Origin of the sequence: Hyunsoonleella ulvae, from assembly GCF_016827605.1 — a bacterium.
In the GTDB taxonomy this organism is placed as follows: domain Bacteria; phylum Bacteroidota; class Bacteroidia; order Flavobacteriales; family Flavobacteriaceae; genus Jejuia; species Jejuia ulvae.
In genome coordinates, this window is the sequence record NZ_JAEPJQ010000002.1 from 1 (window position 1) to 57,671 (window position 57,671).

General features: G+C 34.0%; 54 protein-coding genes and 1 pseudogene (1 of these 55 running past the window's edge). 24 read left to right on the top strand and 31 right to left on the bottom strand.

The window, feature by feature from the left end:
* The first annotated feature begins 316 nt into the window (after positions 1-316).
* The 5 genes from JS605_RS05810 to JS605_RS05830 all read left to right on the top strand — a co-directional run bounded on the left by JS605_RS05810 (position 317) and on the right by JS605_RS05830 (position 3,543).
* Positions 317-778 carry a hypothetical protein gene (locus JS605_RS05810; protein WP_203256760.1) on the top strand — a complete coding sequence of 154 codons (462 nt, stop codon included), beginning with the start codon at positions 317-319 and terminating at the stop codon, positions 776-778.
* Positions 779-909: 131 nt separating this feature from the next.
* Positions 910-1,209, top strand: coding sequence for a hypothetical protein (locus JS605_RS05815; protein ID WP_203256761.1), 300 nt, complete (start codon positions 910-912; stop codon positions 1,207-1,209).
* Position 1,210: 1 nt separating this feature from the next.
* The gene (locus JS605_RS05820; protein WP_203256762.1) at positions 1,211-1,621 is read left to right on the top strand and encodes a hypothetical protein; all 411 of its coding nucleotides are present in this window, start codon (positions 1,211-1,213) and stop codon (positions 1,619-1,621) included.
* 197 nt (positions 1,622-1,818) lie between these two features.
* The gene (locus tag JS605_RS05825; protein ID WP_317194142.1) at positions 1,819-2,733 is read left to right on the top strand and encodes an alpha/beta fold hydrolase; all 915 of its coding nucleotides are present in this window, start codon (positions 1,819-1,821) and stop codon (positions 2,731-2,733) included.
* A 60-nt stretch (positions 2,734-2,793) separates the two neighbouring features.
* On the top strand, positions 2,794-3,543 hold the full coding sequence (locus tag JS605_RS05830) for a hypothetical protein (protein WP_203256764.1): 750 nt from the start codon (positions 2,794-2,796) through the stop codon (positions 3,541-3,543).
* Between the two features lie 70 nt (positions 3,544-3,613).
* On the opposite strand, the gene JS605_RS05835 is transcribed toward JS605_RS05830, so the two are convergent.
* Entirely contained in the window at positions 3,614-4,219 is a 606-nt protein-coding gene (locus JS605_RS05835; protein ID WP_203256765.1) for a DUF1684 domain-containing protein, read from the bottom strand.
* A 281-nt stretch (positions 4,220-4,500) separates the two neighbouring features.
* Here JS605_RS05835 and JS605_RS05840 point away from each other — a divergent pair, with 281 nt between their 5' ends.
* From JS605_RS05840 to JS605_RS05850, 3 genes are read left to right on the top strand one after another with little or no spacing between them, the layout of a single operon-like run.
* On the top strand, positions 4,501-5,712 hold the full coding sequence (locus JS605_RS05840; protein ID WP_203256766.1) for an MDR family MFS transporter: 1,212 nt from the start codon (positions 4,501-4,503) through the stop codon (positions 5,710-5,712).
* Positions 5,712-6,677, top strand: a complete 966-nt coding sequence (locus JS605_RS05845; protein ID WP_203256767.1) for a YpdA family putative bacillithiol disulfide reductase — start codon at positions 5,712-5,714, stop codon at positions 6,675-6,677. Before JS605_RS05840 ends, JS605_RS05845 begins: the two co-directional genes overlap by 1 nt.
* Positions 6,678-6,680: 3 nt before the next feature.
* Positions 6,681-7,055: a VOC family protein gene (locus JS605_RS05850; RefSeq protein WP_203256768.1), complete on the top strand. Its 375-nt coding sequence runs from the start codon at positions 6,681-6,683 to the stop codon at positions 7,053-7,055.
* A gap of 4 nt (positions 7,056-7,059) precedes the next feature.
* Here the strand turns inward: JS605_RS05850 and JS605_RS05855 are convergent, their stop codons facing one another.
* A complete protein-coding gene (locus JS605_RS05855; RefSeq protein WP_203256769.1) occupies positions 7,060-7,503 on the bottom strand; it encodes an Lrp/AsnC family transcriptional regulator in 444 nt (147 codons plus the stop codon).
* Between the two features lie 84 nt (positions 7,504-7,587).
* On the opposite strand from JS605_RS05855, the gene JS605_RS05860 reads away from it, so the two are divergent.
* Together JS605_RS05860 and JS605_RS05865 are read left to right on the top strand one after the other, a co-directional pair.
* A complete protein-coding gene (locus JS605_RS05860) occupies positions 7,588-8,022 on the top strand; it encodes a hypothetical protein (protein WP_317194128.1) in 435 nt (144 codons plus the stop codon).
* Positions 8,023-8,265: 243 nt separating this feature from the next.
* Entirely contained in the window at positions 8,266-8,964 is a 699-nt protein-coding gene (locus JS605_RS05865) for a DUF4328 domain-containing protein (RefSeq protein WP_203256770.1), read from the top strand.
* A gap of 80 nt (positions 8,965-9,044) precedes the next feature.
* On the opposite strand, the gene JS605_RS05870 is transcribed toward JS605_RS05865, so the two are convergent.
* From JS605_RS05870 to JS605_RS05880, 3 genes are all read right to left on the bottom strand, one after another.
* A complete protein-coding gene (locus JS605_RS05870; RefSeq protein ID WP_203256771.1) occupies positions 9,045-9,506 on the bottom strand; it encodes an RES family NAD+ phosphorylase in 462 nt (153 codons plus the stop codon).
* Between the two features lie 12 nt (positions 9,507-9,518).
* A complete protein-coding gene (parS, locus tag JS605_RS05875) occupies positions 9,519-10,013 on the bottom strand; it encodes a type II RES/Xre toxin-antitoxin system antitoxin (protein WP_203256772.1) in 495 nt (164 codons plus the stop codon).
* 93 nt (positions 10,014-10,106) lie between these two features.
* Positions 10,107-13,613 carry a methylmalonyl-CoA mutase family protein gene (locus tag JS605_RS05880; RefSeq protein ID WP_203256773.1) on the bottom strand — a complete coding sequence of 1,169 codons (3,507 nt, stop codon included), beginning with the start codon at positions 13,611-13,613 and terminating at the stop codon, positions 10,107-10,109.
* Positions 13,614-13,756: 143 nt separating this feature from the next.
* On the opposite strand from JS605_RS05880, the gene purU reads away from it, so the two are divergent.
* Positions 13,757-14,611 (top strand): formyltetrahydrofolate deformylase, encoded by an 855-nt coding sequence (purU, locus tag JS605_RS05885; RefSeq protein ID WP_203256774.1) that lies wholly within the window; start codon positions 13,757-13,759, stop codon positions 14,609-14,611.
* Positions 14,612-14,753: 142 nt separating this feature from the next.
* Positions 14,754-15,851: an OmpA family protein gene (locus JS605_RS05890; protein WP_203256775.1), complete on the top strand. Its 1,098-nt coding sequence runs from the start codon at positions 14,754-14,756 to the stop codon at positions 15,849-15,851.
* 41 nt (positions 15,852-15,892) lie between these two features.
* On the opposite strand, the gene JS605_RS05895 is transcribed toward JS605_RS05890, so the two are convergent.
* Positions 15,893-16,984: a redoxin family protein gene (locus tag JS605_RS05895; protein WP_203256776.1), complete on the bottom strand. Its 1,092-nt coding sequence runs from the start codon at positions 16,982-16,984 to the stop codon at positions 15,893-15,895.
* 290 nt (positions 16,985-17,274) lie between these two features.
* On the opposite strand from JS605_RS05895, the gene JS605_RS05900 reads away from it, so the two are divergent.
* A complete protein-coding gene (locus tag JS605_RS05900; RefSeq protein WP_203256777.1) occupies positions 17,275-17,982 on the top strand; it encodes a DUF4197 domain-containing protein in 708 nt (235 codons plus the stop codon).
* A 38-nt stretch (positions 17,983-18,020) separates the two neighbouring features.
* Here the strand turns inward: JS605_RS05900 and JS605_RS05905 are convergent, their stop codons facing one another.
* Complete coding sequence (locus tag JS605_RS05905; RefSeq protein ID WP_203256778.1) at positions 18,021-18,521, bottom strand: hypothetical protein; 501 nt, start codon at positions 18,519-18,521, stop codon at positions 18,021-18,023.
* Positions 18,522-18,670: 149 nt separating this feature from the next.
* Between JS605_RS05905 and JS605_RS05910 the strand changes: the two genes are divergently transcribed.
* Positions 18,671-18,868: a Lacal_2735 family protein gene (locus tag JS605_RS05910; protein ID WP_203256779.1), complete on the top strand. Its 198-nt coding sequence runs from the start codon at positions 18,671-18,673 to the stop codon at positions 18,866-18,868.
* Between the two features lie 76 nt (positions 18,869-18,944).
* Complete coding sequence (locus JS605_RS05915) at positions 18,945-19,091, top strand: hypothetical protein (protein ID WP_203256780.1); 147 nt, start codon at positions 18,945-18,947, stop codon at positions 19,089-19,091.
* Here JS605_RS05915 and JS605_RS05920 read toward each other — a convergent pair.
* Together JS605_RS05920 and JS605_RS05925 are read right to left on the bottom strand one after the other, a co-directional pair.
* The gene (locus JS605_RS05920; protein ID WP_203256781.1) at positions 19,066-19,851 is read right to left on the bottom strand and encodes an ABC transporter substrate-binding protein; all 786 of its coding nucleotides are present in this window, start codon (positions 19,849-19,851) and stop codon (positions 19,066-19,068) included. The two genes, JS605_RS05915 and JS605_RS05920, sit on opposite strands and share 26 nt — an antisense overlap.
* A gap of 3 nt (positions 19,852-19,854) precedes the next feature.
* On the bottom strand, positions 19,855-21,261 hold the full coding sequence (locus JS605_RS05925; RefSeq protein WP_203256782.1) for an MATE family efflux transporter: 1,407 nt from the start codon (positions 21,259-21,261) through the stop codon (positions 19,855-19,857).
* Positions 21,262-21,456: 195 nt separating this feature from the next.
* Between JS605_RS05925 and JS605_RS05930 the strand changes: the two genes are divergently transcribed.
* Positions 21,457-22,131 (top strand): HAD family hydrolase, encoded by a 675-nt coding sequence (locus JS605_RS05930; RefSeq protein WP_203256783.1) that lies wholly within the window; start codon positions 21,457-21,459, stop codon positions 22,129-22,131.
* Position 22,132: 1 nt separating this feature from the next.
* On the opposite strand, the gene JS605_RS05935 is transcribed toward JS605_RS05930, so the two are convergent.
* Positions 22,133-22,594: an Lrp/AsnC family transcriptional regulator gene (locus JS605_RS05935; protein WP_203256784.1), complete on the bottom strand. Its 462-nt coding sequence runs from the start codon at positions 22,592-22,594 to the stop codon at positions 22,133-22,135.
* Between the two features lie 169 nt (positions 22,595-22,763).
* Here JS605_RS05935 and JS605_RS05940 point away from each other — a divergent pair, with 169 nt between their 5' ends.
* Together JS605_RS05940 and kbl are read left to right on the top strand one after the other, a co-directional pair.
* Positions 22,764-23,717, top strand: a complete 954-nt coding sequence (locus JS605_RS05940; RefSeq protein WP_203256785.1) for an NAD-dependent epimerase/dehydratase family protein — start codon at positions 22,764-22,766, stop codon at positions 23,715-23,717.
* Positions 23,718-23,720: 3 nt separating this feature from the next.
* A complete protein-coding gene (gene kbl / locus JS605_RS05945) occupies positions 23,721-24,908 on the top strand; it encodes a glycine C-acetyltransferase (RefSeq protein ID WP_203256786.1) in 1,188 nt (395 codons plus the stop codon).
* Positions 24,909-24,920: 12 nt separating this feature from the next.
* On the opposite strand, the gene mscL is transcribed toward kbl, so the two are convergent.
* The 5 genes from mscL to JS605_RS05970 all read right to left on the bottom strand — a co-directional run bounded on the left by mscL (position 24,921) and on the right by JS605_RS05970 (position 30,924).
* The gene (gene mscL, locus JS605_RS05950; RefSeq protein ID WP_203256787.1) at positions 24,921-25,361 is read right to left on the bottom strand and encodes a large conductance mechanosensitive channel protein MscL; all 441 of its coding nucleotides are present in this window, start codon (positions 25,359-25,361) and stop codon (positions 24,921-24,923) included.
* 69 nt (positions 25,362-25,430) lie between these two features.
* Positions 25,431-28,724, bottom strand: a complete 3,294-nt coding sequence (gene ccsA, locus JS605_RS05955; RefSeq protein WP_203256788.1) for a cytochrome c biogenesis protein CcsA — start codon at positions 28,722-28,724, stop codon at positions 25,431-25,433.
* Between the two features lie 244 nt (positions 28,725-28,968).
* Positions 28,969-29,397: a DUF4268 domain-containing protein gene (locus JS605_RS05960; RefSeq protein WP_203256789.1), complete on the bottom strand. Its 429-nt coding sequence runs from the start codon at positions 29,395-29,397 to the stop codon at positions 28,969-28,971.
* Between the two features lie 52 nt (positions 29,398-29,449).
* The gene (locus JS605_RS05965; protein ID WP_203256790.1) at positions 29,450-30,124 is read right to left on the bottom strand and encodes a ZIP family metal transporter; all 675 of its coding nucleotides are present in this window, start codon (positions 30,122-30,124) and stop codon (positions 29,450-29,452) included.
* A 68-nt stretch (positions 30,125-30,192) separates the two neighbouring features.
* On the bottom strand, positions 30,193-30,924 hold the full coding sequence (locus tag JS605_RS05970) for a class I SAM-dependent methyltransferase (RefSeq protein WP_203256791.1): 732 nt from the start codon (positions 30,922-30,924) through the stop codon (positions 30,193-30,195).
* A gap of 270 nt (positions 30,925-31,194) precedes the next feature.
* Between JS605_RS05970 and JS605_RS05975 the strand changes: the two genes are divergently transcribed.
* Both JS605_RS05975 and JS605_RS05980 read left to right on the top strand, forming a co-directional pair.
* On the top strand, positions 31,195-32,352 hold the full coding sequence (locus tag JS605_RS05975) for a THUMP domain-containing class I SAM-dependent RNA methyltransferase (protein ID WP_203256792.1): 1,158 nt from the start codon (positions 31,195-31,197) through the stop codon (positions 32,350-32,352).
* Positions 32,353-32,629: 277 nt separating this feature from the next.
* Positions 32,630-33,676, top strand: a complete 1,047-nt coding sequence (locus tag JS605_RS05980) for an IS110 family RNA-guided transposase (RefSeq protein ID WP_203256793.1) — start codon at positions 32,630-32,632, stop codon at positions 33,674-33,676.
* A gap of 190 nt (positions 33,677-33,866) precedes the next feature.
* Here JS605_RS05980 and JS605_RS05985 read toward each other — a convergent pair whose 3' ends face one another.
* From JS605_RS05985 to JS605_RS06000, 4 genes are all read right to left on the bottom strand, one after another.
* Positions 33,867-34,826 carry a TIR domain-containing protein gene (locus JS605_RS05985; RefSeq protein WP_203256794.1) on the bottom strand — a complete coding sequence of 320 codons (960 nt, stop codon included), beginning with the start codon at positions 34,824-34,826 and terminating at the stop codon, positions 33,867-33,869.
* A 404-nt stretch (positions 34,827-35,230) separates the two neighbouring features.
* The gene (locus tag JS605_RS05990; RefSeq protein ID WP_203256795.1) at positions 35,231-35,761 is read right to left on the bottom strand and encodes a hypothetical protein; all 531 of its coding nucleotides are present in this window, start codon (positions 35,759-35,761) and stop codon (positions 35,231-35,233) included.
* Positions 35,762-35,915: 154 nt separating this feature from the next.
* A complete protein-coding gene (locus JS605_RS05995; RefSeq protein WP_203256796.1) occupies positions 35,916-37,940 on the bottom strand; it encodes a M1 family metallopeptidase in 2,025 nt (674 codons plus the stop codon).
* Between the two features lie 197 nt (positions 37,941-38,137).
* The gene (locus tag JS605_RS06000) at positions 38,138-39,826 is read right to left on the bottom strand and encodes a histidinol-phosphatase HisJ family protein (RefSeq protein ID WP_203256797.1); all 1,689 of its coding nucleotides are present in this window, start codon (positions 39,824-39,826) and stop codon (positions 38,138-38,140) included.
* Positions 39,827-40,302: 476 nt separating this feature from the next.
* On the opposite strand from JS605_RS06000, the gene recG reads away from it, so the two are divergent.
* The gene (recG, locus tag JS605_RS06005) at positions 40,303-42,441 is read left to right on the top strand and encodes an ATP-dependent DNA helicase RecG (RefSeq protein WP_203256798.1); all 2,139 of its coding nucleotides are present in this window, start codon (positions 40,303-40,305) and stop codon (positions 42,439-42,441) included.
* A gap of 255 nt (positions 42,442-42,696) precedes the next feature.
* Here recG and JS605_RS06010 read toward each other — a convergent pair whose 3' ends face one another.
* Genes JS605_RS06010 through JS605_RS06030 form a run of 5 tightly spaced genes read right to left on the bottom strand, consistent with a single transcriptional unit; the run spans position 42,697 to position 47,303 of the window.
* A complete protein-coding gene (locus JS605_RS06010; protein ID WP_203256799.1) occupies positions 42,697-43,137 on the bottom strand; it encodes a hypothetical protein in 441 nt (146 codons plus the stop codon).
* A 15-nt stretch (positions 43,138-43,152) separates the two neighbouring features.
* Complete coding sequence (locus JS605_RS06015; protein ID WP_203256800.1) at positions 43,153-44,757, bottom strand: FAD-binding protein; 1,605 nt, start codon at positions 44,755-44,757, stop codon at positions 43,153-43,155.
* A 12-nt stretch (positions 44,758-44,769) separates the two neighbouring features.
* Complete coding sequence (locus JS605_RS06020) at positions 44,770-45,111, bottom strand: hypothetical protein (protein ID WP_203256801.1); 342 nt, start codon at positions 45,109-45,111, stop codon at positions 44,770-44,772.
* A 33-nt stretch (positions 45,112-45,144) separates the two neighbouring features.
* Positions 45,145-45,648 carry a hypothetical protein gene (locus tag JS605_RS06025; protein WP_203256802.1) on the bottom strand — a complete coding sequence of 168 codons (504 nt, stop codon included), beginning with the start codon at positions 45,646-45,648 and terminating at the stop codon, positions 45,145-45,147.
* Complete coding sequence (locus JS605_RS06030) at positions 45,648-47,303, bottom strand: patatin-like phospholipase family protein (protein WP_203256803.1); 1,656 nt, start codon at positions 47,301-47,303, stop codon at positions 45,648-45,650. The genes JS605_RS06025 and JS605_RS06030 overlap by 1 nt, the downstream gene beginning before the upstream one ends.
* 213 nt (positions 47,304-47,516) lie before the next feature.
* Between JS605_RS06030 and JS605_RS17500 the strand changes: the two are divergent.
* Positions 47,517-47,708, top strand: a pseudogene (locus JS605_RS17500) (ATP-dependent DNA helicase RecG); the annotation flags it as partial.
* A gap of 3 nt (positions 47,709-47,711) precedes the next feature.
* On the opposite strand, the gene JS605_RS06035 reads toward JS605_RS17500, so the two are convergent.
* A complete protein-coding gene (locus tag JS605_RS06035) occupies positions 47,712-48,635 on the bottom strand; it encodes a hypothetical protein (protein WP_203256804.1) in 924 nt (307 codons plus the stop codon).
* Between the two features lie 129 nt (positions 48,636-48,764).
* Positions 48,765-50,597, bottom strand: a complete 1,833-nt coding sequence (gene rpsA / locus JS605_RS06040) for a 30S ribosomal protein S1 (RefSeq protein ID WP_203256805.1) — start codon at positions 50,595-50,597, stop codon at positions 48,765-48,767.
* Positions 50,598-50,945: 348 nt separating this feature from the next.
* Between rpsA and JS605_RS06045 the strand changes: the two genes are divergently transcribed.
* Complete coding sequence (locus JS605_RS06045; protein WP_203256806.1) at positions 50,946-51,323, top strand: LysM peptidoglycan-binding domain-containing protein; 378 nt, start codon at positions 50,946-50,948, stop codon at positions 51,321-51,323.
* A 46-nt stretch (positions 51,324-51,369) separates the two neighbouring features.
* Here JS605_RS06045 and cmk read toward each other — a convergent pair whose 3' ends face one another.
* From cmk to lon, 4 genes are all read right to left on the bottom strand, one after another.
* Complete coding sequence (gene cmk / locus JS605_RS06050; RefSeq protein ID WP_203256807.1) at positions 51,370-52,065, bottom strand: (d)CMP kinase; 696 nt, start codon at positions 52,063-52,065, stop codon at positions 51,370-51,372.
* A gap of 96 nt (positions 52,066-52,161) precedes the next feature.
* Positions 52,162-53,181, bottom strand: coding sequence for a type IX secretion system protein PorQ (porQ, locus tag JS605_RS06055; RefSeq protein WP_203256808.1), 1,020 nt, complete (start codon positions 53,179-53,181; stop codon positions 52,162-52,164).
* Between the two features lie 74 nt (positions 53,182-53,255).
* On the bottom strand, positions 53,256-53,861 hold the full coding sequence (locus JS605_RS06060; protein ID WP_203256809.1) for a LysM peptidoglycan-binding domain-containing protein: 606 nt from the start codon (positions 53,859-53,861) through the stop codon (positions 53,256-53,258).
* Positions 53,845-56,295: an endopeptidase La gene (gene lon / locus JS605_RS06065; RefSeq protein WP_203256810.1), complete on the bottom strand. Its 2,451-nt coding sequence runs from the start codon at positions 56,293-56,295 to the stop codon at positions 53,845-53,847. Before lon ends, JS605_RS06060 begins: the two co-directional genes overlap by 17 nt.
* A 245-nt stretch (positions 56,296-56,540) precedes the next feature.
* Between lon and JS605_RS06070 the strand changes: the two genes are divergently transcribed.
* Positions 56,541-57,362: a hypothetical protein gene (locus JS605_RS06070; RefSeq protein ID WP_203256811.1), complete on the top strand. Its 822-nt coding sequence runs from the start codon at positions 56,541-56,543 to the stop codon at positions 57,360-57,362.
* Positions 57,363-57,422: 60 nt separating this feature from the next.
* On the opposite strand, the gene JS605_RS06075 is transcribed toward JS605_RS06070, so the two are convergent.
* On the bottom strand, positions 57,423-57,671 hold the end of the coding sequence (locus JS605_RS06075; RefSeq protein ID WP_203256812.1) for a rhomboid family intramembrane serine protease. 402 nt of this gene lie beyond the right edge of the window; the window shows 249 of its 651 coding nt (coding positions 403-651); its start codon lies beyond the right edge, outside the window; the stop codon is at positions 57,423-57,425.

The window sequence follows — 57,671 nt, forward strand, 5'->3', positions numbered from 1 at the left end:
TCCAACTTCGCTTGTGTATGTCAATACCAATGTATAATTTAGGGGTAGCAGTTTGTCGTTCCATATCTCTATTTTTTTTTATCATCTTAAAGATACTCGATAGACTGCTTTTACATAGATGCTAAAATTAATTGCTTGGTACTAGCCTACTTACGAAAATCCTCGCGGATTTTCTATTCCGGTTTTATTTGCTAAGTTAGTTGCTTAAACAACGCAACTAATCTTATACGAGACCGTTACCTATAATTTCCCAAAAAAACTGCTTAATTAATTTATAAGTGAAACAAAAAATTATTCATTAAATAGAAAATAGAGAATGGAAAAATCATTTGAAGAGTACTTTAATGAGACTGATGGTCAACCTTTTAATTATAATGGAAAGAAAATTCAATTATCTCTTCACTTAAAACCAGATAATTTAAGTAAATATCGGATAGATAATTTTCAGACGAAAAGTGATTGGAAACAAGGTATAGTTGTGCGTGCATTAAAAGGAGAATTACACCATAATGGCACTAAAAATACTGCTTTTGTTTTTTGGCAAGACAATTTTAATGAACATATCGATTTTGAATATATAAATGGTGAAAAACTTATAATTTATAATGTTTGGGATACTGGAAATGGAGTAATGCAAGCTGGTCATAACGGAGCTGGTATATTTATAGAAGAAACAAATGATGGAGGATTAATTTTTAATTGTAATGATGCTTTTCCTGATGGAAGTATGAACGATTTGGTGTTTACAATAAAAAAGTTAAATAAAAACTATAGGTAACATTGTGTATAATTCATTGCTAGTAAAGGCTTACTTGCGAAAGTCCTTGCGGACTTTCTATCTGTTATTTATTTGCTAACTTTTGTGCTTGAACACGCAACGAAATCATACACTAGACCGTTACCACACATTTGAAAAAAGCAATAGTCATAACATTAACAACAATTCTGGTTTTAACATTCATAGTTTTATCAATGGGGGGTGGACACGGATTTTTTTGGCCAGCTAAAATAGTTTATCCATACTCAATGATTATAAGCGTACTGAATAATCAAATCGGAATTTTGGCAATCATTATTGCAATTGTTCAAGTTCCTATCTACGGAATTTTAATGACTAAAAAACCTAAATGGACAATCTTAATATTCGGAATTCATATCATTTCAGCAATCATCTGTCTGAATTTACCAACTGATACTTTTAGCGGATAAAATGGAAAAGGGAATTTTACAGAGTTTGCTATTTTATGGAATAGGGTTTGGAATTGCAGGAATAGCTTATGCGATTATTGGAAACCCATATATTCACGCACCAGGAATTCATCATCTGATTTTATTTTTGACATTAGTAATCGGACTAATTTGGAACTTTATAAGTATTGGAACTTTCTTTTTCAAGGCAAAGACGGAGAAATTAAAAGGAATAATAATTTCGAATAGCTTAATAATAATTAGTTGTTTTTTATATGTTGCAATTCCAATTTATTTAGAATCAAACGAAAAAACATTTATTGAATCTGACTTTGTGCGGACGGAAATTAAAGGAGATACGACTAAATTATATCACAACGATAATCTGATTTATATCAAAGTAAAAGATTCTGTGATTTTAGATTTAAGATAAACATAAAATGAATAAAAACGTGTGGTAACAATGTGTCCAATGTTCATTGCTAGTTATAGCTTACTTACGAAAGTCCTAGCGGACTTTCTATCTGTGATTTATTTGCTAACTTTCGTACTCAAACCACGCAACGAAATCATACACTAGACCGTTGGCAATAATTTAAAACTCACGTCCTGAAAGAACAATTATTTGAAATAACAACAGACGATAACGAAAGAATAGCGCTTTGGAAATTGAACCCGAAAACCAAGTCTAAAAAGCATATTTTTTTGACTCACGGAACTTTTTCTAACAGAAAAATATGTTCTGGAATTGCTTCTTATCTGACTGACCAAGGATTTACTTGTTGGTTAATGGAATGGCGAAATCACGGAGAAAGTTCAAAAGCCAAAAATAATTTTGACTTCGAGACGATTGCAAAATATGACCTTAAATCCACATTTGAATTTCTTTTCAAGGACCGAAATATTAATAGTATAGATTGTTTAGCTCATAGTGGTGGCGGAATTGCACTAACAATGTTCTTAATCAACAATCCAAATTATCAACCAAAAATTAATAGCATTACATTATTTGGAGTTCAAGCTTTCGGAGCTGGAACTGAATTTAATAATCGAATGAAAATTTTGGCGAGTAAATATTTGACAGCCTTGTTAGGAGTTGTTCCGGCTAAAACAGCTGGCTCAACTGAACATAGTGAAAGCTATTACACGATGAAACAATGGTTCAATTGGAATTTAAAACAGAACTTCATAGGAGAAAATGGATTTGACTATTTGAACGAAATGAAAAAAATAAAAATTCCGATTTTATCAATATGTGCGAGCGGAGATAATTTTATTGCACCAAAAGTCGGTTGTGAGAAATATCTAAATGCCTTTGAAAATTCAGAAAACCAATTGATTTATCTATCAAAAGAAAATGGAAATCTTGAAAATTACAATCATAGTAGAATACTAAAATCTCAAAATTCAAAGAAAGAAATCTGGCCAATTGTAACTGAATGGATAAATAAAAAAAACTATTGCCAACAATGCTATAATTCATTGCTAGTAAAGGCTTACTTACGAAAATTCCGCTGGAATTTTCTATCCGTGATTATTTGCTAACTTTAGTGCTTAAACAACGTAACGAAATCATACACTTTACCGTTGTAGCCAATTTGAGAAATGACAGAATTCCTCACAAAATATATTTTAAAGAAATGGTGGTTACCATTTTTATTGTTCATTTTGTCGTCTTTGAGTGTTTTAGTTCTAATCTCATCCTCGAATAAAATATTACTCAATATTTCGGACTATTTTTTTCTATTTACTATTATCCTATTGCTTATAGCTGGATTTTGGCAATTAAGTAAAGGAAAGTGGTATATCGGAATACTGCAATTAGGAACTTTATTTGTTGGTGTTTTATGGATAATTTTCATTGTTTCTTTTATGTCTATGTTCGGACCAGACACAGACACTTTTGCGAATAACCTGAAGCTACCTGAAAACGTAGAATTGGACAAACCAATCGACCTATTGCATGGAGATGATTTTGAATGGCTTCGACCTGAATCAACTATTCAAAGAAAAAACTTTGATTTCCAATTGTATGCTTCCTTTCAACCAGGACTTTACGAATACGATTTTTGGACTGATAAAGAAATGAATGGAATAGCTTATCTAAAAGTTTTTGAAATTACGCAAGAAGTACAACTTTCCGAATCTAGATTAACAGAACGTTCCTCAATCAGAATAGAAAACACTAATGGAGAATTAAAAAAATTTGGAACAACTGACCATTTTACAATTTATGAAGGAGATTGGGGAAAACCGTATGGAGCTAGATTTGAATTATGGTTTAAACCAAATGGTAAATCATCTGAAAAAAAGATTTTGGAAAAGAACTATGTTGTTGAGGGATGGATGAGATAAAAACTGGCTACAACAAGTTGTATAAAAATAATTGCTTGGTCTACCCTTACACGAACCACTCAAAATAGAATTACCCTTTATCAAAAGCCTTGACTCCAGCCTCTACCCTAGTTTTTAAATAATTTTCTCTAGGTACTACAGGACACGAATATTTATCGTTGTATGCACAGTATGGATTATAAGCGGTATTAAAATCAATAATCATTCTATTACCCTCAGGAATTGAAGTATCAATATAACGTCCGCCCCCATAACTTTCTAAACCATTTGTTTCATCCAGAAATGGTAAAAATAATTGGGTGTTCCTTACTTTACCCATAACCAATTCTTGATTTTGATAAATGTTAAGCATAAAAGACTTACCATTTAAAGTAAAGGTCAACTCTCCATATTTTACATAAATAGGCCTTCTTTTAGTCGTAGTTTTCATTTTAAAAGGTTCCTCATTTGGGGTACGCTTAAATGTAGCGGAAACAACATAAGAGGAATCAAACTTAAAAAAATCCAGTCCCTCAAAATGTTTTAAATCTTTCTTTTTTAAAGGAGACGTAGAGGCATCTTTATAAAAAGCGTTTAATTCTCTTTGGAATTTGGTTTCCCCTATTATAGGACGCTTTTTTTGAGCACAGGATGTGAGTATAAAAAGTATACCCATTGTTAAAACTAATCGCTTCATTTTAAAATATAATCAGACCAAAAATACAACTTAAGTTATTTTTTCCTAGTTTTGAGCTTTCAAAATAAAAAAATGCGTTACAACGTCACAATTTGTAGAAAACAATGGACCACTTCTTTAAAGAAAAGAGGACGGACTTGTTATATATTGTGATGTGATTAAATAAACGCTTACAGATATATTAAAAGTCCGACTTCATACCAGTCGGACTTTTTGTTTTTAAAAGCTTTTCAAAACAACCCAGAAAATTATATGTAGAAAAATTACAATACTTAGAACTAATGAAAACACTGTTCAACAATTATCTAAATACATTTAAAGGCTTATCAACCGAAGTATGGTGGCTCGCCCTAATCACATTAATAAATAGAGCTGGCACTATGGTAATTCCTTTCCTATCGTTGTATTTAACCGAAGATTTACACATTTCTGAAAGTAATGTAGGCACCATAATGGCATGCTTTGGTTTGGGGTCTGTAGTTGGTTCATGGCTGGGAGGGAAATTAACCGATAAAATTGGATACTACAAAGTTATGGTAAGAAGCCTAATTAGTACAGGTGTTTTATTTATTGGTTTACAATTTTTAAACACGTTTTACAGCTTGTGTTTAGGTATATTTTTAGTGATGGTTGTGGCAGATATGTTTCGTCCTGCTATGTTTGTAGCATTAAGTGCCTACAGTAAACCAGAGAACAAAACACGTAGTGTAACCCTTATTCGTTTGGCAATTAATTTAGGGTTTTCGGCAGGACCAGCAGTAGGCGGCATTATTATTACCGCAATGGGGTACGCAGGGCTATTCTGGGTAGATGGTATTACTTGCATCCTAGCAACCATTTTGCTTGTATTTGTACTTAATCCTAAAACATCTAAAGAACAAGATGAAATAAAGGTTAAGAATCCCAAACCTGCATACCAAGATAAAGCGTTTTTGCTCTTTTTAGTAGCGATGTTTTTGTTTGGTTTTATATTTCTACAATACTTTTCTACAATGCCATTGTATTATAGAGATAGACATGCTTTGAGTAAAATTGAGATAGGCTTACTCTTAGGCATGAACGGTTTTGTGATTTTTCTGTTAGAAATGCCATTGATAACTTGGTTAGAAAACAAAAGGTGGTCTAAAGTATCATTAATTCTGTTTGGCGCATTTTTAACCGCACTTAGCTTTTTGGTATTAAACTTAAGCTCTTGGACCGGCGTGCTTGTTATAGGAATGTTACTCATGACAATTGGAGAAATGATTGCTTTTCCTTTTTCTAACGCCTTTGCCTATAATCGTGCCAAGAAAGGAAATCAGGGAGAATTTATGGCCTTATACACAATATCTTTTTCATTATCCCACATATTTAGCCATAAAACAGGTATGGAAATGATAGCACATTTAGATTATGATAATACTTGGTATATCATTGCAGGAATAGGTGGTATTTGCGTATTTTTATTGTTCATTTTAAATAATTATTTACGCATTAAAAAAAGGATTGCTTAATGAAGGATGTGATTATAATTGGAGGTGGTCCTATAGGAATTGCCTGTGCACTAGAATGTAAAAAACGAAACTGGAATTATATAATTATTGAAAAGGGAGCATTAACCAACTCCCTTTTTAATTACCCTAAGAACATGACTTTTTTCTCCACATCAGAAAAACTGGAGATAGATAACATTCCTTTTATTAGCAAAAACCCTAAACCCAATAGGGATGAGGCTTTAGAATATTACCGTAGAGTTGCTACTTCTAATGCAATTAACATTAACTTATTTGAAAAGGTTGAAGCTGTTTCTAAGACAAATAATTATTTTAAAGTCCAAACAGACAAAGTAGCATACCAAACAAAGAACATCATCATAGCGACTGGATTTTACGATATACCCAATTTACTGGATGTTCCAGGTGAAAATCTGCCAAAAGTAACACATTATTACAAAGAAGCACATCCTTACGCAATGCAAAATACAGTTATAGTTGGTGCCAGTAATTCTTCTGTTGATGCAGCTTTAGAGATTTATAGAAAAGGTGGTAACGTTACTATGATTGTACGAGGAGAAAATATAGGTAAACGTGTAAAATACTGGGTACGCCCAGATATTATCAATCGTATTGAAGAAGGAAGCATTAACGCCCACTTTAATGCTGAAATTTTAGAAATTACAGAACGGGAAGTCATATTTAAATCGTCTCAAGGTGTGCAACATATTCCTAACGATTTTGTTATTGCACTTACTGGCTATAAACCCAATTTTGATTTGTTAAACCAAATAGGTATTACGCAAACCAATGATGAAAAACACTTACCAAAATATAACCCTGAAACCATGGAAACCAATATTAAGGGCGTGTATTTGGCAGGTGTTATTTGTGGAGGAATGGAAACCCATAAATGGTTTATAGAAAATAGTAGGATACATGCTAAACAAATTGCAGCCCATATGCAAACATCTTTTACCAGTTAAGTTATGGATCTAAATCAAATCACAATCCCATCTTTAGATGTAGAAAGTGCCATAGGTTTTTATGAAACTTTAGGTTTAAAGCTTATAGTAAAGGCCTTGCCAAAATACGTACGTTTTGAATGTCCTGATGGTAATAGCACCTTCTCTATCCATCATGTAGAGGAACTTCCAAAAGGAAATAAAATTACTATTTATTTTGAGGACGATCATCTAGATAATTTAGTAAGCCAACTTCAAGTAAAAGGTATTGTATTTGATAGCTTACCCGAAGATAAACCATGGCTTTGGAGAGAAGCACATTTAAAAGATATGGACGGAAACAACATTATACTTTACAACGCAGGGCAGCATAGAAAAAACCCGCCTTGGCGCATTTAAAACGTTATTTTACTGGAATTAATTCTTTATGTTTCACTACTCGAGAAAGCACAATTTGTGTTTTAGACTCACCATAGATAATTAAATTATCAATAAACGCCTCTAAATGCTTATTATCTTTTAAAACTACCTCCATCACAATATTTTCATCTCCAGTGATACGATAACAGTTCACTACTTCATCAAAAGATTTTACTTTTTCTAAAAAAGGTTTTAGTTTTCCCATAAATGCACGCAGGGTTATGATAGCCTTAAGTTGGTACCCAATTTCAAAAGGAGAAACCATGGCCTTATACCCTTCTATAATTCCCATATCTTCCATTTTTTTGATACGCTCAGAAACTGCAGGAGAACTTATACCTACCTGACGTCCAATTTCGGCGTTAGATTGCCTTGCATTAACCTGTAAACAGTTCAAAATCTTCTTATTAAGCTTATCTATTTGCATTTAAAGATATTTAATTGATAAAACATTAAATCTAAAGCAAAAATACAATTTTACTTTAAATATTAAAGTTATAAATAAATTCTAGTGACTAATTTTGATGTAATTGCTAATGAAAAATTAATTGAGATGCACAATACCCCAGTAAATCTATCGGAATTACCGATTTATAAAAAAGCTATCGAGATTTTTGCATTATCTCAAAGTATTTCTTCTTATTTAAATGATGATCTTTCTGCTCTTAAAGAAGATGGCTCTGAAGATACTAATATTTATTTTTCAGGTGATATTGTACAACAATCCATTTCCCTAGCTCCAGAAATTGCCAATGTTGAACGTGAGCGTTATTCAGAAAGAAAACACCGCCATTTAGCTTCATTAAGAAGACTAACCAATATGCTTTATAAAAACTCTTATCGCCTAGAGAAAAGTAATAGCAATGGCAAAGATTTTCTCCCTGTATTACGTCGTGAACTAAAGAAATTTAAAAAATTGCAACATAATTGGATGTTGACACTATAATTAGTTTTTTCAGATTTTTATTGATTAGATTTTTTTACCGCCCATTACTTCTCATAGTCAAACCTTACACAAAATCATTCATTTTGGTATAATTCTATTGTTATTATCTCCCGACCTAAATATTAGATATAAAGGTTGTCTACAGACAAAATAATGCTCTTAAACGAATAAAGAAAGTTATTCTAAAAGTTGCATTAAAATATAAATACATTTGTTTCGGTCACACTAATCTAAAATCTTATAATGGATATTAAAGACAATACCTTAAGAGGAAAACAAATACTTGTAATGTTTGTGATACTAGCTGTAATTGATATTTTATCAGCTGCATTTAATTTTTATCAGAATAGTGTTCTATCAGATTACACAGATGGAGCATATGATGACGATTTTATAGAACTGCTAGATGTTGTGAGTATGATTATAGGCATTATTTACTTCTTGAGCTTTGTTCTAACGGTTATATTTTTTATAAGATGGTTTAGACGAGCTTATGGTAATTTAATTAGACTAAATATTAATATGGAATATGAAGAAAGTGGAGCTGTATGGGGTTACTTTATTCCTTTTGTTAATTGGGTAAGACCTATTAAAACAATGAAAGAAATATATATAAAACTTCAAGACACCTTGAAGAACTATGATTCCAGTTTTTTTGTTAATAAAGAAACCTCATTCATTGTCGTATGGTGGTTGGTTTATATTTTTAATGGTTTGGTTGGTAATTATGCTTCTAGAGTTATGAATAGAGCTACCGATATAGATAGCTTCATACAAGCAAATAATATCTACATATTTTCAGATTTATTTGATATAGTCGCAATCACATTAGCCATTATGGTTGTCATGAAAATTTCAAAACTCGAATTATTACTTAAAAATTCTGATACTTCATTATCAGTAATTGATCAAATTGGAGCTATTCCTATTGATATTGAATAAGTAAACTACGACACATCTAGCAAAATATCTTTATAAGTACTTCGATTGTACAATCTATAAATATAACTCTATTTACGAGGCTACCTCTCGAGTAACCTAGCATCTAAATTCAATTTATAGGGCTTGGATATTGTAATAGATATAAAATCAATGTGTTTTGGATTCAATAATATATTAAATTCACTAGGTAAAACGGCTGAAGGCACCTGTAATGCAAGGTTCTTTGTAGACTCCAACCAATCAGTACCATAGTTTTGTGTTAACACCAATGGCGGATTATGTCTCCAATCTTGTTTAAGAATAGTTGATGGCACTTTAGCTAATTTTATACTATCAGGCAAATCAATTTCAATATATCTAAATGTGTTATTGATAAACCTATAGTCTAAGTGTACAAGCAATTCAAGAACACTCAATGAGAGATTACTAGAAAAGTAAAGCATGCTATATCCAGGTTTATTCCATCTTCCCCCATACAACCTAGCGCCTTCACCGCTTAAATCTGAAATATATTTCTCTTTAGCTATTCTAAAAATTTTCAATACCCAAAAATATTAAGAATAAATACCATGCTCGATACGCCCCAAAGTATCTTTTACAAGTGCCACACCAAATGTAGTATCAAGATACTCTATGGGCTTTTTGTAATTAAGGTGGCGAAGTTCTAAGTGCAACCATTTTGTAAACATATCTATGGAACCAAATACTTCAATGCCCATGGAAATAACATCGGCTATTTCTAAAATTTGCTCTGTAGGGTAGACATTAAGCAAATCAGTATCGCTTTTACGTTGCAAAGTGCGATGCGACACATGTAATAGCTGACTCATTTTTTCCATAGAAATAGATAAAATAGTACTTATAGTTTGTATAACAGATTTTGGAAGCCCTTTTCTAGTTATCTCTATAAGATCCATATCACTATTGATGTTATACCCTACTGCTATGCTACCTCCTAAAACACTTGTAATACGTTGGTATTTATTTTGAAGCCCATAAAATGCCTGGGGCTCTTTAATAATATTTTTTATATGCTGCTGATTTTTCATAAAAACGACATTTGTCACAAATATAACACTTTATGTCGTATATTGCAGCTTTTTCAGTATTATTTAATCATTTAAAATGTTTTTAATGATATGTTACATATTTCTACGATACTGCCCTCCTACTTCAAATAATGCATTTGTAATCTGTCCTAGGGAACAAACTTTACATACTTCCATAAGTATTTCAAAAATATTTTCATTGAGAATTGCTGCCTCTTGAAGCTTCTTTAAAACACCTCTTGTATTATTGGCTTCATGAAGTTGTTTTAAGGTTTTTATTTGTAGCTGTTTTTCCTCTTCCGTTGCCCTTATCACTTCATTAGGTAAAATAGTTGGGGAACCCTTACTGCTTAAAAATGTATTTACACCAATAATTGGAAACTTCCCATTATGCTTTAACGTTTCATAATACAAGCTTTCTTCTTGAATTTTGCCACGCTGATACATGGTTTCCATGGCCCCCAAAACCCCTCCTCGTTCTGTAATCCTATCAAACTCAATCAACACAGCTTCCTCTACCAAATTGGTTAGCTCCTCAATAATAAAAGCACCTTGAATGGGGTTTTCATTTTTTGCTAAACCCAACTCTTTGTTGATAATGAGTTGAATAGCCATGGCACGGCGCACCGATTCTTCAGTAGGTGTTGTAATGGCTTCATCATAAGCATTAGTGTGTAATGAGTTACAGTTATCATAAATAGCATATAGCGCTTGAAGCGTAGTTCTTATATCATTAAAATCAATTTCTTGGGCATGCAGGCTTCTACCTGAGGTTTGAATATGATATTTCAACATTTGTGCCCTAGGATTAGCACCGTATTTCTCTTTCATAGCTTTGGCCCATATTCTTCTCGCGACACGACCTATTACAGCATATTCGGGATCTATACCATTAGAAAAAAAGAAAGATAAATTTGGCCCGAATTTGTTAATATCCATACCCCTACTTAAATAATACTCTACATAAGTAAAACCATTGGATAAGGTTAGTGCCAATTGAGTGATAGGATTAGCACCTGCTTCTGCAATATGATATCCTGAAATCGAAACAGAATAAAAGTTTCTAATGTTATGCTCTATAAAATATTCCTGCACATCTCCCATGAGTCGCAGTGCAAATTCTGTAGAAAATATACAGGTGTTTTGTGCCTGGTCTTCTTTTAATATGTCTGCCTGTACTGTACCTCTTACTTGCGAAATGGTTTTCTTTTTTATGTCCAAATAAACGCTTTTTGGTAAAACTTGATCTCCTGTTACCCCTAGAAGCATTAACCCCAAACCATCATTTCCCTTGGGCAATTTGCCATGATACCTTGGACGTTCTTTTCCTTGATATAACTTTTCAATTTTTGCTTCTACTTCATCTTGAAGATTATTTGCCTTGATGTAGATTTCACATTGTTGATCAATGGCAGCATTCATAAAAAAACCTAACAACATGGGAGCGGGACCATTAATAGTCATACTTACTGACGTTGAGGGATCTGCTAAATTAAACCCAGAATACAGCTTTTTGGCATCATCTAAACAACATATGGAAACCCCAGCATTACCAATTTTACCATAAATATCGGGACGGTTATCAGGATCATTACCGTACAAGGTTACACTATCAAAAGCGGTTGACAGGCGTTTGGCCGGCATACCTGCACTTACATAATGAAAACGTTTATTTGTACGTTCTGGCCCTCCCTCACCCGCAAACATTCGTGCAGGATCTTCTCCCGTTCGCTTAAATGGGTATAAACCCGCAGTATATGGAAACTCCCCTGGAACATTTTCTTGTAAGCTCCATTTTAAGATATCTCCCCATGCTTCATACTTTGGTAGTGCTACTTTGGGAATCTGTGTATGGGATAACGACTGGGTATGCGTTTCAATTTTTATGTCTTTATCCCTAACTTTAAATGTATACACCGGGTTTTTGTAACTATTTACCTTATTATTCCATTCCAAAATAATATCCCAATTATATGGCCTCAAATTCATTTTAATCCTATCAAACTCCTTTAACAACAGTTCTAAAAAACCTTTCTTATTTTGCGCAACCTGTTTTAAGAGTGTTTTAGAATTTAATCCTAAACTATGTAAATAAGACTGTTTTTGTGGTTTAGGAATATTAGCAACTGAGCATATAGTTTCATATATACCGTAAAGAGTTTGGGCTATCTCAGATTGCTCACTTTCGGTCTTATTATAAGTTCTATTGAGTTCGGAGATTTCTGATAAATATCGATTTCGAGAAGGGGGAATCACAAATAGTTTTTTTTCCTCCTCTTTAGAAATAGTAAAATTTGATTTTAAATCAGCACCTGCTTTTTCAACCAAAGTATCCATAACCGTTCTGTATAGCTTATGCATTCCAAAATCATTGAACTGTGATGCAATTGTACCATAAACCGGTAATTCCTCGTCGGGCATATCCCATAGATTGTGGTTACGCTTGTACTGCTTTTTTACATCACGCAATGCATCTAGCGCACCACGTTTATCAAATTTATTTACAGCAACTAAATCAGCAAAATCCAACATATCTATTTTCTCTAATTGAGTTGCTGCACCAAATTCTGGTGTCATCACATATAAAGACACATCAGAATGTTCAATAATCTCAGTATCACTCTGCCCTATACCAGAAGTTTCTAATATAATGAGATCGTATGCTGCAGCTTTCAGTACTTCTATAGCATCATTAACATGGGCAGACAGTGCCAAATTAGATTGGCGCGTAGCCAAACTACGCATATAAACTCTAGGATTATTTATTGCATTCATTCTAATTCTATCCCCTAGTAGGGCGCCTCCGGTTCTTCGTTTAGATGGGTCCACCGAAATAATACCAATTGTTTTTTCTGGGAAATCCATTAAAAAACGCCGTACAAGCTCATCCACCAAACTTGATTTCCCCGCACCTCCTGTGCCCGTTACACCTAGTACAACACCGCTTGAACGCTGAATAGAGGAGCTTTCAATCGAATTATTAAAAAAGTTTTTAAATCTTTTGTTATCATTTTCAGCCAGCGTAATTAATCTAGCTATTACTTTCGCATCCTTGCTTCTTAACAACCCAGATACATCCTGGGCTTTCGTGTGCAATAGCCAAGAAACATCCAAATTATTTACAAATGTTATTTCTGTTTTTTCTCTTTTAGAAATATTGAGAGGGGTATCGGTTTTTTCCACCAAATCATTAACCATACCCTGTAACCCCATTTGCCTACCATCATCAGGCGAGTAGATTCTAGCAACCCCATAAGCCATCAAATCTTTTATTTCTGATGGTAAAATAACGCCGCCACCTCCGCCAAAAATCTTTATATGCCCTGCCCCAAGCTCAACCAACAAATCGAACATGAATTTAAAATACTCGTTATGTCCGCCTTGATAAGACGTTAAACAAATAGCATGTGCATCCTCTTGAATGGCAGTATTTACAACTTCTTTAACGCTTCTGTCATGGCCTAAATGAATCACTTCTACCCCTGTAGCTTGAATAATACGCCTCATAATATTTATGGAGGCATCATGTCCATCAAAAAGGGAAGCAGCGGTAACAATCCTTATTTTATGTTTTGGCTTGTATGGTGTTTGTTGATTCATTAATAAAAAATAATTAGTTTACGGACTGCAATTTACGAATAATTCAAAAAAATATTCAATTTTTAAATTATTTTGCAAAATTTAAAAGATAAGATACCTCAAAATAGTTTTTATTTATTTTTGAAGCGTTAAAAGATAGCCTCATGAAGAAAATTACCATCTTAATTCATTGTAAAGATCGCCAAAACATTATTGCAACGGTTACCAATTTTATAGCTAAAAAAGGTGGCAATATTGTGTATTTAGATCAACATGTTGATAGACAACAAGATATTTTCTTTATGAGACTAGAAAGTGAGTTTATAGATGACAATTTTTCTACAGATGTCTTTAAAGATTGTTTTAAAACTGAATTGGCAGACAAACTCCAGATGAAATGGCGTATATATTCTTCAGAGAAAAAGCCAAAAATGGCACTCTTCGTATCTAAATACGACCACTGTCTGTATGATATATTAGGACGTTACAATTCGGGAGAGCTCAACCTTGAAATACCATTTATAGTAAGTAATCATATCGATTTAAAGCCAATAGCAGATAGTTTTAAAATTCCATACTATCATATCCCCGTAACTAAAGATACAAAAGCTGAAGCTGAACTTGAACAGCTAAAACTATTACAAACACACAATATTGATTTTATAGTATTGGCTAGGTATATGCAAATAGTATCACCTGAGTTAATTGATAGGTATACCAATAAGATAATTAACATCCATCATTCATTTTTACCTGCATTTGTTGGAGCCAAACCTTATCACTCTGCTTACAAACGTGGTGTAAAAATTATAGGTGCCACAAGTCACTATATAACTGAAGAATTAGATGCTGGTCCTATTATAGAACAGGACGTCGCAAGAGTAACACATGCCTACACTATTAAAGACTTAATTGCCAAGGGGCGAGACCTAGAAAAAATAGTTTTAGCTAACGCAATTAAACTTCATTCAGAAAGAAAAGTAATGGTTTATAACAATAAAACTGTTATTTTTTCTTAATCCATAATCATCTAAAAATCAAATACTTAAATTTTTAAAATTAACATGTGTTAAAATTAACATATGTTAACTGTGACTTGTTTAAAAACTTGGTGTCGTAATTATTGAATAGAAAAAACCATTAACTAATTTCTTAATTTTTATGAAATCAAATTTTATTTTATGCCTAACTTTTTTATTAGGCTTCGGAATGTCCCAAGCACAAAACTTACCTGCAAACCCAGATCCAGGGAAGTGTTATGTAAAATGTATTACAAAAGATGAATTTAAAACTGTAGAGGAAACTATCCAAACGTATCCAGCGTATACGAAATTAGAAGTTGTACCTGCTACCTACAGAACGGTGGAAGAACGTGTACTTGTTAAAGAAGCTTCTAAAAAGTTTGTTTATGTTCCTGCTACTTATGAAACTATTGAAGTACCTTATGTAAGTAAAGAGGGAAGAACAGATTTAAACATTATTCCTGCAAGTTTTGGATCAGATTCTAGAACTTTTGAAACTTACCCTAAAACTTCTGGTTGGGAGTACAGAGAAACTGCTTGTGATTCTCCTAACAAAGAAGATTGTATGGTAGCATGTTTTGTTGAATATCCAGCTCAATTTAGAGATGTAAGTTTTACTACATTATCTAATGATGCTAGCACAAGCAATATTCCTGTGCCAGAGAGAGGAGCTACTTACAAAAAACGTGTTATTAAAACTCCTGCAAGAATGGATGAGATTGAAATTCCTGCGGAGTACAAAACTATTAAACGTCAAGTATTAGCTACGCCCGCTACAACAAGAAGCGTAACTGTGCCTGCGCAATCTAAAACTGTTACAAGAACTGTTTTAGCTAAAAAAGGAGGTTTAACTACTTGGGAAGAAGTAGACTGTGGATTGTTAAACGCTAATGTATTACCAATTTTTTACGAATTAGGTAGCGCTCGTATCACGCCTGCTTCTAAAAAGATTATTGATGAAACTTTACTACCACTATTAAATAGCAAGCCTGTAAGTATTGAATTAATGTCTCATACAGATTCTAGAGGTAACGACGATTTCAACATGTCTTTATCTCAACAACGTGCAAACTCGGTAGTTAACTACTTAGTGTCTAAAGGTATCTCTAGAAGTAGATTAACTGCAAAAGGATACGGAGAATCTAGATTGGTAAACCGTTGTTCTAATGGTGTAGACTGTTCTGAAGCAGAACACAGAAAAAACAGAAGAACCGAATTTAGAGTGATTGGAAACTAACTAATTTTAATAGTTTCAATTAACACAGAAGAAGACGCCCATTAAGGCGTCTTTTTTGATATTATATAGTTTTTATATTCTCCAATTCTCTTTTCCACCCTAATACCGTATATATCATTAAGACTTGCAGCCATCAAATCAAAGTATTTGTAGTGTATCTCCCAATCGTGTAACCCTTCGGCAAGTTTACTATTATTTGTTACGATTGGCATATTTAACAAATTTGAAATTTGATAGTTGACTTGATTTAAAGAGACATTATCTGCTTTAATATCAGAATCTCCAATTAGAAAGTTTGGTGTGTCATTTCCCCAATCTATTTGATGAACATCCCAAAAATTAGAATTTTGGATATCAAAAAACAAAACCTCCCCATTAACAATGGTTTCGTTCTGAGACAGCTTTAAATACTGTAATATCTCTTTGGTTTTATTCTGAAAAGCCTCAGTATTATATTTAAATCTGGTACGATAGCATGTTTGCAAACCCTCCCCTTTAATTTGGCCTAGATAAACACTATTGGTATACGCCAAAATAGCTTTTAAGCTTCCTGTAAGTTCTAGAAAATTTAACTTTTTATCAACTCGCAAAGGGGTAGTTGCTTCTTTTAAACTAATAATATCAAAATCTCCTTTAAAAGTTTTAGATTTTGTAACGGCTGCAGGTTTAAAGGATTGTAATTGATACATCTTATCTACGCTTACCGTTTTTTTATTAGTACTTAAAAATCCATCTAAATGATACGATTTAAACTCGGCTGGATGCCCTTCCCAAAGCCTCTCCCCTTTAGCGTTAAACAAAATACCATAAGGCAAACTCGCAATATTAAATTTAGAAAACGTTTCGCCATTATAATCAATCGCAACAGCCAACTCCAAGGCATGCTTCTTCATAAATCGCTTTACAATATCAGGATTTTCCTGACTTAAAGACATAATATGAAACCTGTTAGGGTATTGACGCTGCAAAGACGTTAAATACTTTGATGCATGTATACATGGTCCACACCAAGTTGCCCAAAAATCCACAAAATACAATGAGTTATCATCATTCTTGGTCAATAAAGATTTTTGGATATTCTCAGAAATTTTTATTTGCCCGAAAGAAAACAACGGGAAAACAAACAAAAGCATTAAAGGCAAATACCTTTTTATTTTAGATTTCAAATACATTATAATAAGTTTCTATAACAGTAATAACAAGTATTATGCTAGAATTGTATTTGGTTGGAATTATTTGCAAAATATAAAAATTTTTGGAACCCTGTGACTTTTTAAAAGGTAATGTGTCTTAAAAGTAAGTTTAGAAATCTGGTTGATTGAGGGATTAATCTGGTTGAAATATAAAAGACATTTAAATAGTAATATTTGAATGTCTTATTTTTTTTAGTATTCACTATTTTTGAAAATAAAACCCAAATATCATGATACGTAAAATATTTTCTGTTTTTTTCATTTTCAATCTTGTTGCTTGCGCTGAACTACAAGGTGTTATAGACCAACTGCCCCAAGGTGGTGTTGTAACTAATACCGAAATTGCTTCTGGACTGCGTCAAGCCCTAGATTTTGGAATAGACAAACAAGTTACCAAACTCACACAAAAAGATGGCTTTTTTAAAAATGAACTTGTTAAAATCCTACTTCCTGAAGAATTAAGAAAGGTTGATAAAGCATTGCGAGATATAGGTTTAAGCAAACTAGCTGACGAAGGCCTAAAAGTATTGAACAGAGCAGCTGAGGATGCTGTAAAGGAGGCTACCCCTATTTTTATAAATGCCGTAAAAGGAATCACATTTACAGATGCCAAAAACATTTTATTAGGTAACGATGATGCTGCTACACAATATTTAACTTCTAAAACACAATCTGCACTTTACACTAAGTTTAATCCAGTAATTAAAAATTCATTTTCTAAAGTTGGTGCCGATGACATTTGGAATAATTTAATTAACAAATACAATACTTTACCTTTTACCAATGACGTAAACCCTGATTTGACCGATTATGTTACCAACGAAGCACTTAAAGGCGTTTATACCATGATAGCTGTAGAAGAAAAAGAGATACGAAACAAGATAAATTCAAGAACTACAGACTTGCTAAAACGTGTATTTGCGTTGCAAGACCAATAAAATACCCGCAAGAGAAATAGCCAAACCGGATAATTAATTTATTCGGTTTTTTTATACAAGCCATCAAAAACTACGGTAACCTCTTCATCATTTACAATAGTTTCCCAATATTGACGAACGGTACCATCCTCATTTAAAGTCCAGGTTACTTTATGGTAATAAGGTTTGCCTTCTTTATTTTTCTCGATATCCGTCTTCAAAATCATTTTATTATTAAAACGGTGCCCCTTTAAATGTAAACTCCCGCCATGGTTATCTACCCAAATTTGCTCCCAATGTTTTTTTGCATAATTATAGAAATTAGTGCTGGTACCTGTAAAACCACCTTTGGCACCGGTCCAGTTCTCCCTTAAAATACAATTGTCTTGAATTTTGTCAATAATATTCGTTCCCGCCAGCGAACCATCAGGTTTGGTAACCGTCCAAGTACCTATCCAAAAATCAAATTCTGAATGTTTTTCGGTGCAGCAGTTGCATTTTTTTTCTTGAGCATTAAGCGTTAGGGAAAAGATGGTAAAGCAAAAAATAAAAATGCGCATAACTTACTGTTTTTCAAATTAATTCACTAAATTTAAAGAAGTTTAAGCATTAATTGTATACGCATTAACATAACATTACCAATTAGAGAGAATGTATTACTCTAATATAACTTTATATCATTACATACCATCTCTCAAAACACTTCGACATGAAAAACATGAGGTCCATTGAGCAACATCAGGTTGAGCTGACTAAAGAGTATAAGGCACTTATTGAAAGAGCTTATAACCTAAGGCATACTGATGCGCCTTTGAGTGATTTTTCCGAGTACAAGGCCATCAAGCTTCTTAACAAGATAAATAAACTCAACTATCTTCATAGAGAATATCAGCAAACGGCTGTATAAAGTTTAGCGTTTCTTTAACGTTCCCATCACATCCAAATCATAAATAAACTCGTAATTTATTTAAAACAAGTTTATTATGAGTCCACATTTTTGTAAAGTCGGAAAAATTAAACCAGACGCTAGCAAATTTGTTAGCATTAAAGAATTAGAAAGAAGAATTAAAAACTTTGTAGATGATATCAGCAAGGTAGAATTTTCTAAAGATGTTCATGGAGCGATTTAAAGTAAGTAAACGCCTTAGCTAATCGCGAACCATACCAAGAAAACATTTCTCCATCAACCAATAGTATTTTTGCTTTTGGATAGAATCTCTTTAGCTCTTGCCTATGCCTCTCTTTAAAAGGAAAAGGTTCACTTGAAAGTAATACCAATTCTACATCTTCATTTCTATTTAATGTAATCTCGGGATAACGTGCTTTATGCATAATGTTATCAAACTTATTAAGCTGCATTAAGAAATCAATAAATGTATTCTTACCAGCCAACATCCATGGTAATCTCCAGATAAAGTAAGCCGTTTTAAAAGGTCGCTTAGTTTTCATATAGTTCTGAAAAATATCGGCTTCACGACTTATCGTTTCAATAAGTTTACGTGCATAAATATCTTTGTCAAATATCTTACCGTATTGCTTTATCAGTGCTAAGCTGTCATTTAACGTAAATATATCTGATACATGAACAGGAGCTATACCCTCACAAGCTTCTACTAGAGCCTTAGTATTTTCCTCCTTGTTGCATAAAATAATGTCTGGTCGCAACTCTTTTATTTTTTCAATATGAACATGCTTTGTACCACCAACAATTGTCGCCTTAGATTTTACAGACAGTGGATGAACACAAAACTTAGTAACGCCTACCAAATTATCCTCCAAGCCTAAATCACATAACAATTCGGTTTGGCTGGGCACTAAAGAAACAATCCGTTTTGGAATGGCATCAAAACGAATTGTCCTTTGTAATTGATCAATAACTTCAATAGCCATATACTAAACTTTAACTTTTTTCCATTTGCCCTTTTTAAACCAAATGATAGCAATAACAGCTATGAGTATTTCTGCCATAGTAATAGCCCAGAATACGCCCTGAGGCCCAAAATTTAAAGTGATGGCCATAACGTAGGCAAAGGGCAATTGCAACAACCAAAAACAGAAAAAGTTAATATATGTAGGTGTCTTTGTATCTCCAGCTCCATTAAATGCATTTACAACCACCATACCATACGCATAAAAAATGTAACCTGCAGCCAAAACACGAAGACACAAACTACCGTATTTTACAACATCAGATGTTTGATTAAATAGTATAATAATGTGTGGTGCAAACACCAAATACACAATAGATACAAACCCCATAAAAATTGCACAATACTTCCCTGTTTTCCAAACAGATTGTTCTGCCCTATCTGGCTTTTCGGCCCCTAAGTTTTGCCCCACTAAAGTTGCTGCAGCATTGCTCATTCCCCATGCTGGCATTAAGGTAAACATCATTACCCGTATAGCTATCGTGTAACCTGCCAATACTTCACTACCAAATTCGCTCATTATTCTCATTAAGAATACCCAAGAAGACGTACCAATTAAAAACTGACCAATGCCTCCCAAGGATACTTTTATTAGGTTAAGCATTACACCTATTTGCAACACTAAATCCTTCACACCAACTTTTATTTTACTAAACCCAAAGAATAAAACCGCCAACTGAAAAATAACAGCGGTTCCCCTTCCAATAGTAGTAGCAATTGCAGCACCTTCTACTCCATAAGCAGGAACTGGCCCCAATCCAAAAATAAAAATAGGGTCTAAGATGATATTTAAACCATTGGATAAAACCAAAGTCCACATTGCTATAGACGCATTTCCCGCACCCCGGAAAATAGCATTGATTAAAAACAATAGCATGATTGTAACATTACCACCCAATAGAATTTTGGTATAACCATAACCCTCTTCTATTAAATCTGGTTCGCCACCCATTAAGCTTAAAATATCTTTAGGATAAAGTATACCAATAACACTAATGATAATGGCGATAGCTATTCCCAGAAAAATAACCTGAACCGCTGCACTAGAAGCTCCTTGTATATCCTTTTCCCCCACTCTACGGGCTACAATAGCCGTAGCCGCCATACTTAAACCTATAGCAACTGCGTAAACCAAAGTAATTACAGATTCTGTTAAACCAATAGTGGCAACAGCATTTACACTAACTTGAGATACAAACATGATATCCACTAAAGCAAAAATGGATTCCATAAGCATCTCTAGTATCATGGGAATAGAGAGCATAAAAACAGCTCTTCTAATACTTCCAGAAGTAAACTCTTGCTCTTTACCTGTAATGGCAATTTTTAAATAGTTTAGAAATTGTTTAATAGTAATTTTTTGTGATTGCATTGTAATAATATTATAATAGAAATTTACCAAACACATCATAGTATTTGGTATCACTTGTTCGAGAGAACCTCGATAGATCCTGAAGTGGGCTTATACAATCATAACAACAAAGGTGTAGAATTAATTTTAATTTACAAAATCATTTTCTCTAGGTGGTTAGTTAAGGTTAATATATATTAGCAAAAAAGAAATTGAATGCTTAAAGCTGTAATTTTTGATATGGATGGTGTCATAATAGATAGTGAACCCATGCACCGTAAAGCCTATCATGATATGTTTAAAGACATTGGGATAGATGTTTCAACTGAATTATATGAATCCTTTACAGGACAATCCACAATAAATATATGTAAAAAACTGTGTGATTATTTTAATCTAAATGAAAGTCCTGAAGCTCTAGTGGCCCTAAAACGTAAGCATTACAAACAGTTTTTTGATACTGATTCTGATTTAGATTTAATTGATGGTGTTTTAGATTTAATAAAGAATTATCATAACAATGGATTAACGTTAGTACTAGGGTCTTCAGCATCAATGAGTGGTATAAACATGATATTTAACCGTTTTGATTTAAACCAATACTTTAAGGCTAAATTAAGTGGTGCAGACTTAAAACAATCTAAACCCCATCCAGAAATATTTGTAAAAGCTGCTGAAGCTTCGGGGTTTGATGCCACAGAATGTATGGTTATTGAAGACTCCACCAATGGTATTCAAGCTGCAAAATCTGCTGGAATTTATTGCGTTGGCTATGATAGTTTTCATTCTAAAAACCAAGATTACTCCAATGCTGATAAAGTTATATCAGACTTTAAAGCTATCTATTTTGAAAAAATCGTAGAAGATTTTAAAAACGTGACTGCCAAATAAGTTAAAAGTGATATTCTGTAGTAGCCTTTATTTCCTTTAAAACAAAATAGCTTTCTAAAACACCAATATTATTAATCTTAGAAAGTTTTAGTCTTACAAATTCATGGTACTCCTCAAGGCTTCTTAAATTTATCTTTAGAAAGAAATCCACTTTACCAGCCATGTGGTAACATTCCTGCACTTCTGGCAGTGCTTTTATTTGTCTATCAAACTTATCAATAAATCCTTCATCATGATAACGTAAGGACACCATACAAATAGCTGTTATGGGACAATCTATTAGTTTTTTGTTAATTAAAGCAACATACTTTTTAATGTATCCCTTTTTCTCTAAACGCCTGATACGCTCATAAACAGGAGATGCTGTTAAATGGAGTTGTTTAGCTATATCCTTAGTGGTTTTCTTGGAATCTTGCTGAAGAATACGCAATATATCAAGATCTATATCATCTAATCGTTCCATAGGCAGTAAAAATTACTTCTAATTCATTAAAACCGTTATTTAAAAAGTAAAAATACACTTAACACACAACAAACACAGAACAAAGTACTTAAATAATTACAATTAACAGAATTTTTAATCAAAATAATACACTTATACGTAATTTAGTACTACTTAGAATTTTAATATAATGAGAGAGCATATTCTAATTACTGGAGCTAATGGCCAACTAGGATCTGTATTAACAAAAGCCCTTCAAGCAAAGTATGGTATTTCAAATGTTATCGCTACAGACATTAAGTTCAATGCAGGTTTTAAAGGTAATTTTGAGTTTTTAGATGCTACGGATTTCAGCAGCATCAACAATCTTATAAACGAATATAATATTACCCAAATATATCACATGGCAGCTATTTTGTCTGCAAAAGGGGAACAACATCCGCTAAGAACATGGGAAATCAACAACAAGACATTTCTAAATGTTTTAGAAGCTGCAAGATTAAGCAACGTTAATAAGGTGTTCTATCCAAGCTCTATTGCGGTATACGGTAAAAATGCACCTAAAAACAATACACCACAAGACTTTTTTCTTATACCCACCACTGTTTATGGCATGAGCAAAGCTTCGGGAGAGCATTGGGCTAATTACTATTTTTTAAAGTATGGATTAGATGTGCGATCGCTACGATATCCTGGTGTTATAGGGCACCAAACCTCTCCTGGTGGGGGCACTACAGATTATGCCGTTGATGCTTACCATTATGCCGTTAAGCATGAAATTTATACTTGTTTTTTAAATCAACAGGCAAGTCTACCAATGATTTATATGGATGATGCCATTAGAGCTACTATTGAATTAATGGAAGCCCCATGTAACACTATTAAAAGCAGAACATCCTATAACATTGCCAGCATGAGTTTTAATCCTGAAGAATTAAAAGCCGCCATATCACAACAATTCCCTAATTTTAAAATGGTTTACAAACCAGATTTTAGACAAGATATAGCAGACTCATGGCCGAATAGTATAGACGACACAGAAGCTAGAGCAGATTGGGGTTGGTTACCAAATTTTAATTTGGAATCTATGACCATAGACATGATTAAGCACTTAAAAACAAAATACAAAACAGAAAACGCATAAGCTATGTACGGACAAATAAAACAACAATTCCAAGCGGACTTAGGTGCCATAAAAGAAAGCGGATTATATAAAAACGAACGCATCATTACCTCTAAACAAGGTGCAGAAATCGACACACAATCTAATCCAGATGTACTAAACTTTTGCGCCAATAACTATCTGGGGTTATCCTCCAACGAAACTGTTATCCAAGCCAGTATTGATACCTTAAAGACACATGGTTTTGGTTTGTCTTCTGTGCGCTTTATTTGTGGTACACAGGATATCCATAAAGCACTAGAACAAAAAACTGCTGAGTTTCTGGGTATGGAAGATTGCATTTTGTATGCTGCTGCATTTGATGCCAATGGCGGTTTATTCGAACCGCTATTGTCCAAAGAAGATGCGATTATTTCAGATGAACTAAACCACGCCTCCATTATAGATGGGGTACGCCTATGCAAGGCACAGCGCTTTAGGTACAAGAATTGTGATATGGAAGATTTAGAGCTGCAATTACAAGCAGCCTCTTCAGCTAGAAGAAAAATTATTGTTTCTGATGGTTCTTTCTCTATGGACGGTAAAATTGCTCCCTTAGATAAAATTTGCGACTTGGCAGATAAATATGAAGCTTTAGTAATGATAGATGAATGCCATTCCACAGGTTTTATAGGAAAAACAGGTAGAGGAGTTCATGAATATCACAACGTAATGGATCGTGTAGATATTATTACTGGAACTTACGGGAAAGCACTTGGCGGTGCCTCAGGTGGTTTTACCGCAGCCAGAAAAGAAATTGTAGATTTACTAAGACAACATTCTAGACCCTATTTGTTTTCCAATACCCTTGCCCCTGCCATTGTAGGCGCAACGCTAAAAGTATTCGATATTATTTCTAAAGACACAACCTTAAGGGATAAATTAGAAAATAACACCCACTTCTTTAGAAATGAAATGACAAAAGCTGGTTTCGATATCATCCCTGGAATCCATCCCATCGTACCCATTATGCTTTACGATGCAAAACTGGCACAAACTTTTGCTAGAATGTTATTAGAAGAAGGTATTTATGTTATTGGATTCTTCTACCCAGTAGTACCAAAAGACAAAGCTAGAATACGAGTGCAACTATCTGCTGCTCATGATACAGAACATATACAAAAAGCAATTGATGCCTTTACTAAAATTGGCAAACAGCTAGAAGTAATTTAATTGAGACAACTATTACTTAGACTTTAAAAGTGCATTTTGTTCTTCCATTAGCTTAGTAAGCTTATCTAAAAGTTCAATGTCTTTAGGTGTAACAACAGTTGTATCGGTGGTATCTTGTGCTTTCTTTTTAAGTTGGTTCATAAACTTAACAACAATAAATACCGTAAATCCAATAATTAAAAAGTCTAAAAACACTTCTCCTAAAGCACCATATCCAATAGCGACCTCATCTTTTAACATACTACCATCTGCTTCTAAAACAGCATCTCTAAGAATAATTTTTTTGTCCTTGAAGTTCACACCATCAGTAAGTAATGACAAAGGTGGTAGCATTACTTGCTTTACTAAAACATCAATAACCTTATTGAAAGCAGCTCCAATAATGATACCTATTGCCATATCCATCATGTTGCCTTTTACGGCAAATTCCTTGAATTCTTTAAATAGTTTCATATACTTCTAATTTAGAATAGCAAAATTAGAAGATTAAAAGAGAAAGATTCTATTCAACTTAAAGAAACGCTATTTTTTATAAAACTTAGCATAACCTCTATATGCAAAAGCACCAAGAATAGCAACGCATGCACAAGCAATGCCTATAAATTTCAAACTCACAATTTGATCACCACTAGCGTAAGAATGCAATCCAGCTAGATAAAAGTTTACACCAAAATAAGTCATCATAATACTTGCAAAAGCAATTACCGACATTAAATTATAAAACCAACGCCCACGAAGCCCGGGCACCAATCGCATATGGATAACAAATGCATAAATCATAATACTGATGAGCGCCCATGTTTCTTTGGGGTCCCAGCCCCAATAACGCCCCCAACTTTCGTTAGCCCACATACCACCAAGAAAGTTACCGATAGTTAGCATTACTAGACCAACCGTTAATGCCATTTCATTAATGATAGTAAGCTCCTGGATATTCAATAACATTTTTTTCTTATTCTTCTGCGTGGTAAACGCCATTAAAAATAGAGCTACAGCACCCAAAATCATACCTAAGGTAAAAGGTCCGTAACTTGCAACAATTACAGCTACGTGAATCATTAACCAATAGCTGTTTAGTACAGGTTGTAAATTTGCTATGGCAGGATCCATCCAATTCCAATGGGCAATCATCAAAATCATAGCGGTTACAAACGCTGCTGACGCAATTGTAAGGTTAGAGGATTTAATTTTAAACATTGAGGAGGTTGGAACTAATAGTGCAAACTTCAATCCAAAAAATCGCTTGTTTTGTTTATTTTTTTGTTTACTAATACCAGTTATCAATCCAAACAACATAGTAGACCAAGCAACATAAATCATGGACTCGTATGCATCACTCCAAGGTGCATGGCCAGAAATATACCAACGCACAATTAAACCTGCTGTATGTAATAAAAATAGTGCGATAATAACCCACTTAAATACATTTACAATACCATTTAAAACTGAGCTCCTGTCGTTGAATATTTGAAATATTAAAACAATGAAAAGCAATGTTCCCGCATACATATACCAACTAAAGAGCTTCTTAAAAATATCGTATTTGTTGTAAAGCACCTCTGTTTTTATTTTATCGTCACTCAACATTACGTTTGCCCCATACTTCTCCTGTGTTTTTTTAAAAGCACCCAGAAGCTTATTAGCCTGTGTAAAATCTCCTGTTTTTTTAGCTTCGTTTAATGCAAATAGATATGTTGTAAATCCATTTTTGATGAAATTACCGTATAAAGAATCTTTTATACTAGTGCTGTAGCCTTCAAATTTATACTCAAAATTCGAAACCCATTTGTTATTGTCATCTTCGGGAATCGGAAAAATCTTTAAAGAACGCCCCCTTATGGTGTTATACAATAAATTAACCCGTTGATCTGTTTCCTTAAATTCCTTTTGGAATCCATTAGGCACCTGTGCTTTATAAGCTTCATCTAAAAAAGGAGCTAACTTGTACTCACCTTTATCTGTAAAGAAATCAGCAAGAGTAACATATTTTTCACTCTTATCGACACCAATTAAGCGTCTAATAGAATCCCCTTTTTTTGGTTTTAAATACAGAATAGGAACATTATACCATAATTGAGGACTCTCCTGCATAGATAAAAACACTTGGTTCGCATCAAAATCTTCGTAGGTATCTTGCTTACTTAATTTCCTAAGCAGTTCGGAAGCATAGGTGTTAACAGGCATCATACGCCCCCCTATATCTTGAATAACCATATGGCCAAACTTATCAGCATGTGCTTTAGGTGCAATATTTGCTTTTAGAACAGAATCTACTTGGGCTTTTGTTGGTCCTTGAAATTTGTGCCCATGATTGTGACCATCATCAGGAGAATGTGCTTCTTGCGCAAATCCAAACAATCCAAAACAAAGTAAAAATATCGCTAGCAGCTTTTCTTTCTTTTCTTTTACGCTTTCTAAACGTTTCTTTAAATCCCAGAAGCGTGTTCCTTTGGCAAACAAAATAGCCATCAGCCCGAAGTATAATAGCATGTAACCGATGTAAGTTATCATGGTGCCCCAATAGTCGTGGTTAACAGACAGAATGGTTCCTTTTTCATCAGGATCAAAACCAGATTGAAAAAAGCGATACCCACGATGATCTAAAATATTATTCATATAAATTTTATAATCATAACTCCCTTCTTGCTCATCAACCACGGTTACCTCACTAGAGTAGGCAGAATAACCATTTTCAGTTCCTGGATAACGCTCCGCTTCGAAATCATTTAATTTTACCGCAAAAGGTAATTCCAAAACTTTAGAGCCATAACGAAACTCGAACTCCAAACCGCCAACCTCAACTTTTTTATAGTTATTATAACGTCCTATTCCCCCTAGAAGCCCTAAACGTTTTGTTTCGCCGTTGGTTGTAATACTTAAAACTACACCATCATCATCATTCTTTAAAATCTTAGATTTTTTAACAATATCAAAAACACCTTTGGTTACGGGTTTAGGAAATACCATTTGCATATTACCAATAACATAACGTGAACGCAAAAACAACGGCTGCAAACTATCTTTAACCAACTTACCCTGTGCTCTGGTAGCCATCGTCATATACTCGCCCTCAAAAGGAGAATTTATGCTTAAAGAATCTCCAATATACGTTATATTGATGGCTCCTGGTGTTGGTTTATTTAAGGCAAATAAAATATTATGGATATTGGCAACCTGCCCAACTTTTAAGAAATGATTATGTGGTCCATTGGTACCTGCTTCTACTAATTTTAGGTAAGATTCGCCATTCTCATCAGGGATAATATCTTCTTCGGCACCACCGATAAATTTTTCAAGTTCAATAGTTACCGGTTGTCCGTTATATTCATTTTCAATTGCAAAATCGTTATCCAATCTAGGCGAAAAATCAACCTCCTCTTCTACCACTCGCATTTGGTTTACACCATTTACTTGGTAATCCCCATAAATTCTTCCAGTGATATATGTCTTTTGAGATAAAAAACTATTCTCGGTAGCACCTTCACGAATCGCCATCATCCCCTCAAAACCAATATAACGTGTAATACCAGCACCTAACAGAATAAAAATAAAAGAGAGGTGTAAAATTAAGGTTGCCCATTTTTCCTTCTTATATAAACGATATCTAAAAATATTACCCACAAAATTCACTACAAAAAGCCCCATAATAGCCTCAAACCACCATGTGTTGTAGATAAGGTTTCTTGTATATGGTGTTGGTGAGGCATCCTGTCCCGCATCCATAAAGGTTCCTGTTGCCATGGCTGCGGCATAGGCAATAAATAATATAGCTGTAAGACGTGTAGAAAATAGAATTTTGGCGAGTTTCTCAAGCATGATATTGTGCGCTTTTTTGCTCGTGCAAAAATACGGATTATTGCTAATTTAAACCTGTTTTTTAACAGGCTTTAAATACTTTTTAATTGTTTAAACTAATTCTAGATTGAAATTGCCCAACCATGTTTATTGGTTAAGAACGAAACCTTCTGTAGCGAAGCATATAAATAATAAAAAAATAATCCAGCTAGATCGTAAAATGTAAAAGACAAGACCAAACATGTAAGTTTACAAAATACTTAAACTACCCTTCTATTACATCTTTATACTCAAGAAAAAAGGCTTCAAACAAGTGCATTGTGTTATTAAAGAATTCCATAACATCACGCCATGAGTTTTTATTGTGAATGGACACTTTTTGCTGCAAAGGCACATATATTCTGGAAATTTCCTTGTGGTTTTCTAAAAAATATTCTTCTTCGTAAATAGCTTCTGGCAAGTATTCATCTGTCAAAATAGATTTTAAAGCTACTAACTTTTCCCAATATTTTATACGATGTTCTAAATCATCTTCTATATCTAAAGCCACCAGTGCAGTTTTTGTATCAAAATGAAATTTAAAACTAAGCCCTTTGAGTTTCGTGTTGTACAAAATCCACTTTCTAGGAAAAGACTTCCCAAAACTAGTCCAAAATTCTTGTCGTAATATGCGTGATTCTTCTTTGCTAAACATTTTTTAGCTTTTTGCTCCTAACACCTAACACCTAACACCTAACACCTAACACCTAAATTAAAAAAGCTATCCCAACACCTAAAATTATGGCCACGAACTTGCTTAAATTAAACTTATGCCCTTCCCCACTTTCAAACAATATTGTAGTTGATATATGGAAAAAAATACCAATAACCACGGCGTTAATACTATGCACAAAGCGCTCCCCAAAATCTGTAGCATTGGAAATTAAAGTACCTAATGGCGTCATTATAGTAAACACTGCTAGAAAGATTATAATTTTTGCCTTGCTAAATTTCGATTTAAACAAGTACATACTTACTAAAGCTGCTATTGGAATTTTATGTACCAAAACACCATATACCATGTCGTTGTCTTGATGAATAGGAAAACCTTCTAAAAAACTATGAATACACAAACTTATAAATAACAACCAAGGAAACGCTGCTGCATCCTTTTCAACATGCACATGTCCATGCTCTGCTCCTTTAGAGAATAACTCTAAGACAATTTGCAGTAAAATACCACTCATTATAAACAACCCTGCGAGTTTGGTATCCAATTCATGATACACCTCAGGAAGTAACTCAAACAAAGTTAACGCCAATAAAAATGCACCACTAAAAGATAATAACAACCTTGTATTCCAAGTAGTTTTATTCTTGGTAAGTTTAGCAATAACAACCCCAGCAATCACAGCATAAACAGGAAAAAGAAAAGTATTCATTAAAAAAATCAGTTCAATTTGGTTTTAGTATACTAAAAAGCAACTATCATTTAATATAGAGCAGCATTCTACTTAAAAATCATCACTAGGCGTTCAGAGGTTTTTGCATCAAATTTACGTAGTTTATAATCGCCAAAAATATCCAACAAATGTACACCAGCAACTTTAAACAACACCTCAAAATCTGTTAAAGTAAAGGCTTTAACACGCTCGGTAAAATTAAACGCCTTTCCGTCTGCTTCAAAATTAATATCTTTAACTATATAACCATCATCTACATAACGTTTTTGGTAAAACGTAATCCCATCTATAGTCTTACTATCCTCAGGTACCAAGTTCGCAATAACATATTCTGTATTCATAAAATCAATTACTCCAAAACCCGTATCGTTTAAATTAGCTTTAATCGCCTGAATGGTACGTAAGTTATCGGCATCATCTTCAAAATATCCAAAACTGGTAAAGAGGTTAAACACCGCATCAAATTGTTTAGGGTAAGGCTTACACATATCATGCACCTCAAAATGCAATCTATGGTTTTCAAACTGTTTGGCATAAGCAATACTGTTCATGCTCAAGTCAATCCCCGTTACATCATACCCTATTTTATTTAAGTACCTTGAATGGCGTCCCTTACCACATGCCAAATCCAAGATAGTGCCACCTTCGGGTAAATTCAAATAATTGGTTAGGTTATCCATAAAAACCTGCACCTCTGTATCGTCCCTATCTCTGTATAAAATATGGTAATATCTCGTATCAAACCACGATTTAAACCATGTAGTTGTATCTTCAGTCATAAATTATTTTGGGGTTACCCTATCGGGTCGGGCCTGCCTACCGGCAAGCAGGCTTTCCGCTATATCTTTTTGCGAAGCAATCCCAAATTTATTTCGGGATCTCATCCATATCAGACTAATTCATCTCTACAAGAAAAATTCATCAGCCATGGCTCGCAAAAAGGATGCCGCTGCAATCCCCAACCCACTTATTTGCTATGGTCATTTATTTGCCGCAAAATTACACTATTTTTGCAATCTTATTCTACTTAATTTCATTGGACGAAAACTATGGCCGAAAATTTCAATATGGTAGCCAAAACCTTATTTGGTTTTGAAGATATTCTCGAAAAAGAACTCCTACAACTCGGGGCAATGCACATAAAAAAAGGAGTACGTGTAGTAGAATTTGTAGGCGACAAAGGGTTTATGTACAAAGCTAACTTAGGCTTGCGTACTGCCATTAAAATTTTAAAACCCATAAAAAGTTTTCGTGTTCGTAGTGAAAGCGATTTATACGAGCAGATAAAAAAAATGCCTTGGGAAGACTATTTAAAACCCACAGGCTCTCTAGCGGTTGATGCCACCATACATTCTGATATGTTTAAGCACTCGCTTTTTATTGCCCAAAAAACTAAAGACGCTATTGTAGACCGCTTTCGCGAAAATACAGGCCAACGCCCCAATGTAGATTTAAAATTCCCTGATTTAAAAATAAACGTTCGTATTTCAAGGCAGGAATGCACGGTATCTCTAGATACCTCTGGGGAATCCTTACACAAACGTGGGTATAAGCTCTCCACTAACATTGCACCTATAAATGAGGTATTGGCAGCGGGCTTAATTATGCTTTCGGGTTGGGATGGACAGTCGGACTTTATGGATCCCATGTGCGGTTCGGGTACCATTCCTATTGAAGCAGCCATGATAGCCTGCAACATCCCACCAAACTTGATGCGTAAAGAATTTGCCTTTGAGCGCTGGCAAGATTGGGATGTAGAGCTTTTTGAGAAAATTGAGGAATCCCTGTTAAAGAAAACCCGAGATTTCCACCACCAAATTATTGGCTATGACAAAGCGCCAAGTGCCGTACGTAAAGCCCAAGAGAATGTAAAGCATGCTAATTTAGAAGATTTTATTACCATAAAACATGAAGATTTTTTCAAAACCCAAAAAGGAGGACAAAGTAAACTACACATGGTATTTAATCCGCCTTACGGCGAACGTTTAAACCTAGATATGGAAGCCTTTTACAAAAACATTGGCGACACCCTAAAACAAAGCTATCCTGGTACCGATGCATGGTTTATCACATCGAATTTAGATGCATTAAAACATGTAGGGTTACGCCCTTCAAGAAAAATACAGCTCTATAATGCCAAACTTGAATCAAGATTGGTTAAGTATGTGATGTATGAAGGGAGTAAGAAGGGGAAGTATATGAAATAGAGGTATGGGAAATTACGCTTATCGGTCTCGGCTCGTATGTTTACCAAGAATTATTAATTTACTATAAATATAGTAGATTTTCTTCATACAAATAACAACTAAAATAGAAGGGACAGAGAGGTCTCGGCTAGATACACAAAAGTGATATCGTTTCATAGAAATCCGGCCCTTCTATAATTTTCTTAGAATCTGAACAGTACCTAGGCCCATAAGTACAGAGGCCGAATCAAATGCGAGCAAAGATGATAAAGGAGATTATAGTTAAAAAAATGATGTCATGAATAATACATTAAAACAATGCTTGGGCATTGATGTGTCCAAATTAGGTTTATCCTTGTCCCTAGGTCATTTGACTAGTGATTTAACAAAAGAGTTCACGTTCCATTCAGATGTTCCCAATGATATATCGGGCTTTAGAGCCTTACACCATTGGTTGTCAAGGATACTTGATCCTACTGTTGACTTTATTATAGTGATGGAAGCCACAGGTGTCTATCATCAAAACATAGCTCATTACCTCCACAAGAAAGGATATGGTGTCTGTGTCATGCAATCAGGTCGTGTAAAGCGTTATGCACAGAGTTTAGACCAACGCTCAAAAACAGATGCTCTAGATAGCAGAATGTTGAGCATGTTAGGTCTAGAGCGAACACTTCGCCTTTGGCAGCCACCAAGTCCAGACCTGTTGGAATTGAAGATATTGAGCAGGGAGCGTAGTTCCTTGTTAAAGGACAAAACGGTAGAGACCAATAGGCAAGGTGCGATTGAATCTGGCGTTTATAAAAACAGAAGGGCGGCAAAGCGACATATACAAAGATTGCGTCTGCTCGAGGTTCAGATAAAGGATATCGAAGATCAAATGCACGAATTGGTTACAGCGCACCCAGCCTTGAAAAAGAAAATAGACTTTATGACAAGTATCCCAGGCATTTCATTTATATCGGCAGCAACAGTCGCTGGTGAAACATTGGGCTTTGAATCGATAGCCAATGGTAAACAGTTGTCGAGCTATGCAGGCTATGACGTTGTTTTACGGGAATCGGGTAATTTTAAAGGTAAGACCAAAATAAGTAAGAAGGGCAATAGCCATATAAGAGCAGCGCTTCACATGCCATCGATGACCTGTGTTCGCTGCAATCCTAGCTTAAAAACGTTTTATCAAAGGCTCAAGCCCAAAAAAGCAAAACCAATGGTAGCCTTGGTCGCGGTACAGCGAAAACTTTTAATTTTAATGTATACACTGTGGAAAAACGAGGAAAATTATGACGCTGAATTTGAAACTAAAAAGCAGCAAAAGCATAAAGCTTTTGCTGCCGCAGGATAACAATTTGATAAATCAACTTGCTTCCTAAAATTTTTTAATTAAAAACTTGTTTTTTAACACAGTACCTATGAACAGTTGCGTGGATTAGCACGGACTTTTGCAAGTACACACAAAGCTGAAAATTCCTGCGGAATTTTCAGGATAAGCCTGTAATAGCAATTGTTTATAGCCAATGTTGTAAGCAGTGTTTCTATTTTATCCACGCCTCTATTTTATTGATTAAATCTGATTCGAGTTGCTCGGTTGATTCGTAAATTATATGTTGTAAAGGTCTTATGTCAAAATGTGCATTTGCAAATTCTTCCTTACTACACGTGTAGATTACTTTTTTCCCTTGTCCCAATGCAAATCCGCTTTCAAAATAGACTCCATTACTATGAAATGAAAAATCTGAAATACAAAAGTTGCATCTTTTTAAATTCGCGATGATTGCATCGTTAATAGTTTTATCGCTATCAATATTTTCTTCATCGATTATTATTGGTCGGAAACCTGTTTTCTTTAGTGCCGATTTAATTGCTTCTCGAATTGGTTTTGTTTCTGGTTTGAATGACATTGCGATAAAGCACAGATTGGAACTCTTCCCAGATTCCTGTAATTCGATAGCTTTATCCAGTCCTTGAAAGGTAATTTTATAGCTTTCTAATTCTCCATAATTGTCTTTAGTTCTCCCAAATTTTGCCTCAATAAGACCAATTTCGTTTAGATATTGAACATAGTAGTTTAATTCGTTTAAGGATTTGAAGTACAATATTTTCCAAAGATTATTTTTATAAAATTCTGTTTTTAGTCTAATTTCTTGACCATCTTCCTTTTGGTATGAGAATAGTTTTAGAAAAAGTGTTTCTAATTTTTCTTGCGGACTTTTCGGATAATCTGCTTTAGAAATAAGTTCTTTTAAATTATCAATTTCGATAAATGTTTTATCGTCCTCAAACCACTTGTTATTTATAAGTAAAGCTTGAAACAGGTTTTTATTTTCCTTAAAGAATTTGTTATCAATTGGCCATTGAGCTGCATAGTAAGGAAGGCGAATTATGTGTCTATGTCCATTTAATTCAAGGACATACTCAATTGCATCTCGACCATCAATTATTGGTGTTACTGGTAAATCTGTGAAAATGCAAGTTTCTTGTTGGTATAGTCCCATTTATAATTCAGTTTACATTGCTTACAACGGTTAGATATTGTTTCGTTTTAATGAACTATATCGTTCGATAAGCGAAGTTAGAATTTTCGTACTAAAAAACCAATACGTACTTGTGCGTAATTGTTAACATAATGGTTTCAGTGAGGTAAATTACAATAGAATTAATCTAAAAGCGACTTCGCAAATTGTTTAAATCGCCAATTATGATGGGCAGTAGCTTGTTTTAAATTTTCTTTACAACTATGATTGCAAGCTTGTATTTAATGTAAATATTGAAACGTGTTTTGACGCACTTCAAAACCATAGATATCATTCGCGGAACAAAAGTTAGTAAATTTAAATGAATTATGTTTAAAGAATCAGCTGAAATGAGCTATAGACCGTATTGTAACACATTTTCTATATTATTGCAACTGATTCTTTAGCCTTTGTTTTTCTAAGTTTATCATATAAGCTTCTATGAGTTTTGAAAAATATCCTGACTCACCTCCACTGTTATAGGTTTTGTTATATTTTCTATCTACAATAAAATAGTTAGATAAAGGAACACTCCCAACATCTGTTCTGTTTGATACTGGATTTGGTGTGAAAGTTGTTCTATAATTTCTTTTAAAATCAAATACATATCTATATTTTTCTATATCAGAATATTCATTAGACTTATTGTTAAATGCAGGCATATCTCCGCTTAAAACAAATACATATTTTCCTTTATAAATTTTTTCAACATGTTTTTTTAAATATTTATCACGACTATTTTTGCCAGTTAAAACACAGATTAGAGTTGAATTATCTTTACCAAAATCAGGAGGGATAGCACCTTTCTCAACGGTGTAAGATTTTAACGCAAGACTTTTTACTAAAGAACCGCAGGATGACAAAAGAGAAATTAAAAAAATTAGAAATAAGAAATTAAAGTAGTTTTTGATTTTCATGATATTTTAATATGTTACAACGTTTAGATAAGGTTTCATCTCAATGAACTATATCGTTCAATAAACGAAGTTAGAATTTTCGTACCAAAAAGTCAATACATGCTTGTGCGTAATTGTTAACATAATGGTTTCAGTGAGGTAAATTAAAATAGAATTAATCTAAAAGCGACTTCGCAAATTGTTTAAATCTCCAATTATGATGTGTTGCAGCTTGTTTTAAATTTTCTTTACAACTATCATTGCAAGCCTGTATTTGATGTAGATATTGAAATGCGTTTTGGCGTACTTCAAAACCATAGTTGTCACTGGTGTAATCTGTAAGTTCCTGAAAGTATTTTGCTTTATTTTCTGGTTGATAATCTTTGGTAATCAATGCTAAAGTTAACCAAAGTATCCGCACATTTTTATCGTTAGAACCAATGACATCTTTGGTTTGATTGAGGTATTTGCCTCTATCCTCTGAGAAGTTTTTCCAAAGATTGAATAAAGCGGTTTCAATGGTGATGTAAGACTTGTCTTTTAGAAGTGATTCGTAATCTGTTTTTAATTCTGAAGGAATATCGACCAAAGTTTGAGCTAGTCTTTGCCTAAGCTTTATATTTTTTGATACTAATGCATATTTAAATACTTCTTTTTGATTTATTAACGAATCAGTTTGTAAATCATCAAAAATCCACTCTTGTGCACTGCTAGATAATGAATCGTTTTTTAAGCTTTTCAACTTCTTATCCCTATTACTTTTGTGGAATTCGGTTTTATTTTCCATTCCGCATCTTAGAAATCGTAAGCTAAGTTTAGAATTAATCAATTTAAATTCTAAATCTTTAATTTTTCTTTTAAAATAAAAATCTGATGTATCCTTAAGATAAGTAACCACAAACTCACTCAAATCTTCTCCACTACTCTTTTCAACCTCAGAGATAAAGTCGTCTGTCTCAACATTTTTAAATTGATGCTTTTTTAAATAATTCTTAACTGCCTGTTTAAAAGCAGTATCACCAACCTTTTCACGAAGCATATGCAACACCCAACATCCTTTTTTATAAAATGTGGTACTACTGGATTTTGGATCTAGCAACGATGTACTTTTTCCCGCTTTATCTTGTTCATGCAATTCCTGAGCATATTCATAAAGTCGCCAATAGTAATAATCCTCTCCAAAAATTTCCTTTTCAGCCAAAAGCGCATAATAAGTTGCAAAACCTTCCTGTAACCAATGGTGTGTCCCATGAGTAGCTGTTACCAAATCTCCAAACCATTGGTGTGCCAACTCGTGTGCATTGATGTTTACAAAATTCTTATCCACAAAAGCTATAGAATCTACCACAAAAGCATCCGAATAAATATTTAAGCTCGTGTTTTCCATACCTGCATATAAAAAGTCTTTTACAGGCACCATTTTATAATTTTGCCAAGGGTATGGTACACCTATTTCTTCTTCTAGAAAGTCAAACATTTGTTTGGTGTAGCGGTAGGTAGGTTCAAACTTCAAAGAATCCTCAGGATAATAATACATTTCTAATGGTATGCCACTTTTGGAATATTCTACTTTTTTATCATATTTACCGATGGCTAGAGCTACTAGATAACTAGGCATGGGGTGTTTCATGTCGTAATGCCATTTTGTAAATCCATTATTGTCAGTGTCTTTACTTAAAAGCTTTCCATTAGAGATAACTTCATAACCTTCAACAAATGAAATATTTATATCAAACTCAATTTTTTCATTCATGTCGTCAATAGATGGCATCCAATTACTGGTGTATTTTCCTTGACCTTGCGTCCAAACCTGCCGATTGTCTTTAATTGAATCATTCCCTTTCCAATCAATAAAATAAATCGCTTTTTTAGGGTTTCTAGTAGACCAAAAAACATCTAATTTATGAGTGTTTTTAGCTTTGAAAGCGCGCTTTATAATAAATCTTTTGCCATCATAAATGCTGTCTTGTTCTTCCTCATCTAGAGAACAATAAATTAGGTCAAATCCCTTAGCATCAATGTATACTGAATCAATATCTTTTAAAATATCAAACTCATATGATATAAAACCTCCAACCCCTATTTCTCCTTTATCACTAAAGCCAATTTCAACTTTAGCCGTTTTAAAATCAACATACTCCGTTTGCTGCGCCATCAAAGACGTAACACAAAAACATAAAAAAAGAATAGGGTGCTTCATACGGATAAATCTATCAAAGATTACTCCAAAAACAAAACAGGATTACTTTTTATTGGGGAAATTGTATGAATTGAAATCGAATAAGCACAAAACATATTTGTTATTCTGAACTTGTTTCAGAATCTCAAAAAAAATTTAACCTAAATCGAGAACCTGAAACAAGTTCAGGTTGACAGGCCTAGTATTAAAATAAATATTTAAAAACTATGAAACTCAATCAAATTAGCTTCATAATACTGATCTCCTAATTTATTCAATAAGTTTCTAATTACATTACTATCGCCGTTTACCGCAATGGCAGAATAGCCAATAGCATTTAAATGCCCTAAACGTAAGTCTTTTATATTGATGTTTTTAGATGCCAAAGCAGATAACAAAATCAATAAAACACCGGGTGCATTATTATGCTTGGTTAGAATTACCTTCTTACTTAAAGCTAAATTTAACTTTACGCCATCCATCTCCAATAGATAAACCCCTTTGCCGTAATAATTGGGTAAAGGCTCATTTTCCTTGTACTCTAACTTTTTAAAGGTCCCCACATCTGTACCATGAATAAACTCAATAGCATCACTAACCTTTCCGTTGGTATCATTTATAGATAAAAATGCTACAGCAGTACCATCGTTATTTGATTTTAAACGTGCGGTTTCAACATTAATACCTTCAGAAGCCAAGGTGTTAAACAGCGAAGAAATAACACCAGGTTGGTCTAAATGCTCAGAAAACAATCCATTCACTATCGTTTTTGTGTTCTTTGGCGTTTCGTTTGTTACAGTAACCGACTTCCCAAACTTACGGATACGTATGGCATTATAATCCCCCATACTTGTTGCGTTTCTATACAAGTCCACAAACTCAGAAAAAGACCCTCCAAAAGAAAAATCTGGAATAATACGACGTTGCTCATCATCCAAACGCTGGTTTAATAGCTCTATACCCTTATTTAAAATGGTATACTTAACTTTTAACTCATGGTCATCGTAAATGGTACGGTTCTCAGGAATCAATTTAGAATAACTCACATAGCTCTCATAACCAGCTTCTTGTATATACTCTAGACTTTCCTTATAATTTAAGCCATAATATTTAACATGATGCGTATCCGTCCCAACGCATACAGGAATTTGTAGGGCATTGGCATATTTTAAAATACCTTGTGTAGGATACACGCCCACACCTTTAAATTTACCCGCCATATTCACATCCAGTGATAAATTCCTATCTGCAATAAGCTCCAAAAGTGTTCTAAACTTATTCGCCAACGGGTGCGTACTGGTTTCAAAATTCACTAAAGCCTCGGGCATATCCACATTAAGTTTTGGCAGATCTATATGACCAATAATTTGTATCATATCTCCAAAACTCTCAATCATCTGTATCATTTCATTAAAATACCCATCCCAATACGCTTCCAAACTTCCGCGAAGCTTCAATAATTCTTGCGCCTCTTCTTTAGAGCCGTCATAAGGCAAGCCCTCTGGTGCAAAATGCACAGAACCAATCACATAATCTGCATCCTCCGCTTGAAAAATTTTGGAACGACTCCATTGTAAGCCCAAATCTGGGCCCATCCATTCCAGTTCTACACCAAACTTAATATTTATCTTATCATGATATTTTTGTCGCAAATTCGCAATACGCTTGGGATAATTCAAATACGATTTATTCCCACGAATAAACTTCACATTCGTCTCACGCTCAGCCGTATATCTAAAACTCGTTAACCTTGGCGAGTGAATAATAAATGTAATGCTTGGATTACCTGCAGCAACAGCCTTATCAATAATATCCTCAAGTTTATCAATCCCATGTTTCACGTGGTCTTGCTCCGTCCCCGCATGTATCCCGTGCGTTTCCCAAATAAATTCGTTCAGCTTTCTCATCAATTAACGACTTACAATTTTAAAGGTCCAAATTTAACCATTCTTAAGGAATACCGATAACAAAGTTTAATCAAAAAACATTCCCCGATCTTTTATCGGGGTATCCGCTGATATTGTCATTCCCGTGAAAACGGGAATCTAAATAAAGGAGTTTCTGCTTTATTTATTTGGGCGTTGCCTTACGCTTATACCTACAAGGTTTTTAGAAAACCTTGCAGGATCGCTTCTGTTCTGGCCTGCCAGCCAGCAGACGGTCTTTGTTTTGTCATCCCTGCGACATGTGCTGAACTTGTTTCAGTAAGGCAGGAATCTATAATGTAATTACGATACAACATTACAGGCCAGTCTTATCAATAAACAAACAAAAGGATGCCACTTCTATCCCTAAGGCATCCGTATCCGTCAAAGTAATTTCATAACTCCTAACTTCGTATTTTATGCTTCAGTCTTCCAGCTTAAATTCTTAATTTCGCTCTATGTCTATTAATCTTCAAACACCAATCGATTACCTTAAGGGCGTTGGCCCAAACAGAGCCGATTTACTGCGTAAGGAGCTTAATATCCATACCTATCAAGATATTTTAAACCTGTTCCCCAATAGATATATCGACAGAACACAGTATTATAACATCAACCAACTACAAAATAATTCTGCTGAAGTTCAAGTCATTGGTAAAATCACTGGTTTTAAAGAAGTTGCCCAAAAACGAGGCAAACGCTTAGTAGCCACTTTTCAAGACGATACAGGCACTATGGAATTGGTGTGGTTTCGTGGTCAAAAATGGATACGCGAGAAATTAAAGCTAAATACACCTTATGTTATTTTTGGTAAAACAAACTGGTTTGGTGGCAAGTACAACATGCCGCATCCAGATATTGAGACTATAGATGAACACAAAAAAGGGTTAAGTTCGGGTATACAACCCCTCTACCCATCTACAGAAAAGCTTACCAATAAAGGCATAAGTAATCGCGTAATTGGTAAAATTGTGCAACAACTGTTTCTGGAAAGCAAGGGGCAATTTGTAGAGACGCTATCGGCTCCAATACTGTCGGAATTAAAACTTATTTCTAAAGCAGAAGCGCTTTTAAATATACATTTCCCAAAAAGTCAGGAGCTATTAGCCAAAGCTCAATTTCGCTTAAAATTCGAAGAGCTGTTTTACATACAACTACAACTCATTTTAAAAAACCTTATCCATAAATCAAAAATCAAGGGGTTTCAATTTGATACGGTTGGTGATTATTTTAATGATTTTTTCCAAAACCATTTACCTTTTGAACTTACCAATGCCCAAAAACGAGTTTTAAAAAAAATTAGAGCCGATCTTGGAAGCAGTGCCCAAATGAATCGATTATTGCAAGGCGACGTGGGTTCTGGTAAAACCATCGTAGCGTTTATGAGTATGCTCATGGCTTTAGATAACGGCTATCAAGCTTGCTTAATGGCACCTACCGAAATTTTAGCCACACAACACTTTGTAGGACTTGAAGAATGGTGTAAATTACTGAATATAAGTATAAAACTATTAACAGGCTCAACAAAAACTTCAATAAGAAGAGAAATTCATGAACACCTAGAAAACGGACAGTTACAAATTTTAGTAGGCACTCATGCCCTATTGGAAGACAAAGTAAAATTTGCAAATTTAGGACTCGCAATCATTGACGAGCAACACCGCTTCGGAGTAAGACAAAGAAGTAAGTTATGGAAGAAAGGATCAAGCCTCCCCTCCGGGGAGGTTGGAGGGGCTTCTATTGTCCCCCCTCATATTCTTGTTATGACTGCCACTCCAATTCCTCGCACTTTAGCCATGTCCGTTTATGGCGATTTGGATATTTCCGTGATTGACGAACTGCCTCCTGGACGAAAATCCATTAAAACCGTACATCGTTATGATGCTAACCGTTTAAACGTGTTTAAATTTATTCGGGATGAAATTGCAAAAGGCAGACAGGTTTACATTGTATATCCTTTAATCCAAGAAAGTGAAGCTATGGATTATAAGGATTTAATGGATGGTTATGCGAGTATAGAACGTGATTTCCCGAAACCAGAATACCAAATATCCATTGTACATGGTAAAATGAAACCTGCGGACAAAGATTATGAAATGCAACGCTTTATTAAAGGGGAAACCCAGATTATGGTAGCTACAACAGTGATTGAAGTTGGCGTAAACGTACCCAATGCCTCTGTAATGATAATAGAAAGCGCAGAACGTTTTGGTTTATCACAGTTACACCAATTACGCGGACGTGTAGGCCGTGGTGCAGAACAGAGTTACTGCATCTTAATGACCAGTCATAAATTGAGTAGCGACAGTAAAACACGTTTAGAAACCATGGTGCGTACCAATGATGGTTTTGAAATTGCCGAGGTAGATTTAAAACTACGTGGCCCAGGAGATATTATGGGCACGCAACAAAGTGGGGTTCTCAATTTACGAATTGCTGATATTGTTAAGGATAAAGCTATTTTACAACAAGCCAGACACGCTGCTCAAAAGGTATTACGTGCAGATCCCTCTTTAAAAGCTACTGAGAACCAAGTTATTTTGAATACGTATAGCCAATTGGCTAAGTATAAGAATATTTGGAATTATATTAGTTGACGTCTATTCTATAATACGATTTATCAAGCAATTATTTTAGGCTGTTAAATATTATAACTGTGTCGTTCCGAACGAGGAACGAGGAGGAATCCCTTCATAATGAGATATCTCGTCGCTGATCATTGGCTCTTACGACATGACAAAAAACTGTTTTTTTCCTGTATTTTAATCACAGCTTATTATTGATATTTAAATCGAACTCACGTTATCTGAAAAAATTACAATCAAAGTTTAAAGGCTAAGAACTCATACCAACTACTGTTCCATATTAAAATTTGTTATAATTTTTGTAGCTTTTAACAATTCTGCTTTGCGTTTAATACTTATATTGTTATCGTAAATCCTACTGTATTCATTGCTTAACTTGGTTGTATTTTCACGCGTTTCAGGGCAAGCATTTAAGTTTTCTTCCAACTGGTTTTTAAGTTGCTCAAGGTTTTTAATTTCTGCTTCCTGACTTTCTATCTCCTTAACCAGGTTTACTATTTTATTCTTATGAGCATTAATAGAATCTGTAAGCATTAGTATTTCTGTACTGCCTGATTTTACATTAATGCCAAAAATTGATAATTCATCAGATTTTATTAAGAGTTGTTTTATTTCATACTTAAACAAAAACAAGGCTAATACAGCTACTAATGCCCATATTAGTGCTTTATAAGGAAACGTACCGCTATTTTTTTCTTCGGTTATCATAATATCATATATTAACTAAACAATTAAATCGTCACTAGGGTTTATTACAACTGAAGGGGTTTCATATAATTTTAAAGTTTCTAAAAACTGATTTGAAAACACCTTTTGCATTTCTGGGGACAGTAATTTTTCTCGTTGTGTTTTCCATTCTTTAGCTTTTGATGAAAACATGTGATCTACTAATCCAGAAAATTTCCAATCACTATTCTTTCCCCAGTGTAGTGTAAATGGTATGTTATTGGCTTGTAATACCTCAATCATACGTCTGGAGTATTCCTCTAAACTCATAATTTTTCGTGTTTTTTTCCAAAGCACGCCGTCTATTTCTATCATACAGGTTATAGGAAATTTTGTAAAACCAAGAGTAGCTTTAGTTTGTTTAACAAAACGTAATGCAAATATGCCTGGTATAGGCCCTTCATCTCGTGTAAGTTTACCTAGTAAATCCATGGCTTTCTCTGAGTGTTTGTGGTCTATCCCAAAAGAACAAGCAAAAGCAGCGCCTTGATATGGAGCATCCCAAAAAATTTCTTTCAGCATCCCTGTAGTTTCATCATCTACTTTTGGTAAAATGGTATTTCTTAAACGTTTCACTAACCATGGAATGCTTTTAGGTAAGTTCTCAGCAAGTTTTATAAATAAATGTATTAAGTCTCTATACAAAGATTCTTTAATTACTGGAAAAGGATCTGGGTAAGAATCTGTATAAGGTTTTTTATACATTAGCTCAATAACACATTCAGGATCATCACTGTACTGGTTTATAAATATTTTATAGTGAAAAGGTCTTAAGCCATGGCCATTTGCATCGGTTTCATTAGCTATTTTAAAACTTGAGTTTTTAAAGTCCATAGTTTTGGCCAGTTCAAACGCAACAGATTTGTTTACTTTTTTCACATAACGCTTTAATAAAAACACAGGCTCTGCCTCTATAACAACCCCATGAATAAACCCAAAACTACCTAAGCCAACCAGGGCTGCATAAAACAACGCATCATCCCTTATGACTCTTGCCTTTATTTTTTTAACAAAGTCATCACTTAATGCAGGGTGTGATTTAGGTTCTAGATACACAATATCATCTTGATTAGGGCCAATAATTAAATTAAGACCAACAACGTAATCTTGAACAGAGCCTATATCCAATCCCGCTCCATGAACCCCCGTAGATATACAACCTGCAATAGTTTGCCCATTACTGGCTCCACTTGTTTTTAAGGATTTCCCATTTTCTGCCAATGTTTCAGAGATTTCTTTTATGGTTGCACCACATTCAAATAAAAATAAGTTAGATGCATCGAAAGCGGTATCCGCATGGCACTCTGATTCATGAATAGGTAAAGCAATATTCATAAAGGCATTAAAATGCATGTTATCATGCTGACTCGCTATACGGCTCATTGACCATGCAGATCCATAGGCCCTAAAACCCTCTCCGGCATCTTTCGCTTCTTTTATTAATCGTTGTATTTCTATTGCAGCATCATTATACCGGTCAATTTTTTTGGGCATTAAACGCTCTCCTTCCAACCTAGTTTCATATAAGCGATTTAATTTAAAGGGGCCATTTCTGTGTAAGGTATCCCACTCTGTTACTTGTTTGGTTTTAGTAGTTGCCATAATTGGTAGATTTTAAGGTTTTTCACAAACATATTTTAGTTTTACTTTACGCTTTCTTCCAAAAGTAATAGCACTTAACAATAGGCCTCCAAGATCATTTCTGTATTCAACTATATTCATCTTTCCAGAACTACACGTATCATTTTCTTTGATTAGCAATGTAAAATCTTTTGATGTAGCTTTAATTTTAATAACGGTATCCAATTCGTATACAGCCATCCCTCTGTAATAGTCGTCTCTATTTGCAAAAGGATCTGGTTGCGGGGCACCGTTTACATTTCGTATTCTTACTGAATAACAAGACACTAAGCTAAAAACGCTAACAGTGAGGATTAAAAATTTAAGTGATTTCATATTGTTTGTATTTTTAGTGATTATCGTTAGTAATTATTTAAAAAAGGAATTGATAAACTGTAAGAGATAGTAAATTAAAATGTAAAAGTTTATGATGATAAATGGGATAGCTAATGTCCATTTGGCCCTAACAACACACCATAAAACACTAAAGACCAATGTAGTGTCTTGGTTGTTTATTAGGTATAATAAGAGTAAATTTTCTATAAAATCTAAAATTCCTGGAAGCATACATAGCAATATCCATAGTTTAGATACGCTTACACGCATAGAACTTTGAAAGACGCGATACGAGAAATAGAACAATGCTGTATAAACTATTATAAATATAAAATCGTAATATATATTTGCCTCAACAACATTTACGTTTGTCCCTATATTTTTAATAAAACCACTAAGAGACGAAGAAAACTCAATCTCCCCTATGTTTACTTTTATACGTTCCCAACAGTAAAACACACTACCTACAGCCAATGTTATCAATAGCGTTACAAACCACCTATGGGTTATCTGGGTTAATTGCTTATCATGATTCATTACTTAAGTTTTTTTATTCTAGTCGCTTTGTATGCTACCCAATCAAATTTGTCTAGTTGCCTAATAGCAGCTTCTGCCCCTCTCTCAAAGAGTAAAAGTTTATCTTCTGGAGACATCCAAAAATCCAACCAATTTATATGTTTACTATCTGGTTTTGGTTCTCGCCTTGTATCTACTACCTCTACTATTTTTTCTATCTCATCTCTGCTAAACATGTAATCGTTATCATAAAAATTCCTAAATGTTTTTATATAACTTAATATGTATTTTATTAAAGAGTTTTTTTGCCCTTTTAAATTATTAGCAGACGTTGCTTCTGGCTGTTTAGATAATAGCACTCCAAATGTGGGAAAACTAGGCGCTTTATTACTTTTACGATGAAACTCCCTAATTGGAAAATTAGACAGCATACCCCCATCTACCATTCTCGCCTTAAGATTTACTTTATTTTTAGGGTTTTCACTATCTGCAAAGTGGATAGAAGTATTAGGTATAAAAGTTTTAAATATAAACGGCAAGGACATGGAGGCTCTAACATAAGCTGCTGGATGTACATCTTGGGGGTTTTCCCAATATTTCCCTGCTTGTTCTGGAAACCTTACAATACGATTGTGCGTTAGGTTAGATGCTATTAGTACAATTTTTGGATGCTCTACAGCCTTCTTCTTAACCATTAACTGTTTTGATGCACTTTTGCTAACTACCAATGGTTTTCCTGCTATTTCTTCGTTAGCCATTTGGTACATATTTGATGCTACCAAAGTTTTTAAATCGTCATTTAAGTCTTGCGTACTTACGTTTCGCATTAACTGAGTTTCGCATAACGTATCTCTTAATCCCTTGGTTGTTTTAATATTAAGCTTCTCTAGGTTTTGTTTTACCCAAAACAAAAACGAGTTTCCCGTATTTATACCAAAATACTCTCCCAGTACCTTTGCAAATAAGATATAGAGTAGAAAAAAGTATGCAATAAGATTAAATGTGCCTATTACAAAAGAGAAATACCTAATATCGGCAGAGTTCATATTAAAATGCTTTAAGAGCCATCCAAAAAAAAGATATGTAGATATTAGTATTATTAAAGATGCACCTCCTAACAAAAAGGGTAAAAATTTAGAATTAAAATTTTTGAACAGTCGCTTTTGAATTTTACCTGCTATACCCCCTCTGTCCATAAAAGTAGAAAAATCCATATTAGACACTATAAGTGTTAATATCTCTGATTTTAAAGCACTCCGCTTATTTTTTGTATCCAGTATCGGTGGTGATTTGTAAATATCAGCAGAAATTGAAGCTAGAAACAAAGCGTTAATCGCTCCAGCACTAGTACCACCATGACTATAAAAACGAATGCCCACTTTCTCCATGATATAGCAATATCCTAGTAAGGCGATACCCCACATGCCTCCTCCTTGCTGCACTAAATCAACAATAGGCCGTTGTTTAGATACAGTTGTATTGGGGGCAACATAATACTCTTCAACTATAGTCGCATCAGAAATTGATTTAATATTAATTTCCCCCTCTTTATTGACTTTATCTTTTAATCTTAAGTCGCTATTTTTTAAGGCTTTATCAAAAACGGCATCAGCAGCATCAAAATATGTTTTTGCTGTTTGTTTTTCCTCGTCTGAGAACTTGAAATTGCTAATCATAGATTTGAGGTTATTATATTATATAATACCAATCCTGGTATATCTTAACGTAATATGATATAGCTACAAACTAATTTAAGGGAAGATTGCTTTAACAAAAAGCGTTTAAATATAATAAATTTCTTTCTTAATAAGAAAGAAAATATAGAGGTTTATATTACCTTCTGTTTTTGTGATCTCTCTTTTTATTAATTAAATATTAGATAAAGAGCACAACAAAGTGGGGTTCTAAATTTACGTATTGCCGATATTGTTAAGGATAAAGGGATTTTACAACAAGCTAGATATTTCGCTAAAAAAGTATTACACTCAGACCCTTCACTAAAAGACACTGAAAACCAAGTGATTTTGAATACTTATGCGCAATTAGCTAAGTATAAGAATATTTGGAATTGTATTAGTTAGAGTTTATTCCAAAACCCTTGCAATCCCTTTTTTGAATTGTTTTGAGGTTGTCTTTGCTTTCTTATTTGTTGGAAACATCATGTAAAACTGATTGCTTTGAGCTGAAAATATAGTATTCATAGTAATTGCATTGACTTTTGTGGTTTTTACAATAGACGAGGTAGGTACAACACTAAACCTCCCTGTGGAAGGATCTTTGTATGATGTTTTTATGATAGGCCGTTGAATTGAATAGTATGGCTTTAGATAAAAAACATTAGGTTTTTTATCTAAAATAGCTTTGTCAATTTCTGGTTTTGAAACAATTTCATAATCGTATTTATACAATTTACCTATATCATCTTTTAGTTCTTCCGTAACTAAATCTTCATCAATCAAAAGCATACCTTTCCTAATACCTCTATTAAATTCACCAACAAGCTTTCCTGCGTCTTCTTTCCTAGCTTTATAGTTAAAAACTATTTCCAAATCTTCTTGGAGCCAATATAATCCTTGCTGATAATCAGCCATAGTCAATTCTTTATTACCATTACCAAATTTTTTAAAATGCGTAAACATTTTTTTATTCAGCAATCCTATACAAAAACAACCAGCAGGTACATTAGCTTGATACAATCTTTCAGAGAACATTAAATAGGCATATTTATCTCTTTTCGACTTATCCTTTTCATATTCTCTTAGTTCATCTTTTGAAACAAATGTCACTTCTTTCGAATAGTGCCAATATTTTTCAATAGCTTCTTTTAAATCAACTTTCATCTTTTTGTAAAAAGGTTCATTATAATCATGTAAAACTACTAAAAGCGGTAGTGTTTTTATTAATTCTGCTTCAGCTTTCCTTTTTTTAGGAATACCAAATTGAGCATTAACAGAAAAAGTAAAGCATATCGTAGTAAATAACAATAGAATATTTTTAGATGCAATCATAATTTATTATAAAAATTTTATACTTCAAAAGTACAGAACTATCCCAAATTATTAATTAAAGTAAAAGATATTTACAAAAAAAAGCGACCATAAAGGTCGCTTTCCTAGTTTTTAAATGGTGGTGTGGAATTACTTCTTCCCGTCCATTTTATCTTTAAGAGCTTGTAAAGCATCGTTAGCATCACCTAAAGTTGGTTTAGCTTCTGCGGCTTGCGCAGCTTGCTTTTTAGCAGCAGCTTTTACATTTGCAGCTTCTTCTGCTTTGTGGATAGCAGCATGAGATGCTACTACTCGTTTAAACTCTTTGTTAAATTCAATAATCTTGAATTCTGCTTCTTCACCTTTCTTAAGCTTAGAACCATCTTCTTTCTCTAAGTGACGTTGTGGTACAAAAGCAACGATATCGTCGTTAAACTTAACGGTCGCACCTTTGTCTACGATTTCAGAGATTTCAGCTTTATGTGTTGTGTTTAAAGCAAATTCAGTTTCGTACTTATCCCAAGGATTGTCTGTAGTTTGTTTGTGTCCCAAACTTAGTTTACGTCCTTCAACGTCTAACTCAAGTACAATAACATCTAACTTGTCTCCTACGGCACAGAACTCTGATGGGTGCTTGATTTTCTTAGTCCAAGATAAATCTGAGATATAAATTAATCCGTCGATACCTTCTTCTAATTCAACAAATACACCAAAGTTTGTAAAGTTACGTACAACACCTGTGTGCTTAGACCCTAATGGGTATTTAGCAGTGATGTCTGTCCATGGATCTGGCGTTAATTGCTTGATACCAAGAGACATTTTACGATCTTCTCTATCTAAAGTTAAGATTTGTGCTTCTACCTCGTCTCCTACTGTTACAAAATCTTGAGCCGAACGTAAGTGTGTAGACCAAGACATTTCAGAAACGTGGATTAAACCTTCAACACCATCAGCTACCTCGATAAACGCACCGTAATCTGCAATAACTACTACTTTACCTTTTACTTTATCGCCAACTTTAACTTCTTCTCCAAGTGCTTCCCATGGATGCTTGCTTAATTGCTTAAGACCTAATTGGATTCTAGACTTATCTTCATCAAAATCAAGGATTACCACATTTAATTTCTGATCTAACTCTACAATCTCATTTGGATGGTTGATTCTAGACCAAGATAAATCTGTAATATGCACTAATCCGTCAACACCGCCAAGATCGATAAATACACCATAAGACGTGATGTTTTTAACCACACCTTCTAATACTTGACCTTTTTCTAATTGACCAATGATTTCTTTCTTTTGTTCCTCGATATCAGCCTCAATAAGTGCTTTATGGGAAACTACTACGTTTTTAAATTCGTGGTTGATTTTTACAACTTTGAATTCCATAGTTTTATTTACGTACTGATCGTAATCTCTAATTGGTTTAACGTCAATTTGAGAACCTGGTAAGAATGCTTCGATACCGAATACATCTACAATCATACCTCCTTTAGTTCTACATTTTACAAAACCATTAACGATCTCACCAGTTTCGTGAGCTTTATTAACGCGATCCCATGCTTTAATTACACGCGCTTTTCTGTGGGATAATACTAATTGTCCTGTTGCGTCTTCACGAACGTCAATTAATACTTCTACCTTGTCTCCTACTTTTAAATCTGGGTTGTAACGGAATTCGTTTAAAGAAATTACACCTTCAGACTTTGCGTTGATATCGATAATCGCATCTCTATCTGTGATGTGGATTACTTTACCTTCAACAACTTCATCATCTAAAGTGTCAACAAAATTCTCTGCTACTAGTTTTTCAAATTCTTGAAGTTGTTTGTCGTCTACTTCATCAATCCCTTCTTGGTAATTGTGCCAGTTAAACTCTTTTAAGAATTTTTCAGGATTTGCTTGAGCTTCAGATACTACTGGAGCCTCTGCAGTTGTTGCCTCAGTTGCTTCAACCTCAGCTTGTTTTGCTTTTTCAGCCATTTAATAAAATCTGCGAATCATTTAAGAGATTTCCATCTTTGCGGAAACACCATTTCATCGCGTTTGTATTCTGTATGCTTCGAAAAGTTAACCGCTTAACACACAGAAGTGTTATAAATTGTTTTTTTAATACCCTTTTTATCTTTTCGATACTGCGCTAAAAAGGAGTGCAAAAATATACATTTTCAGGTATTTAGCCTAATTCGTATTAAAAAAATTTAAATGTGACCTTTTTATATTTTGTGTGTCGTACTAATTGGATAGATATCTTAAAATATAATTCACACTTTAAAAAGAATTATTTATTATATTGTTAGTCCAAATTTTTAATTAATAAATAAACAAATCATGGTAAAAGCTAAATATCAAGAAGTCTTAGATTTAGGAGCTTCTTTAAACATTCAAAATGGAGATGTAAAAGAAGAAAACGGAAAATTACAAGTTTGGGGTACTGCAAACACCCCTTATGAGAAAGACTTAATCTGGGATAAAATTAAAGAAATAGGTGGAGAAAATCCATCAGATATCATGGCTGATATAAAGGTTGCAGATTCTAGTGTATACCATCGCCACGTTGTAAAAAGTGGGGAAACACTTGGCAAGATTGCTATCCAATATTATGGGAAAGCATCTAAGTATCAAGATATCTTTAAAGCTAACTCAGATATTTTGAAAAATCCTGACCTTATTCATCCTGATCAAGAACTAATTATTCCTAATCTATAAATAATTACGTTAATAACGAAAAAGGGTGCTGTGTAAGCACCCTTTTTTATTCTATACCTTCTATAGTAATCTTGGCTAGTTGAAGTACTTTTTCAAATTGCTCTTTTAAAGTTAACTCAGAATTATCTATTTCAATAGCATCTTCTGCTTTTACTAAAGGGGAATCTTCTCGGGTTGTATCAATACGATCACGTTGTGTAACATTTTCCAGAACAGCTTCATAGGTTATTGCATCGCCACGTTCTAGAAGTTCTTTATATCTTCTGCTTGCTCTTTTCTCTGCTGATGCTGTCATGAAAATTTTTAGTGCTGCATTAGGAAAAACCACAGTACCAATATCTCTGCCGTCCATTACAACACCTTTGTCTTCTCCTAGTTTTTTTTGAATAACTACTAATTTTTGCCTTACTTCTGATACTGCTGCGACCTGGCTTACAAAACCAGATACTTCTAAAGTCCTGATTTTAGACTCCACATTTTCTCCATTTAAATACACTTCGGCGTAACCTAGGCTTTCATTAAATTGAAATGTTAGGTTAATCTTATCCAATTGATAAATTAGTGCTTCTACATTAAAATCATCATGAGAAATTAGGCCGTTTTTAATGGCATACAACGTTACGGCGCGATACATTGCCCCTGAATCTACATAAACATACCCTAATTCCTTAGCTATTTGCTTTGCAACCGTACTTTTTCCTGTAGAGGAAAACCCATCTATAGCTATTGTAATTTTGTTCATTATAAGAGTTTAAAGTCGCTAAAGTAGTTAAAGTGTCCTAAAGTTAAAAGTACTCTAACTTTAAATAGGTATAACTTAAAACCTAAGGCTTTTACACTACTGCAAATCAATCTGTAAACCAAAAAAATTAGAATTGGCTGCACTGGTATATTTTGCATGGGTATAGCTGAATCTCATTTTATTTAGCTTTATTGAAAAACCTGCTGAGAGTCCAGAAAAATTACGTTGATCAACAATTCGTAGCTCTTCTGAACGACGAAAATTATACCCCAACCGGATGTTAAAACCACCTTCTGGAAACAGTTCTGCTCCTAGAATAGTGTGCCTAACCAACTGCCCAACAAAACCTACTTTTTCTTGGGTTTGATTCCCTGATAAGTCACTTGTAGCTCGTGCAGGGTTAGGCCTTGCAATGGGCCAATCCTGAAGGTTTTCTAATGTAACGTGCCATCTAATAGGCACATGCTCCAAACGCTGGGACAATCCAAATCCAACTTCAAAAGGCAAAGGTTCATTTAAACCTGCATAGGTGGTAATTTGCGACCCTAAATTTCTAACAACTAATGCCGCTTGGAAATCTAAATCTTCGTCTATATACAACAACCCCAAATCTACTGCGGCACCAAAAGAGGTATATTGTTCTAGTTTAGAGGTTATTAGTTTTAAATTTGCCCCAAAATAAAAATCTGAATAGCCTATTTGAAGTGCATACCCCACAGATAAGGCGGTTTCTGCTCCTGTAAATGTTCCTGTGGAGACATTGTTTTCATCATAACCATCAAAAGAACCATAGTTAATATAAGTGATGCCACCATGTATGGTTTGTGTGCGCCTATCTATGGTATAAGCGTAAGATGCTGTACCATAACTTATGCCTCCTAGATAACTGGTATAGTTCAATGCTAATTGGTTATCCATCTCTACATTAATAGTAGCTGGGTTAAACAAACCTTGGGTTACATCATAATCTACGTTTGTAAATACTTTTCCTCCTAAGGCAGCTTGTCTCGGAGATGAGACCAGATTTAAAAACTGGTAGGTACTCTCACCTCCTACTTGGGAAAACACAAGTGAAGTCACTAATAAACAAAAGATAAAGATAATTTTCCTCGGCATATTTACGGCACAAAGTAAAGCAATCTATCTTAAAACGATTGTATATATCATTTATTTTTCTGTGGAAAGTATTTCTATTTTAAGCGAAGCTTTTGTCCTATGTAAATTGTATTACTCTTCAAATTATTTAGCGCTTTTATAGCTTTAACTGTAGTGTTGTATTTTTTTGCAATGCTGTACAACGTATGCCCTTTTTTTACAACCCAAATGTCAGGTGTTTCTATGTTATCAAAATCTGCCACCCTTAGTTTTTGTCCAACAGTAATTAACGTAGTTGATAAACTGTTAACTTTCTGTAATTCGATTAAGGAAACACCATATTTTTTTGATAAACCAAACAAGGTTTCGCCTGCTTTTACTATATGAAATGTTGGCGTATCCTTTGTTAATACTGGTGCTGATAATACAGTAACATCATCTTTAACTGTAGATGCTATTGTATCTGGAACATGACTAGCGACTATTTCTGTGTTTTCTAGAGGTTTAGTACTAACTTGTAACGACTTTATGGTATCTATTTTATTACCATTTACTTGAATAAACTCGCCTGTTTCTATATTTAACTTAGCAGGTTTTCCGTTTAATAATACATCTTTATAAGTGGGTTTACTTTGTGCATATGCAAACGCATGCAATACTAAACATAGAATCAGGACTCTATAACTAAAGCTTTTTGGCATGCTTTACTTTTTGATTGGTTATGGCAATATCAATAACTTCACTCATATCCGTAACATAATGAAAGGTTAAGCCTTTAAGGTATTCTTGTTTTATTTCCTCAATATCACGTCGGTTTTCTTCACAAAGCAATATTTCCTTAATACGTGCTCGTTTTGCTGCTAGTATTTTCTCTTTAATACCTCCTACAGGCAATACTTTACCACGAAGAGTAATTTCTCCTGTCATGGCTAAACTACGCTTTACTTTCTTCTGTGTAAACAAAGATACTAAAGATGTTAACATGGTAACGCCTGCACTTGGACCATCTTTTGGTGTTGCACCTTCTGGAACATGTATGTGGACATTGTACTTATCAAACACTTCAGGATTTATGCCATAATTATCTGCATTGGATTTGATGTATTCCATAGCAATGGTGGCAGATTCCTTCATGACTTTACCTAAATTCCCTGTAATATTTAAATTGCCTTTCCCTTTGGATAAAATGGATTCTATAAATAAAATATCCCCACCAACACTTGTCCATGCTAAGCCTGTAACAACACCTGCTACACTATTGTTCTCGTATTTATCACGCTCTAACTTTGGTCTACCTAAAACTTCTATAATGTCCTCGTTGGTTATTTTTATGTTATAGTTTTCCTCCATAGCAATATTTTTGGCCGCAAAACGTACCATTTTTGCTATTTGCTTCTCCAAACCTCTCACACCAGATTCCCTCGTATAGCCCTCAACAATTTTTTCTAATTGTGGCTTGCCTATTTTTAAATGTGAGGCGTCTAAACCATGCTCTTTTAATTGTTTAGGTAATAAATGGCGCTTGGCGATCTCAACTTTCTCTTCAATGGTGTACCCCGTTACATTAATGATTTCCATACGATCTCTTAATGCTGGTTGTATTGTTGCCAAACTGTTTGAAGTTGCTATAAACATAACCTTAGACAAGTCGTAGCCCATTTCTAGGAAGTTATCATAAAACTCACTGTTTTGTTCAGGATCCAGCACTTCCAACATTGCTGATGAAGGATCGCCTTGATGCGAATTCGACAGCTTATCTATTTCATCAAGAACAAAAACCGGATTGGATGTCCCTGCCTTTTTTAAACTCTGGATGATACGCCCTGGCATAGCGCCTATGTATGTTTTACGATGCCCCCTTATTTCTGCTTCATCCCTTAATCCTCCTAAAGATATACGTACATATTCCCTACCCAAGGCTTCAGCTACAGATTTCCCTAATGATGTTTTTCCAACACCAGGAGGTCCGTACAAACAAAGGATAGGAGATTTCATGTCATTACGTAATTTTAAAACGGCTAAATACTCAATGATGCGTCGCTTTACATCGTCTAGACCATAATGATCTCTATCTAAAATCTTTTTAGCACGTTTTAAATCGAATACATCTTCGCTAAACTCATTCCAAGGCAAGTCTAAAAATAATTCTAAATAGTTACGTTGAATAGAATATTCAGCAACTTGAGGATTCATGCGCTGTAGCTTCCCTATTTCTTTTTCAAAATGTTTCGCTACCTTTTCGTCCCATAGCTTGTCTTTTGCTTTGGCTTTCATCTCATCAATCTCCTCATCATGGCTTACCCCTCCTAATTCCTCTTGAATGGTTTTCATTTGCTGATGCAAGAAATACTCACGTTGCTGCTGGCTCATATCCATCTGTACCTTTGATTGAATATCATTTTTTAATGCCAACTTTTGAAACTCTACATTCATATGCTTTAAAGTAGCCAAAGCACGACTCTTTAAATCGTTATTCTCTAAAAGTTCCTGTTTTTCGGAAACCGAAAGATTCATATTGGATGACACAAAGTTTACCAAAAATGAATTGCTTTCTATATTCTTGATGGCAAATGAAGCCTCACTAGGAATATTTGGGCTTTCCTTAATAATATCCAAAGCCAAATCTTTAATAGAATCTATAATTGCACTAAACTCTTTATTTTTTTGTGCTGGTTTTGCCTCTGGTAAATCTTTTATAGTAGCGTTAATATAAGGTTCTTCTGAAACCACTTGTTCTACTTTAAAACGCTTTTTCCCCTGAATGATAACAGTAACATTACCATCAGGCATTTTTAAAACCCTTAAAATACGTGCTACTGTACCTGTGTTATAAATGTCCTTGGCTTTTGGGTTTTCTACTGTTTCATCTTTTTGTGCTACAACTCCAATTACCTTACTTCCTTTATTGGCATCATTAATCAGTTTTATGGATTTGTCCCTGCCTGCTGTAATTGGTATGACTACTCCTGGAAACAATACTGTATTTCGTAACGATAAAATAGGTAAGGATGCTGGGAGTTCTTCATTATTTATAGCCTCTTCATCTTCAGGTGTCATTAATGGAATTAATTCTGAGTTTTCATCAAATTCTTGTAATGACAAACTGTCAAATGTTATAAAATTAGATTTCTTCATATACTAGTTCAGGTCATTCTGTCATTAAAACAGTGTCTCCCTTTTTTTCAAATTCAAATTAAAAAATCAAAAACACCTATATATCAATCAATTACAATCATATTAAGATGCTTACTATCCCTATAAGGTCAATTGTTATGCCACGCTAATTACAATGAAATAAATTATTTAAAAGATAACATATATCATTTTACCTGTAACATGTTTTGTGATATATTAGCCACTTCAAATTTAAAAATATACTTATGAAGCATTTAAAACATGTACTACTACTTATTGTATGCCTTGGATTATTTAATTGTGAATCAGAGAGTACAGACACTCCTGATCCTGAAAAAGAAACCGATAACACTTTGATTAAAAGAATTGTTGAAGAAGTTGTTGGGGAAGATACATATACAACAAACTTTACCTATGATGGAAACAAACTAATTAACATCAAAGATGATGATGGGTATGAAACCCGAATAACATATACAGATAACAAAATAACAAGAATAGATAATTTATATGAAGGGGAAATCGAAGAATACTTTATTATTTCGTATGACGCTAACGGTAAGTTTTCCAGTTATAAAGAATTCTTGTTTGGTGTTGGATCAGGTGGTTCCGATATAGCTTATAACAACACGCTAACTTATAATAGTGATAATACTGTAGATGTAGAAGTTCTAAGAGGAGATTTTTCATCCCAAACTACACCTAACGGTACAACGACATACACAATAATCAATTCTAATATCTCAAAAATTGAGTTCGACGATGTCTCTGATAACTATACTTTTGAATATGACAACCAAAAAGGTTTCCTTAAAAATATAGAAGGGTTTGAAGTTTTTAATTTTACAAACTACTATTCTGAATTTGGTTTTGAAATATATGGTGGCATTAATAACATTACTAAGGTAATAGATACACAAGAGAGCTGGCCTACAAGCACAGAAAGATATGAATACTCTTATAACGAAATGGGGTATCCTACGAGTTCTAAAACATATTACAATGATGATATAGCTAATTCTAACGGAGAGGAACTCATATCTAATATTGAATATTTCTATGAATAATGTAAATCTTCCATAAACTAAAAAAGGCTTGCATAAAATTGCAAGCCTTTTTTATGTTTCCTAAATCTTCCCCATCCGTTGCAAAACAAAAAGTATAATAATTGGAATTGCTAACAATCCAACCATAAAAATATTAGTTTGTAAAAGGGATGGCATTAAAATAAGTGTAATTAAGTATCCTCCCACGGCACCGCCAAAATGCGCATCATGACCAATATTCCCAATTCTGTTTTTCATACCATAAATAGAGTATAATAAATACCCAATACCAAATATATAAGCGGGAATAGGGATTGGTATAAAGAACAT

Coding starts and splice junctions, on each gene's coding strand:
- JS605_RS05810 (WP_203256760.1), top strand. CDS start 317: ATGGAAAAATCATTTGAAGAGTACTTTAATGAGACTGATGGTCAACCT.
- JS605_RS05820 (WP_203256762.1), top strand. CDS start 1,211: ATGGAAAAGGGAATTTTACAGAGTTTGCTATTTTATGGAATAGGGTTT.
- JS605_RS05830 (WP_203256764.1), top strand. CDS start 2,794: ATGACAGAATTCCTCACAAAATATATTTTAAAGAAATGGTGGTTACCA.
- JS605_RS05835 (WP_203256765.1), bottom strand. CDS start 4,219: ATGAAGCGATTAGTTTTAACAATGGGTATACTTTTTATACTCACATCC.
- JS605_RS05840 (WP_203256766.1), top strand. CDS start 4,501: ATGAAAACACTGTTCAACAATTATCTAAATACATTTAAAGGCTTATCA.
- JS605_RS05845 (WP_203256767.1), top strand. CDS start 5,712: ATGAAGGATGTGATTATAATTGGAGGTGGTCCTATAGGAATTGCCTGT.
- JS605_RS05850 (WP_203256768.1), top strand. CDS start 6,681: ATGGATCTAAATCAAATCACAATCCCATCTTTAGATGTAGAAAGTGCC.
- JS605_RS05855 (WP_203256769.1), bottom strand. CDS start 7,503: ATGCAAATAGATAAGCTTAATAAGAAGATTTTGAACTGTTTACAGGTT.
- JS605_RS05865 (WP_203256770.1), top strand. CDS start 8,266: ATGGATATTAAAGACAATACCTTAAGAGGAAAACAAATACTTGTAATG.
- parS (WP_203256772.1), bottom strand. CDS start 10,013: ATGAAAAATCAGCAGCATATAAAAAATATTATTAAAGAGCCCCAGGCA.
- JS605_RS05880 (WP_203256773.1), bottom strand. CDS start 13,613: ATGAATCAACAAACACCATACAAGCCAAAACATAAAATAAGGATTGTT.
- purU (WP_203256774.1), top strand. CDS start 13,757: ATGAAGAAAATTACCATCTTAATTCATTGTAAAGATCGCCAAAACATT.
- JS605_RS05890 (WP_203256775.1), top strand. CDS start 14,754: ATGAAATCAAATTTTATTTTATGCCTAACTTTTTTATTAGGCTTCGGA.
- JS605_RS05895 (WP_203256776.1), bottom strand. CDS start 16,984: ATGCTTTTGTTTGTTTTCCCGTTGTTTTCTTTCGGGCAAATAAAAATT.
- JS605_RS05900 (WP_203256777.1), top strand. CDS start 17,275: ATGATACGTAAAATATTTTCTGTTTTTTTCATTTTCAATCTTGTTGCT.
- JS605_RS05905 (WP_203256778.1), bottom strand. CDS start 18,521: ATGCGCATTTTTATTTTTTGCTTTACCATCTTTTCCCTAACGCTTAAT.
- JS605_RS05910 (WP_203256779.1), top strand. CDS start 18,671: ATGAAAAACATGAGGTCCATTGAGCAACATCAGGTTGAGCTGACTAAA.
- JS605_RS05915 (WP_203256780.1), top strand. CDS start 18,945: ATGAGTCCACATTTTTGTAAAGTCGGAAAAATTAAACCAGACGCTAGC.
- JS605_RS05920 (WP_203256781.1), bottom strand. CDS start 19,851: ATGGCTATTGAAGTTATTGATCAATTACAAAGGACAATTCGTTTTGAT.
- JS605_RS05925 (WP_203256782.1), bottom strand. CDS start 21,261: ATGCAATCACAAAAAATTACTATTAAACAATTTCTAAACTATTTAAAA.
- JS605_RS05930 (WP_203256783.1), top strand. CDS start 21,457: ATGCTTAAAGCTGTAATTTTTGATATGGATGGTGTCATAATAGATAGT.
- JS605_RS05935 (WP_203256784.1), bottom strand. CDS start 22,594: ATGGAACGATTAGATGATATAGATCTTGATATATTGCGTATTCTTCAG.
- JS605_RS05940 (WP_203256785.1), top strand. CDS start 22,764: ATGAGAGAGCATATTCTAATTACTGGAGCTAATGGCCAACTAGGATCT.
- kbl (WP_203256786.1), top strand. CDS start 23,721: ATGTACGGACAAATAAAACAACAATTCCAAGCGGACTTAGGTGCCATA.
- mscL (WP_203256787.1), bottom strand. CDS start 25,361: ATGAAACTATTTAAAGAATTCAAGGAATTTGCCGTAAAAGGCAACATG.
- ccsA (WP_203256788.1), bottom strand. CDS start 28,724: ATGCTTGAGAAACTCGCCAAAATTCTATTTTCTACACGTCTTACAGCT.
- JS605_RS05960 (WP_203256789.1), bottom strand. CDS start 29,397: ATGTTTAGCAAAGAAGAATCACGCATATTACGACAAGAATTTTGGACT.
- JS605_RS05965 (WP_203256790.1), bottom strand. CDS start 30,124: ATGAATACTTTTCTTTTTCCTGTTTATGCTGTGATTGCTGGGGTTGTT.
- JS605_RS05970 (WP_203256791.1), bottom strand. CDS start 30,924: ATGACTGAAGATACAACTACATGGTTTAAATCGTGGTTTGATACGAGA.
- JS605_RS05975 (WP_203256792.1), top strand. CDS start 31,195: ATGGCCGAAAATTTCAATATGGTAGCCAAAACCTTATTTGGTTTTGAA.
- JS605_RS05980 (WP_203256793.1), top strand. CDS start 32,630: ATGAATAATACATTAAAACAATGCTTGGGCATTGATGTGTCCAAATTA.
- JS605_RS05985 (WP_203256794.1), bottom strand. CDS start 34,826: ATGGGACTATACCAACAAGAAACTTGCATTTTCACAGATTTACCAGTA.
- JS605_RS05990 (WP_203256795.1), bottom strand. CDS start 35,761: ATGAAAATCAAAAACTACTTTAATTTCTTATTTCTAATTTTTTTAATT.
- JS605_RS05995 (WP_203256796.1), bottom strand. CDS start 37,940: ATGAAGCACCCTATTCTTTTTTTATGTTTTTGTGTTACGTCTTTGATG.
- JS605_RS06000 (WP_203256797.1), bottom strand. CDS start 39,826: ATGAGAAAGCTGAACGAATTTATTTGGGAAACGCACGGGATACATGCG.
- recG (WP_203256798.1), top strand. CDS start 40,303: ATGTCTATTAATCTTCAAACACCAATCGATTACCTTAAGGGCGTTGGC.
- JS605_RS06010 (WP_203256799.1), bottom strand. CDS start 43,137: ATGATAACCGAAGAAAAAAATAGCGGTACGTTTCCTTATAAAGCACTA.
- JS605_RS06015 (WP_203256800.1), bottom strand. CDS start 44,757: ATGGCAACTACTAAAACCAAACAAGTAACAGAGTGGGATACCTTACAC.
- JS605_RS06020 (WP_203256801.1), bottom strand. CDS start 45,111: ATGAAATCACTTAAATTTTTAATCCTCACTGTTAGCGTTTTTAGCTTA.
- JS605_RS06025 (WP_203256802.1), bottom strand. CDS start 45,648: ATGAATCATGATAAGCAATTAACCCAGATAACCCATAGGTGGTTTGTA.
- JS605_RS06030 (WP_203256803.1), bottom strand. CDS start 47,303: ATGATTAGCAATTTCAAGTTCTCAGACGAGGAAAAACAAACAGCAAAA.
- JS605_RS06035 (WP_203256804.1), bottom strand. CDS start 48,635: ATGATTGCATCTAAAAATATTCTATTGTTATTTACTACGATATGCTTT.
- rpsA (WP_203256805.1), bottom strand. CDS start 50,597: ATGGCTGAAAAAGCAAAACAAGCTGAGGTTGAAGCAACTGAGGCAACA.
- JS605_RS06045 (WP_203256806.1), top strand. CDS start 50,946: ATGGTAAAAGCTAAATATCAAGAAGTCTTAGATTTAGGAGCTTCTTTA.
- cmk (WP_203256807.1), bottom strand. CDS start 52,065: ATGAACAAAATTACAATAGCTATAGATGGGTTTTCCTCTACAGGAAAA.
- porQ (WP_203256808.1), bottom strand. CDS start 53,181: ATGCCGAGGAAAATTATCTTTATCTTTTGTTTATTAGTGACTTCACTT.
- JS605_RS06060 (WP_203256809.1), bottom strand. CDS start 53,861: ATGCCAAAAAGCTTTAGTTATAGAGTCCTGATTCTATGTTTAGTATTG.
- lon (WP_203256810.1), bottom strand. CDS start 56,295: ATGAAGAAATCTAATTTTATAACATTTGACAGTTTGTCATTACAAGAA.
- JS605_RS06070 (WP_203256811.1), top strand. CDS start 56,541: ATGAAGCATTTAAAACATGTACTACTACTTATTGTATGCCTTGGATTA.